Genomic DNA, 56,676 nt, shown 5'->3' with positions numbered 1-56,676 from the left:
GGTTGCAGTAGCCGGTGCCGAAGTCGTCGATCGCCACCCGGACACCGAGGTCGCCCAGCACCCGCAGCGCCCGCACCGGCTCGACCACCGTGCTCATCATGGTGCTCTCGGTGATCTCCAGTTGCAGCCGCTCCGGCGCCAGGCCGGTGCGGCCGAGCACGCCTCGCACCTCCGGCACGAGATCGGCCCGGTGCAGTTGGCGGACGGCCAGGTTGACGCTGACGAACGGGGCGGCGCCGTCCGTCGCCGGCCAGGTGCCCGCCTCGCGGCACGCCTCGGCCAGCACCCAGCTGCCGAGCCGGACGATCAGGCCGGTCTCCTCGGCCAGCGGGATGAAGCTGTCCGGCCGGAGCACACCCAGCTCCGGGTGGCGCCAGCGCACCAGCGCCTCCATGCCGAGCACCCGGCCGTCGCGCAGCGACGTGAGCGGCTGGTAGTCGAGGTAGAACTCGCCCCGGTCCAACGCGGCGGGGATCGCCGCGGAGAGCGCGTACCGGGCCAGCTCGCGGCGGTTGCGGTCGGCGTCGAACAACGACCAGCGCGCCCCGCCGGCGGCCTTGGCCCAGTGCAGCGTGCTGTCCGCCGCGCGCATCAGCTCCATCGGGGAGGTGCCGGCCACGGGCCGTTCCACGATGCCGATGCTGGCCGACACGGTCAGCTCGTGCCCGTCGACCAGCGCCGGCTCCCGCACCGCGGCCAGCGCCGCCTCGGCCACCTTGACCGCGTCGTCGGTGCCGGCGGTGCGTTCCACCAGGACGACGAACTCGTCGCCGCCCAGGCGGGCCACCAGGTGCTCGCCGAGCGCCCGGCGCAGCCGCCGGGCCACCGCGACCAGCAGCGAGTCGCCGACCTGGTGGCCGAGCGAGTCGTTGACCACCTTGAAGCGGTCCAGGTCGAGGAAGCAGACGCCGACCCGGTCGGCGCCCCGGCCCGGGGTGCTGATCGCGGCGGTCAGCCGCTCGGTGAACAGCGTCCGGTTGGGCAGGTCGGTCAGCGGGTCGTGGGTGGCCTGGTGCCGGAACCGGGCCTCGCTGTCCCGCAGCGCCCGTTCGGCGTGGGCCCGGGCCATCATCGCGGCGCGGCGGATCGACTCCTGCTCGTCGAGCGTTCGGTCGCGCAGCGCGCGGGCGTACCCGGTGGCGACGGTGGCGAGCAGCCGGGCCATCCGATCCTCGACGTCGTCGACGACCAGGTCGAGGTCGCGGACCAGGCGCAGCTGGATCACCTCGACGGTGCGGCCCAACCCCTCGGCGGAGGCGATGTGCGACTGCACCAGCTCCGCGCCCACCTGCTGGCCGATCCGCAGGTCGAACGGGTCGGCCCGCAGCGCCTGGGCGAGCCGCTCGGTGAGCCGCTGGAGCACGTCCTCCAGCTGCGCCTGGGTCATCGGCAGGTAGCTGGTGCCGGAGACCGCCTTGGCCCAGGCCCGGGCGAAGACGCTGGGACGGTGGCGGCCGGCGGTGGCGGCCACGTCGTCAGCCACCGAGCCGCCCGACCCCGCCCATGAAGACCGCCCGCTCGGCGTTCTCCGCCTGGTCGGGGGCGTCCGGACGCCACTGCGGCACCCACACCACGCCCGGGTCGACCAGCTCGAAGCCGTCGAAGAGCGCGGTCAGCTCGGCCCGGCCGCGGATGAACAGCTGGCTGTCGGTGCGCCGGTAGACCCGTTCGGCCTCGGCCCGCTCGCCGGTGCCGTCCCGGCCGTCGTCGCTGGCCTGGGAGAGCACCAGGTGGCTGCCGGGGGCCAGCGCCGCGCGCAGCGTCCGCAGGATCTCCTCCGGGCGGTCGGCGTCGGGGACGAAGTGCAGCACCGCCACGATCATCACCGCGACCGGCTGGGAGAAGTCGAGCAGCCGGTTGACGGCCGGGTGGCCCAGGATCGCCTCCGGGTCGCGCAGGTCCTCGCGCACCACCGCGGCTCGCTCGTTGCCGGCCAGGATCTCCTGGCTGTGCGCCACCGCGACCGGGTCCACGTCGACGTAGACCACCCGGGACTCCGGGTCGATCCGCTGGGCGATCTCGTGCACGTTGCCCACGGTCGGGATGCCGGAGCCGATGTCCAGGAACTGGCGTACGCCGGCCTCGGCGAGGTAGTGCACCGCCCGGCGCAGGAACGCCCGGTTGGCCTGGGCCATCAGCGGGGCCTCCGGCACCGCCTCCACCATCGCCCGGGCGGCGGCCCGGTCGGCCGCGAAGTTGTGCGAGCCGCCGAGGTAGTAGTCGTACATGCGGGCCACGCTGGGGCGCTCGATGTCGATGGTCTCGGGTGCCCAGTCCGGCCGCTGCATGTCCCTGCCCCTTGGGTGTCGGCGACGCGCGGCCGTCACCGCCGCGCGGATCACCCGGGTATTCTGCCTGCCCGCCGTCGTACTGCAAAGACCGCCGTCGCTACGCGTCCGGCCCTTCACCGTACGCGGTCACGTGCGCCCGGAATGCCGGAGAGGCCCGCGTCCGGCATGCGGACTCAGGCCTCTCCGGCGACGGCGTCAGAACTTCGGCGCGTCCGGGGCCTCCAGCAGCCCCAGCCGCAGCGCGGTCATCAGCGCCTGGGCGCGGTTGGCCGCGCCCAGCTTCTCGTAGAGCTTGGAGATGTGGGTCTTGGCGGTCGACTCGCTGACGAAGAGCTGCTTGGCGATGCCGGCGACGCTCATGCCGTCGGCGAGCAGCCGCAGCACCTGGCCCTCGCGCGGGGACAGCTGCGGGCCGGACGGGGCGAGCCGGCGCTTCATCGCCTCGGCCAGGTCGGCCGCGGTGAACGCGCTGGGGGAGGAGGCGGCGTGCCGGGCGGCGGCCACCACCTCGTCGGCCGGCGCGGTCTTCGGCACGAACGCGCTGGCACCCGCCTCCAGGGCGCCGAAGAGCTGGTCGTCGCCGGCGTACATGGTGAGCACGACGATGCCCATCGACGCGCTGGACTTGCGCAGCGCGCGGGTCGCCTCCAGACCGCTGCCGTCGGGGAGGCGCAGGTCCATGATCACCACGTCCGGCTGGAGCGCGCCGGCCTGGCGCACGCCCTCCGCGGCCGTGGCGGCCTCGCCCACGACCTCGAACTGCCGGTCCCTCTCGAAGGCGTGCCGCAGACCCTTGCGGATCAGGTCGTGATCGTCGACAAGGAGAACCTTGGTACGGGTGGCCGGTGTCGGGCTAGTGGTCATCCTCGGGTTACTCCCCTTCTGCTGCTGCGGCGCTGCCGCGCACCTTATCGCGCCGGGGCGACGAGCCGAGTACCACCGCCACGGTCGTGCCGCTGGGTTGCCGCGGCCTGATCTCCAACCGGCCTCGGATACGTTCCGCCCTCTCCGCCATGATCGCAAGACCATAGTGCCCCTCGGGGCGCTGGTCACCGATGCCGTGACCGTCATCCGACACTTCGATTCGGGCGTACGGGGGATCCACCTCACACGTGACCCAGAGGTTCGACGCGCCGGCGTGCTTGCGGGCGTTGGTCACCGCCTCCTGCGCGATGCGCAGCAACTCGGCCTCGGTGGCGGCCGGCAGCCGGGCGGTGGACTCGTCCAGCGACAGGTTCACCCGCAGGCCGCCGGCCGCGCCGACGGTGCGCGCGTACTCGGCGATGGCCGCGGCCAGGCCGCCGTGCCGGTCCACCTCGCTGCGCAGCTCGAACAGGCTGAGCCGCAGCTCGGTGATCACCCGGGTGACCTCGTGGCGCAGCGTGCGCAGCGACTCGGCGGTCTCCTCGGCGTCGTCGTGCACGGTGGCCAGGGCGTTGTCGATGCCGTAGCCGACCATGACCAGTTCCTGGGCGACCCCGTCGTGGATCTCCCGGGCCAGTCGCTGCCGCTCCTCGTTGGTGGCCAGCGAGCGCACCTCGTCGAAGAGCAGGGCGGCCTCCAGCCGCAGCGCGGCCGGGCCGGTCAGCGCGGTCACCCGGGACACCACCGGCGGCGGGTACGCGGCGGCGGTGTCCGCCTCGACCACCACCAGGCCGACCGTGCGCACGCCGGCGACCAGCGGCACGATCAGCGCGGAGACCTCGCCGGAGCGCCGGGACCGGGCCTGCGAGCGGGCCGAGACGGTCGGCTGCTGGCTGGCCCAGGCGTCGGCGATGGCCGAGTCGGCGTCGAGCGTCGTCTCCCAGTCGACCCGGTCCGCGCCGATCTGGGCGAGCACGACCAGCCGGCCGCCGCCGCTGGCGGAGAGCACCGCGCCGCGGTCGGTCTTCGCCACCACCCGCAGCTCCTCCAGCAGGTGCTCGGAGATGCCGCCCGGGTCCAGGGTGGCGCCGGGCAGCTGGCGGGCGACCGTCCGCAGCTGGGTGAGCAGGCGGGTGGCCTCGGCGTACGGCTGGGGCTTGCCGGCGTTGCGGACCCGGATCACGCGTTGCAGGGTGCCGGCGGTGTAGAGGCCGAGGCCGGCCAGGATCAGCCACTGGGCGCAGACCGCGAGGTAGCCGAGCTGGCCGAGCTGCGGCTCGCCGCCCACCTCGGTGAACGCGGCGCTGGCCAGCAGCGTGGCCGCCGCCACGGCGAGCAGCGCGGCGCCCTCGGAGAACCGGCGGCGCAGCGCGGTCACGGTGACCGGCACGGCGAGGTAGGGCAGCACGGCCGAGGCGCCCAGCCCACCGGTGACGCCGGTGAGCTGGGTGTCGGCGGCGACCTGGCTGGCGGCCAGGCCGAGCACCACGACCTCGGCGAAGCGGCTGATCGGGGCGAGCAGCCGGTGCTGCGGCGCCAGCACGGCGGGCAGGCCGGCGACGCCGAGCAGGGCGATCCACCAGAGCTGGCTGGCGTCGCGGGTGGCGAACAGGGTCAGGGCGGCGACCAGCGCGAGGAGGACCGCGCGGGCCGCGACCGCGAGGGGCTGCGTCTGCGGCTGGCCGGATGTGGAGGCGGGCACCTGACGGATGGTAGTCAGCGCTGGTAGATCTCCGCGATCTCCGTGGCGTACGTCTTGTGCACGACCTGTCGCTTGACCTTCAGCGAGGGGGTCAGCTCGCCGGTCGTCTCGGTGAAGTCCTGGGGCAGGATCCGGAACACCTTGATCGCCTCGGCCTTGGAGACGGACAGGTTGGCCTGGTCGACCGCGCTCTGCACCTCGGCCCGCAACGCCTCGTCCTCGCGCAGCTCGGCCGCGGTGGTGGTCTCCGGGCGCCCGTGCGCGGCCAGCCACTTCGGCAGCGCCTCCTCGTCGATGGTGACCAGCGCCGAGATGAACGGCTGCCGGTCGCCGACGACCACGCACTGGCTGACGAGCGGATGCGCCCGGACCTGGTCCTCCAGCACCGCGGGGGCGACGTTCTTGCCGCCCGCGGTCACGATGATCTCCTTCTTGCGGCCGGTGATGCTCAGGTAGCCGTCCTCGTCGAGCTGGCCCAGGTCGCCGGTGCGGAACCAGCCGTCGGTGGTCAGCGCCTCGGCGGTGGCCGCCTCGTTGTGCCAGTAGCCCCGGAAGACGATGTCGCCGGAGATCAGGATCTCGCCGTCGTCGTCGATCCGGATGGTCACGCCGGGCAGCGGCCGGCCGACCGTGCCGATCCGGGTGCCGGTGGGCAGGTTGGCGGCGGCGGCCGGCGAGGTCTCGGTGAGGCCGTACCCCTCGCAGATGGTCACCCCGACGCCGCGGAAGAAGTGCCCGAGCCGGGCGCCGAGCGGCGCTCCACCGGAGATGGCGTTGCGGCAGCGGCCGCCCATGGCGGCGCGCAGCTTGCCGTAGACCAGCTTGTCGAACAGGGTGTGCTGGGCCCGCAGCGCCAGGCCCGGGCCGCCCGGGGTCTCCAGCGCCTCGCTCCAGGCGATGGCGACCTTCTCCGCCCGGTCGAAGATCTTGCCCTTGCCGTCGGCCTCGGCCTTCTGCCGCGCGCCGTTGTAGACCTTCTCGAAGACCCGGGGTACGGAGAGCACGAACGTCGGCTTGAACTCCTGCAGCTCGCCGACCAGGTCCTTGGTGTCGGCGCAGTGCGCCATGGTGGCCCGGGCCTGCACCACGCCGACCTGGATCAGCCGGGCGAACGCGTGCGCGAGCGGCAGGAAGAGCAGGGTGGAGGCGCCCTGGCGGAACAGGTTGGGCAGCACCGGCACCGCGTTGGCGATGTCGGCGTAGATGTTGCGGTGGGTCAGCACGCAGCCCTTCGGCCGGCCGGTGGTGCCGCTGGTGTAGATGATCGTGGCGACGTCGTCGGCCTTGAGCATCGACCGGCGGACCTCGATCTCGGCCGGGTCCACCGAGGCGCCGGCCGCGACCAGGTCGTCGACCGCGCCCAGCTCGATCTGCCAGACCTCGCGCAGCTCGGGCAGCCGGTCCCGGACGCCGGCGACCAGGGTGGCGTGCGCGGTGCTCTCCACCACCACGGCCACGGCGCCGGAGTCGCCGAGGATCCAGGCGGCCTGCTCGGCGCTGGAGGTCTCGTAGATCGGCACGGTGACCGCGCCGGCGGCCCAGATGGCGTAGTCGAACAGCGTCCACTCGTAGCGGGTGCGGCTCATCAGGGCGACCCGGTCGCCGGGGGAGACGCCGGCCGCGACCAGGCCCCGCGCCACCGCGACCACCTCGTCGCGGAACTGCCGGCAGGTCACCTCGGACCGGGACGCGGTCCCCGCGTCACCGATCTGGCGGACGAACTGCACGGTGTCCGGGGCGACCTCGGCGTTTTCCCAGACCGGGTCGGTCAGGTTGGCCGCGTCGCCGACGGTGACGATCGGCGGAACGGAGAACTCGCGCACCTGCACTCCCTCGTGCTCGCACCGGCGGGGGCCGGCCTGGTCGGCTAGTCGAAACCTACCCGCCCGCCCCGGTGGGTCGGCCAGGGAGGTTGCCCGCCCGGCTGGTGGGACACCCGGCGGGCGGGTGGAGCGGCGCGGTCGGGCCGGTGGCCGGGTAGCCTCCCCCCATGGCGGACACCTCCACCCAGTCGATCATCATCGGCGCCGCACCGGACCGGGTGGCGGCGGTCATCTGCGACTTCCCCCGCTACCCGGAGTGGGCCGAGGCGGTGCGGCAGGCCGAGGTGGTCGAGGAGTACGAGGACGGCTACGCCAGCCAGGTCCGGTTCACGCTGGACGCGGGCGTGCTGGCCGACGAGTACGTGCTGGCCTACGAGTACGCCGAGGACATCTCCCGGATCGAGTGGCACCTGGTCGCGCCGTCGAAGATGCAGCGGTCCCAGCGCGGCTCGTACGACCTGGTCGGCAATCCGGACGGGACGACCACGGTGACCTACACGCTCGAGGTGGAGCTGTCCGTGGCGATGCTCGGCATGTTCCGCCGCAAGGCCGAGAAAATGATCATGGATGCCGCGTTGAAGCAGCTCAAGCGCCGGGTAGAAGCACCCGGTGCGGCGCACTGACCCGACCGTCGTCCCGGTTGCCACGCTGGAGGAGCCGAACCATGGGCACCACTGATCCGGGTTCGGCCCGGGAAGAGGCCGAGCGCCTCGTCGCCACGCTGCTGGCCTCCGCCGCCCCCGGTTCGGGCCCGTGGGGTCCGCTCGGTGGGATCCTCTCCGGTGTCCTCGGTCACACCCCGGGCGGCGCCGGCCCGGGGCGCGCCTCGTCGCACGCCTCGGCCCCGGCGGCCGGTGGCGCCGGTTTCGCCACCGGTTCCCCGGAATGCTGCGTCTGCCCGGTCTGTCGCGGGATCGCGGCGTTGCGTGACCCGAGTCCCGAATTCGCCGAGCGGCTGGCCACCGGCGCCGGCGACCTGGCCGCCGGGGTGGCCAGCCTGCTGCGGGCGTTCGCCCCGGCCGAACCGGCCGAACCGGCCACCCCGGGCGGTGCCGCTCCCGGCGAACCCGGGGACCACGTGTGGCGCGAGGCGACCCGTACCGGGCATGATTCTCAGCCGGCACCCGAGCAGGACGTCTGGTCCGCCGCCACCCGGGGGGCGGACGCTTCCGACCCGGGTGCCTCGTCGCAACCGCCCGCCGACGCCGCCGGGCCGGACGAGCCGGCGTCGAGCCGGCCGCCGGCCGGCCAACCCGTGGTGCCCGCCTCGCGGGCGTCCGGCGAGGTGGGCGCGGACGCATCAGGCGACGGGGCCTGACCACCGGACATCCCGGGACCGCAACGGCCGGTTCGGCCGGTGCCGGGGCAGCACAGCAGAGGGGAGTGGCAGCGGTGACGCTGACCATCGGAGTCGACGTCGGTGGCACGAAGGTGGCCGGCGGTGTCGTGGACGACACCGGCGCGGTACTCGTGCAGACGCGACGGGACACCCCCGCCGACGACGTGGCCAAGACCCGCGACGTCATCATCGAGGTGGTCACCGAGCTGGCCACCGGCCGCACGGTCGAGGCCGTCGGCATCGGCGCGGCCGGCTGGATCGACGCCTCCCGCTCCACCGTGCTCTTCGCCCCCAACCTGGCCTGGCGGGACGAGCCGCTGCGCGAGTACGTCGGCAACGCCACCGGCCTGCCGGTGATCGTGGAGAACGACGGGAACGTGGCCGCCTGGGCGGAGTTCCGCTACGGCGCCGCCCGCGAGGCCGACGACTCGATGGTCATGTTCACCATCGGCACCGGCGTCGGCGGGGGCATCGTGCTCGGCGGCGAGCTGGTCCGGGGCGCCCACGGCATCGCCGCCGAGCTGGGCCACATGCTCACCGTGCCGGACGGCCACCAGTGCGGCTGCGGCCGGCTGGGCTGCATCGAGCAGTACGCCAGCGGCAGCGCCCTGGTCCGCTTCGCCCGGGCCGCCGCCCGGCAGGAGCCGCACCGGGCCACCGCGCTGCTGGAGCTGGCCGACGGCGAGGCCGAGGCGATCACCGGCCCGATGGTGACCGCCGCGGCCAAGGGCGGCGACCCGGTCTCCACCGAGGCGTTCGCCCAGGTCGGCCGCTGGCTCGGCACCAGCCTCGCCGACATGGCGCAGATCCTCGACCCGCAGGTGCTGGTGGTCGGCGGCGGCGTGATCGACGCCGGCGACCTGCTGCTCGGCCCGACCCGACGGTCGTTCACCGACGCCCTGGCGCAGCGCAGCCGCCTGCCCGTCGCCGAGGTGCGCCCGGCCGAGCTGGGCAACACCGCAGGCGTGATCGGCGCCGCCGACCTGGCCCGGCGGATCTGACGTGGCGGGTCCGGGTGTGCCGCTGCGGGTGCTGTCGTACAACGTCCACAGCCAGCGCGACGACACCGCCGCGCTGGCGGAGGTGGTCCGGGAGGCCGCCCCGGACGTGGTGATCGTCCAGGAGGGACCGCGCCGGTTCCGGTGGCGGCAGAAGTCCGCCACGCTGGCCGAGTCGTTCGGCATGGTGCTGGCGGCCGGCGGCCTGCCGTCGCTGGGCAATCTGTTGCTGACCACCCTGCGGGTGCGGGTCACCGAGACCCGCTGCCAGCGCTACCCGCTGACCCCGGGCCGGCACCTGCGCGGCGCGGCGTACGCGCGGTGCCGGGTGGGCGGGGTCGACTTCCTGCTGGCCGGCTCGCACCTGTCCACCGACCCGGCGGAGCGGCCGGCCCAGGCGGCGGCGTTCAAGCGGGAGCTGGCCGCGTCGCCGCTGCCCGTGGTGGCCGGCGCGGACCTCAACGAGGGGCCGGACGGGCCGGCCTGGCGGACCGTCGCCGAGGGGCTGACCGACACCGCGGTGGCCGCCGACCGCGCCGACCGGCACACGTTCTCCTGCGCCGACCCGCGCCGCCGCATCGACGCGCTCTTCGTCGACCCGCGGATCACCGTGGCCGACTACGACGTGGTCGACACCCCGCGCACCCGCCGGGCCAGCGACCACTTCCCGGTCCTGGTCGACCTGCTGCTGCCCACCGACTGACCGCCCCGGCGCGCGCCGCGGCCGCGCGTCCGGGTGGGCCGTGGCGGACTGGACGGCTGGACAACGGCGGGCATTGTCGGCAGGATTTCGCACCGACCGGCACGCGTGCCGCACAAAAGGAGATGTCCCGGTGTCCTCCTCCACCGACCTCGGTCGCCCCGACCCGGACCCGACCGTCGTCCCGAGCCGGGACGACCGACCGGTCTCCGACCGGGGCGACACGGTCTGCGTCATCGGCGCCGGCGCCAGCGGCCTGACCGCCGTCAAGAACCTCCGCGAGGCCGGCTTCGGCGTGGACTGCTACGAGCGGGAGACCGGCGTCGGCGGCGCGTGGAACTGGCGGCACGACCGCAGCCCGGTGTACGCCAGCACGCACCTCATCTCGTCCCGGCCGTTCACCCAGTTCCCGGACTTCCCGATGCCGGACGACTGGCCGGACTACCCGCACCACAGCCAGCTGCTGTCCTACTTCGAGCGGTACGCCGACCACTTCGACCTGCGCCAGCACGTCTGGTTCGGCACCGAGGTGGTCCGGGTCGAGCCGGTCGAGGGGGACCGGTGGGACGTGACCACCCGCAGCACCGGCGGCTACGGCCCGGAGCGCACCTCCCGTTACGCCGCCGTGGTGCTGGCCAACGGGCACAACTGGTCGCCGAAGCTGCCCCGCTACGAAGGGCTGGAGGAGTTCCGCGGCGAGGTCATGCACGCCTCCTCCTACAAGGACCCGGCGCAGCTGCGCGGCAAGCGGGTGCTGGTGGTCGGCGCCGGCAACACCGGCTGCGACATCGCGGTCGAGGCGGCCCAACAGGCGTCGCACTGCTGGCACTCCACCCGGCGCGGCTACTGGTACGCCCCGAAGTACGTTCTCGGCCGCCCCGCCGACCAGGTGAACGACACGCTGCTGGCGTTGCGGGTGCCGCTGCGGGTGCGGCAGTGGCTCTACCACTGGACGCTGCGGCTGACCGTCGGCGACCTGACCCGGTTCGGCCTGCCGAAGCCCGACCACCGGGTCTACGAGACGCACCCGATCGCCAACAGCCAGCTCGTCTACTACGTCGGCCACGGCGAGATCACCCCGGTGCCGGACGTGGCCCGGTTCCACGACCGCACGGTGGAGCTGACCGACGGGCGGCGGATCGACCCGGAGCTGGTCGTCTTCGCCACCGGCTACCTGCCGCGCTTCGAGTTCCTCAAGGGCCGGGTGCTCGGCGACGAGGACGGCTCCGGCCGCCCCCGGCTCTGGCTGAACGCCTTCACCGCCGGCCATCCCACGCTGGCCGTGGTCGGTCTGGTGCAGCCGGATTCCGGCATCTTCACCATCTCGCACTGGCAGAGCGTGCTCTTCGCCCGGTTGCTCACGCTGCGCGCGACCCGGCCGGAGCGGGCCGAGGCGTTCGACCGCCGGGTCCGCGCCGGGCTCGGCGAGCGGTACTCGGCGAAGGTCAAGGACAGCACTCGGCACTGGTTCGAGGTCGGGCACGCCGACTACCTGCGCGCCCTGCAGCGCGCGCTGCACGAGCTGGAGGGAAGCAAATGACCCGGGTGCGGGTGGTGCGGGGCTGGGAGTGGGCCCGGCCGGAGCGGCCGGTGCGGCGCGAGGTGCTGGCCGCGGTGCCCGAGCGGGAGGAGGCCAAGCCGCCGCTGCTGTTCGTCCCCGGGTTCGGGCACGGCGCCTGGGCGTTCGCCGAGCACTGGCTCGGCCACGCCGCCGAGCGCGGTTTCCCGGCGTACGCGCTGAGCCTGCGCGGGCACGGTGGCAGCGAGCCGGCGCCGGAGGCGACGCTGCGCTCGTACACCCATGACGTGGTCCAGGTGGCGGCGAGCCTGCCGCGGCAGGCGGTGCTGGTGGGGCACGGCGCCGGCGCCCGGGTGGTGGCGCACGCGATGTCCCGATACCCGGCGCGGGCCGCGGTGCTGGTGGCGCCGGTGCTCGGCGGGTGGGCGACGGTCGGCACGGCCCTGCGCCGCAACCCGGCCGGCACGCTGCCGGCGGTCTTCGGCGCGGGGCTGCGGCTCAACCGGCGGCAGCTGTTCAGCCGGGAGCTGCCCGACGCCGACGCCCGCCGGCACGTGGCGCGGCTGGGTCGGGCCGGGCGCCGGGCGCAGTGGCAGCTGCTCACCGGCCGGCAGCCCGAGCCGGCGGTGGGCCGGCCGCCGGTGCTGGTGCTGGGCAGCCCGGACGACCGGGTGCTGCCGCCGGCCGCGCTGACCCGGGCGGCCCGCCGCTACGCCTCCGCGCCGCTGCTGTTCCCCGGCATGGGCCACGACCTGATGCTCGACGCCCGCTGGCGGGAGCCGCTCGACGCGCTCCTGGACTGGCTGGACAAGGACCCGGTGCCCGCACCGCGCGGCTGAGCGCTCAGCGGGGAGCGGACCGCCGGGCGACCAGTGACCCGCTCTCCTCCAGCGCGCTCAGGTAGGACGCCGCCCACGCGTGGATGTCGTTGTGGGCCACGTGCTCCCGCATGGCGCGCATCCGGGCCGCGACGTCCTCCGGGCCGGCCCGCAGCGCGGCGAGCAGCCCCTGCTTCAGGCCGTCCAGGTCGTGCGGGTTGACCAGGTACGCCTGCTCCAGCTCGGCGGCCGCGCCGGCGAACTCGCTGAGCAGCAGCGCGCCGGTGCCGTCGACCCGGGCCGCCACGTATTCCTTGGCGACGAGGTTCATCCCGTCGCGCAGCGGGGTCACCGCCATCACGTCGGCGACCCGGTAGAGCGCGACCAGCTCGGCCCGGTCGAACGGCTGGGTGAGGTAGTGGATCGCCGGCTCGCCGACCCGGCCGAACTCACCGTTGATCCGGCCGACCTGGTGCTCCACCCGGTCGCGCAGGATCTGGTACTGCCCGACCCGGTCCCGGCTGGGCACCGCCACCTGCACCAGCACGGTGTCGCGCACCTTGACGTCGCCGCTGGCCAGCAGCTCGCGGTAGGCCTTCAACCGCTGCTCGATGCCCTTGGTGTAGTCCATCCGGTCGACGCTGAGGATGACCTTCTCCGGCTGGCCCAGGTCCTGCCGCAGCCGGCGGGCCCGGTCGGCGACCTCGGGCCGGGCGGCGAGCGCGGACATCTCGGCGGTGTCGATGGCGACCGGGAACGCGCCGATGCGCACCACCCGGTCGTCGACGGCGATCCGCCGGTCGGTCGCGGACAGGCTGAGCACCTTCGCGGCGAGCTGGGCGAAGTTGTGCGCGGCCTGGGCCCGCTGGAAGCCGATCAGGTCGGCGCCGAGCATGCCGCGCAGCAGCTCGGCCCGGCGGGGCAGCTGCATGAACAGCTCCGGCGGCGGGAACGGCACGTGCAGGAAGAAGCCGATCCGCAGGTCGGGGCGGAGGCCGCGGAGCAGGCCGGGCACCAGTTGGAGGTGGTAGTCCTGCACCCAGACCAGCCCGCCCGGCTCGGCCACCTCGGCGGCGGCCTCGGCGAACCGCTGGTTGACCCGCTGGTACGCCTCCCACCAGCGGCGGTGGTACTCCGGCTGCTCCACCGCGTCGTGGTAGAGCGGCCAGAGGGTGGCGTTGGCGAAGCCCTCGTAGTGGTCGCGGAAGTCCTCACCGGTGAGCGGGACGGTGTGCATCCGGACCCCGTCCACGTCGGGCAGGGCGGGCGCCGGACCGGTGCCGCCGGCCCAGCCCACCCAGGTGGCGGGGGTGTGCCGGAGCAGGGGGTGCAGGGCGCTCACCAGGCCGCCGGGGCTGCGGCGCCACTCGAAGGCGCCGTCGGGCGCCACACTGTCGTCGATGGGGAGGCGGTTGGCCACCACCACGAGGGGGCTCTGTCGCATCTCGGGCAATCCGCTCAGCAGGGGACCGGTGCCCGGAGGGGACGCAAGCCGGACAGCCGGTGCGGGAAGTGACGTTCAGCGGTATTCCTACTGACCGTAAGTTACACCCCTGTTACACGGCGAGCCGGGGCGCGCGGCGTCCCGCGATCCGGGCGGCCGCTGTCCGCGGCCTCAGACCACCGCGCCGTTGTCCGGGTCGTCCTCGTCCCGGTCGCCCGGGCGCAGCCGCCACACGAGCATCACGAAGCCGGCCAGGATGCCGGTGAAGCCGAGCAGGGTCACCACCGACGGGTCGACCAGCGACACCACGGTGGGGGAGAGGAAGAGCAGGAAGCCGAGCACGACACAGAGCACGCCCAGCACCGCGTACTTCGAGAAGCGCGGCAGCGGTGGCGGCGGGGGCGGGGTGTAGTGCTCCTCCTCGGCGTCGCCCGGCAGGTCGGCGCCGAACGTGTCCAGGCCGTCCAGCAGGGAGGGCTCGTCGGACCGGTCACGGCCGAGCGAGACGCCGGAGACGTCCGCCGCGTAGGGCAGCCGTCGCACGTCGGTGGCGGTCGGGCTGGCCGGCTCCTCGGCGCGGCCGGCGGTGGCGCCGGCCGGCGGGACCGGGTCGTCCACGTCCTCGGCGGCCGGCCAGGGGTGGCTGCCCGCGGTCGGCGTGGTGTGGAAACCGGCCACGATCTTGGCCCACTCGGCCTCGATGTCCGGCTCGTCCGGGCGCGGCGGGTCGTCGGACCCCTCGTCGGCGAGCTGGGTGAGGTAGTCCCGCGCGGTGGTCAGGTGGGACCGGTCGACGTAGAGCCGGTCGACCGGTCGGGCCGGCACGGTGGTGGTGCGGGTCACCGGGTTCAGGTCGGCCGAGGGCTGGAGGTATGCGGCGATGCCGCCGGCGGCGAGCACGTCGAGCAGGTGCTCACCCACGCGCGGATCGACGTCGCCCGCGACCGCGTACTCGGCCGCGTCGAGCCCGTTGTCCCGCCGTCCCCGACGGGGCCCGCCCCCTGACACCGGACACCCCCTTCGCCGTCGTGCTCTGAATCCTGACACGCCGGCACCCGGTTCCGGGAGTGCGTTGTGGCGTGCCGCTCGTGCTTCGTACCCTCTTCCCGCACGGTCCCGCGCGTCGCCACCCCACCCGGAAGGACCCCGGTGCTGTACTGGCTGCTGAAGTACATCATCCTCGGCCCAGTGTTGCGGCTGGTCTTCCGCCCGCAGGTCGAGGGTCTGGAGCACGTGCCGGCGACCGGCCCGGTGATCCTGGCCAGCAACCACCTCTCGTTCTCCGACTCAATCTTCACACCGCTGATCGTCAAGCGAAAAGTCACCTTCATCGCAAAAGCGGAATACTTCACCGGCCGGGGCCTCAAGGGCTGGCTGACCAAGATGTTCTTCGTCGGATCCGGCACCATCCCGGTCGACCGCACCGGCGGTCGGGCTGCCCGGGCGGCGCTCGACACCCAGCTCCAGGTGCTGCGCGCCGGGGGCATCGCCGGCATCTACCCCGAGGGCACCCGCTCCCCGGACGGCCGGCTCCACCGGGGCAAGACCGGCGTCGCCCGGCTCGCCCTGGAGAGCGGCGCGCCGGTGGTCCCGATGGCCATGCTCAACTCCGACGCCATCCAGCCCACCGGGCAGATCGTGCCCAACCTCGGTCGGGTCCGGATCCGCTTCGGGCCCCCGCTGGACTTCTCCCGCTACGCCGGCATGGCCGGTGACCGGTTCGTCGAGCGGGCCGTCACCGACGAGATCATGTACGAGCTGATGGAGCTCTCCGGCCGCGAGTACGTCGACACGTACGCCCAGAAGGCGAAGGCCGCGCCCCGGGAGCCGGTGCCGGCCTGAGGCGCCGCGGGCCGGGTCAGCAGGCCATCGCCGGACCGGCGTCCGGCACCGGACGCCGGGCCAGCGCCAACAGCCCGGGAGCCTCGTTGCGCTGGGCGAACGCGTGCACCTCGGCCAGCGGCCCGGCCGCCCCGGGGTCGCCGGCCAGCGTCAGCTCCCCCACGGCCAGCGCCAGGGCCAGCATCCGGTCGGTGACGTCCGGGATGCCGGCGTAGATCTCCGCGCCGGCCAGGTGCAGCTCGGCGGCCCGGCGATGGTCGCCGTCCGCCGCCGCCACGGCGCCGGTGACCGTCCGCAGCGCCGCCTCCGACCAGGGCGTCCGGTGTCCGAGCCGGTCCAGCATCGCGCGGACCCGCACCGCCGCGTCCCGCCCGGACAGGGCCGCCGCGTACGCCGCCGCGGCGATCCACTCGCCGCTGGCCAGGGCCGGCACGCTCGACCAGGAGCCGGCCAGCTCGTCGACCAGCTCCGCCGCCTCCTCGGCCCGGCCCTGCAGCGCCCGGCAGAGCGCCGCCATGCCGAGCATGGTCCAGTGCGGTCGGTGGAAGCCGCTGAGCCGGGCGGTGTCCAGCGCCGCGGACACGTCGTCGCGGTACGCCGACCCGGTCGCCTCGGCCGCGCGGGGCGCGGGCGGCACCGGCTGGCCGCGCAGCACCCGCAGGCAGGACCGCAGGCCGCGCACCTGCATGTCCCACCCGCCGGTGGGAGTGTCCACGAACGCGTCGGCGGCGGTGAGCAGCCGGGCGAAGTCCCCGTCGAAGTAGGCCCGCATCGCCTCGCCGGAATAGCTCGTGGTCAGCGTCTGCCCGCTGGCCGTCCGGGTCGGGCCGGCGGTCAGCAGCGCGTCGGAGCGCAGCCAGTCACCCTCCTCGCGGACCGCGTACGCGAGGTTCTGCACCGCCCGGTGCAGCGCCAGCAACTGCTGCCCCCGGCTGAACTCGACGATGGCGCGCAGGTCGTCCAGCCCGGACCGGTCACCAGCCTGGTAGCGGGCGGTGGCGGCGGTGACCCGGGCGTTGGTGCGCGTCTCGGTCAGGCCCAGCCGCTCGGCGATCTCCGCCGCGGTCTCGGCGGCGGACACCGCCGCGTCCCGCTCGTAGTTGAGCATGTGCAGCCGGCCCAGCTCGGCGTACGCGTCGGCCTTCTGCGAGCTGTCCGGCAGCGGCTCGAACAGCCCCACCGCCCGGTCCAGGCAGGCCACCGCCGCCGTCCGGTCGGCGCGCAGCCAGGCGGCCTGGCCGAGCAGCGTCCACGCCCGGGCCGCGCAGGCGTCGTCGCCGTGCGCGAGCAGCCGGTCGGCCAGCGCCTGCAACTGCTCCGGCCCCCCGCCGGAGAGGAACGCGTTGCCGTCGCGGTAGAACGAGATCTCGGTGGCCAGCAGCTCCAGTTGCAGCCGGCCCACCGGGTCGCTGTCGTCGGCCAGGCCGAGCGCGCGCCCGGCGTGCGCGGCGGCGGCGTCCAGCCCGTGCAGGGCGTACGCCCGCCGGGCCGCCCGGTGCAGCGCGGCGCGGGCCGGGCCGGCGTAGCGGTGCGTCGGCAGGCCGAGCGTGCGGGCGATCTCGTGGGCCGCCCAGCGGTGGTGGGCGAGGACCTCGGCCAGGTCGGTGTCCCGGGTCTGCGACAGCGCGTCCAGCCAGTCCGCGGTCCGCTCGTGCCGGGCCACCCGCTCGGTGCGGGGCAGCCGCTGGTAGCAGACGTCGCGGACCAGCACGTGCCGGAACCGGAACTCGGCCTGCCCGGCCATCGTGGACGCCGACTGCTCGTGCACGAAGTCGCGCTGCTCCAGCCGGCGCAGCGCGCGTTCCACCGACTCCACCGGCTGCCCCAGCGCGGCGGCGACCGCGCCGGGCCAGAACTGCACGCCGACCACCGAGGCGGCCAGCAGCACCGCCCGGTCCTTGGCGTCGAGCAGGTCGACCCGGTTGGCGATGACCGAGTGCACGCTCTCCGGCATCGGCAGGTCGAGGTGCTTCTCCAGCGACCAGCCGCGCCCGGACTGGCGCAGCGCGCCCTGCTCGATCAGCATCCGGACGTACTCGTGGGCGTAGAGCGGGTTGCCGCCGGCCACCTCGACCAGCGGGGTGAGCATCTCGGCCGGGAACGCGGCCTGGCCGAACATGTGCGCGTAGAGCGACGCGATGCCGGTGTCCCGCAGCGGCGGCAGCGTGACGGTGACCGAGCCGGTGATCGTCCCGGCCCAGCTCGGATCCCGGTCGACCAGCTCCGGGCGGGCGGTGCAGAGCAGCAGCAGGGGAACCTCCCGGGCGGCGGCGCCGAGCAGCTCGACGAAGCGCAGCATGGCGTCGTCGGCCCAGTGCAGGTCCTCGAAGACCAGCACGGTCGGGCGGCGGGCCGCGAGCGCCAGCAGGAACCGGCGCCACGCCGACTCCGCCTCCTCGGCGGGCAGCGTCGTGCCGGTCAGCCCGACCAGTGGGCGCAGCGCGTCCACCAGGCGGTTCCGCTCGCCGGGGCCGACCAGCTCGGCGACCGCGGCGGCGAGGCGCTGGGCCGCGGTGGAGGCGGGGTCGGTGTCGAGGATGCCGGCCTCGGTCTTGACGATGTCGGCCAGCGCGGCGAACGTGACGTTCTCGCCGAACGGCGGGCACCGCCCGGTGCGCCAGGTCAGCGGCTCGTCGACCAGCCGGCCGGCGTGCCGGTGCAGCTCCCGGACCAGCCGGCTCTTGCCCAGCCCGGCCCGGCCGAACACGGTCACCACCTGCGGCAGCCGGTCGCGCAGCGAACGGTGCAGCGCGTTGACCAGCAGGCCCAGCTCGTGCTCGCGGTCGATCAGCGGGGTGGTGTCCGGCTCCCGGTCGGTGGGTTGCCGGCGGACCGGGGCGAGCGCCAGCCAGACCTCGGTGGGGGAGGAGCGGCCCCGCAGCGTGACCGGCGGCTGCTCGTCGTAGCGGATGGCGTCCTTGGTGAGCGCGTGGGTCACGCCGCAGACCAGCACCCCGCCGGGCGGGGAGACCGACTGCATCCGGGAGGCCGTGTTCACCACGTCGCCGGCGACGATCGCCTGCCCGCCGTCGCGGGCCGCGGCCACGTCCACCAGCGCCTCCCCGGTGGCCACCCCGACCCGGAAGCGCAGCTCGTCGTGGCCGGTGGGGGTGAAGCGGGTCAGCACCCGTTGCAGCTCCAGCCCGGCCCGGACGCACCGCAGCGCGTCGGTCTCGGTGGCCACCGGCGCGCCGAAGAGCGCCATGACCGCGTCGCCGATGTACTTCTCCACCACGCCGCCGTACTGCCCGACCACCCGGCGGGCGGCGGAGAAGAAGCCGGTCTGCATGCCGCGCACCTGTTCCGGGTCGGCGCGCTCGACGTACGGCGTGAAGTCGATGAGGTCGACGAAGAGCACGCTGACCCGGCGCCGGTCCTCCTGCGGCGTGGGCACCGACTGCCGGGCGCCCGGGCGCGGCGAGCCGCAGGTGGTGCAGAAGGCCACGTCGGTCGCGAGCGGGCGCAGGCAGTGCGGGCAGACCGCGCCCAGCTCGGCGCCGCAGCCACCGCAGAACCGGTCGCCGTCGGCCGCGGTACGTCCACAACGGTCACACTGCGCGGAGATGACAGGCCTCCACTGGGTCGGTCGGCCGGTGTCGGCCGGGCGCCGCCCCCCGCGGCGTCACCGTGAGTATCCCGGGCGCCGCCAATGTCAGGTACCGGGCTGTTGGTTTGTGGACACTCGTCCGGGCGGTCGAGGGCGCGTGCGGCGACTACATTCATCCCCGCCGGACGAGGACGACGTGACCAAGGGGGATCTCATGGTGTTCGTGAAGCTGGAGAGCGACTGGACCGACGGCGACGGCGTCGCCCACTCGGCGGGCGAGTCCGTCGACGTGGACGCGGCCACCCTGGCCAGCCTGCAGGCCGAGGGCATCGTCAGCGAGGGCTCCGCCGGGGGCAAGGACAAGAACGAGTGGGCCGGCCCGGGCAGCACCACCGCCTGGGCGGGACCGGGCAGCGCCGGCGTCTGACCGACGCGTACGACGAGGGCCGGGGCGTGTCGCCCCGGCCCTCGTCGCGTATCCGTCAGCGGTCGTTCATGCCGGCGCGGCGGCGCAGCGCGGCCACGTCGGTGACCACGATCCGGCGCCCCTCGGTGCGCAGCCAGCCGCGGCTGGCGAATGAGCCGATGGCCTGGTTGACGCTCTGCCGCGAGCCGCCGGCCATCTCGGCGAGCTGGCTCTGGTTCAGCTCGATCGTGATCATCGGGGCCTGGCTCTCGCCGGCCAGCCGGACCAGCGTCTTGGCCACCCGGCCGGGCAGGTCGAGGAAGACGTGGTCGGCGTTCTGCTCGGTGAGCCGACGGATCAGCTGGCCGAGCGAGCGCATCACCGCGTCGAGGATGCGCGGGTTGGAGTGGACCAGCTCCATGAAGGCGGGCCGGGACAGCGCCAGCGCGGCGCAGTCCTCGATGGCCTCGGCCGAGGCGGACCGGGTCGAGGCGTCCAGCAGGGAGACCTCGCCCAGCACGTCCGGGGGTCGGATCACCGACAGCACGGCCCGCTCGCCGGTGGGCGCGGTGCGGAACACCGCCACGGCGCCGCGGCGCAGCACGATCAGCGACTCGCCGGGGTCGTTCTCGACGAAGAGAAGTTGCCCCTTGCGGTAGGTGCGCGGGACGGCCGCGGCGATGACCCGCTGGCGCACCTCCGGCTCCAGCCCGGCGAACATCTCCACACCCGTGAGCGCGTCACCCGGCTCCGGCAGGCGAGACTCCACGGCCCAACCCCTCCCCGGTCAGAAGTCACCACTCGCACACCGGGTGAAGCTGTCAGTCCCGGTACGAGGCAGCTCAACCGGTTCGGCGCCCGACGGCGGTACACATCAGATCATGACGCCCCCGTCGCGTGCTGTACACCCCTGGAAACACTTCCGTGACCATGCCCGGTCTGCCGGCGGCACCGCGCCGACCTCGGCGGACGCCCCGGCGACGACCCCGCGACGGTGATGGGCGAGGATGGGGGCGATGGTCTACCGCTATTTCTACGACTGCGAATTCATCGAGGACGGCCGCACCGTCGACCTGGTGTCGATCGGCGTCGTCGACGAGTACGGCCGCGAGTTCTACGCGGTCTCCACGGAGTTCGACGACTCCCGGGCGGTGCCCTGGGTGCGGCGCAACGTGCTGGACAAGCTGCCGTCGCCGGCCGACCGGGCCTGGCGCTCGCGCGAGCGGATCCGGGACGACCTGCACGAGTTCCTGCTGGCGCCGGTGCGGGACCGCCCGGGCGAGCAGCTGGAGCTGTGGGCCTGGTACGCGGCGTACGACCACGTGGTGCTGGCCCAGCTCTGGGGCGCCATGCCGGCGCTGCCCCGGGAGATCCCCCGGTTCACCAAGGAACTGCGCCAGCTCTGGGACGACCGGGGACGGCCCCGGCTGCCCGGCGCCGAGGCGGACCGGCACGACGCGCTCGTCGACGCCCGGCACAATCTGGCCCGCTGGCGGGCGATGACGGCTCGGGAGGTTTGACCCGTTCCGCCCGGGGCACGGGAGCGGCATCACGCCGATCCGAGACAGGAGTGCCCATGAGCAACGAGCCGACCAGCGCCGCCGAGGCCCGCGGCCGGGTCACCGAACTGATCCGGGACGCCCGGATCTGCCTGCTCACGACCAGTGCGGTGGACGGGCGCCTGGTCAGCCGCCCGATGGGGCTGCAGGAGGCGGAGTTCGACGGGGACCTCTGGTTCTTCGCCTACGCCGACTCGGCCAAGGTCCGCCAGATCCGGGTGAACCCGCAGGTCAACGTCGGCTTCTCGGACCAGCGGCACAACGCCTGGGTGTCGGTGGCCGGCACCGCCACCGAGGAGTGGGACCGGGCGCGCGCCGAGAAGCTGTGGAACCCGCTGCTCAAGGCGTGGTTCCCGGACGGCCTGGACACGCCCGGCATCACGCTGATCAAGGTGCACGCCGGTTCGGCGGAATACTGGGACTCGCCGGGCAGCACGGTGGTCAACCTGCTCGGCTTCGCCAAGGCGGCGGTCACCGGGAAGCCGCCGAAGGCGGGGGAGAACCACGAGGTCAGCTACTGACCGGTAGCCGGTCCGGGGGTCGGGACGGTCCGGGGCGCGGTATCGGCGCGCACCAGCGACGACTACAGTTCGCACTGACGGCCCGCCCCGGGCCGGCAACGGCGCCGATGGTCTGATCTGACACATATCCTGGGGCTTATCCGGGCTTCACCTGATGCTCCAGGAGGATGAGCAGATCATGCGTATCGGCGTGCTCACCGGCGGCGGCGACTGCCCAGGTCTCAACGCGGTCATTCGGGCGGTGGTCCGCAAGGGCGTCGCCACCTACGGTCACGAGTTCGTGGGCTTCCGGGACGGCTGGAAGGGCCCGCTGGAGGGCCTGACCAAGCCGCTGGGCATCGCGGAGGTGCGCGGCATCCTGCCGCGCGGCGGCACCATCCTCGGCTCCTCCCGGACCAACCCGTTCAAGATCGAGAACGGCGTGGAGCGGATCAAGGAGAACCTTGCCGCGCAGGGCGTGGACGCCCTGATCGCGATCGGCGGCGAGGACACCCTCGGCGTCGCCACCAAGCTGCACGAGCTGGGCGTCAACGTGGTCGGCGTGCCGAAGACGATCGACAACGACCTCGGCGCCACCGACTACACGTTCGGCTTCGACACCGCGGTCAACATCGCGATGGAGGCGATCGACCGCCTGCACACCACCGCGGAGAGCCACCACCGCACCCTGGTCGTCGAGGTGATGGGCCGGCACGCCGGCTGGATCGCCCTGCACGCCGGCCTCGCCGGCGGCGCCAACGTGATCCTGCTGCCGGAGCGGCAGTTCGACGTCGAGCAGGTCGCCGGCTACGTCGAGAAGCGCTTCCAGCACCAGTACGCCCCGATCGTCGTGGTCGCCGAGGGCGCCCAGCCGCTGGACGGCCAGATGGTGCTGCACAACCAGGAGCTCGACTCCTTCGGCCACGTCCGTCTCGGCGGCATCGGCCAGTGGCTGGCCGAGCAGCTGGAGGCCAAGACCGGCAAGGAGGCCCGCACCGTGGTGCTCGGGCACATCCAGCGCGGCGGCACCCCGACCGCGTTCGACCGGGTGCTCGCCACCCGGCTCGGCCTGCAGGCCATCGACGCCGTGCACGAGGGCGACTGGGGCAAGATGGTCGCGATGCAGAGCACGGACATCGTCCGGGTCCCGCTGGCCGAGGCCACCCGGGAGCTGAAGACCGTGCCGCTGGAGCGGTACGCCGAGGCCGAGGTCTTCTTCGGCAGCTGAGGTGTAAGGAGGGGCCCCCTGTTAACGCCTCGTGCATAGCAGGGGCCCCCTCTTAACAGTTGTCGGAGCGGGACGAGGAGGCACGGTGGGCGGGCACACGGTCGCGGTGATCGGCGCGGGCAAGATCGGCGAGCTGATGCTCTCCGGGCTGCTCCGCTCCGGCTGGCCGGTCGAGCGGCTGCTCGCCACCGCCCGGCGCCCCGCCCGCGCGCAGGAGCTGACCGACCGCTACGGCGTGCGGGTGGTGGACAACCCGACCGCGGTCGAGGAGGCCGACGTGCTGGCCGTCTCGGTCAAGCCGCAGGACGCCGCCGCGCTGCTCGACGAGATCGGCCCGAAGGTCCCCGCCGGCAAGCTGGTGATCTCGCTCTGCGCCGGCCTGCCGACCGCGTTCTTCAACCGGCGGCTGCCCGAGGGCACTCCGGTGGTCCGGGTGATGACCAACACCCCGGCGCTGGTCGACGAGGCGATGAGCGCCATCTCGGCCGGCGCGCACGCCACCGGGGAGCACCTGGCGCTGGCCGAGGAGATGTTCTCCCCGCTCGGCGCCACCGTCCGGGTGCCCGAGTCCCAGCAGGACGCGGTGACCGCGCTCTCCGGCTCCGGCCCGGCCTACTTCTACCTGCTGGTCGAGGCGATGATCGACGCCGGCATCCTGCTCGGCCTGCCCCGCCAGGTGGCGCACGAGCTGATCGTGCAGACCGCCATCGGCTCGGCGGTGATGCTGCGCGACTCCGGCGAGCACCCGGTCAAGCTGCGCGAGGCGGTCACCTCACCGGCCGGCACCACCATCTCCGCGATCCGCGAGCTGGAGAACCACGGCGTACGCGCGGCCATGCTGGCGGCGCTGGAGGCGGCCCGCGACCGCGCCCGCGAACTGGCCGCCCAGGCCGACTGAGGGGCAAGGCGGGAGCAACGCTCGAAACCTGTGGATGAGCGCCGTGGAGGGCAGAGCCCGCAGGCCCGCACGAGCCGCACAGTTCGGTCTGTGCCGAACCATCCCGGCCCTAGGGTCGAGGACTCGGACAGCTGAGAGGGGAACAGACGGAATGAGCGACGACACTCCCGTCACCGATGACCGCGACCCGGCCCGAGTCATCGAGGACGCCGTCGCACATGCCCTACGGCTGGCGGAGACCTGGCCGGCGTGGGACGGGCAGCCCCGCACCGCCGGGGACCGGGTCTACACCCCGCACAAGGCGATTCGTCGTCTCGCCGACCACCTTCTGGACCACCTCGCCGAACTCGAGGCGCGCCTGGCAGGGCAACCGCCCCTGCCCGACCACTGGCACGCCTCCGCCATCACCACCCCGGCCGACCTCGCCCCCTTCACCCTCGAGGATCTGGACGAAGCCCGCAGCCGACTGACCAGGTTGGCGCAGATCTGGTCACTGCGTCTCCGCGCGCTCGACGACGAGCGCCTCGACCGGGTCGAAGGAGACGCCTGGACGCTGCGCCAGGTCGCCTTCCACCTCGACAACACCTTCTACGCCGACGCCGTCGGCGACCTCACCACACAACGCGAAGGGTGAACGACACCCATCGCGGCAGCGACTCAATCAGGATCTTTCATCGACCACTCCCGACAACTGCTCGAAGGCGGTCCGCCGTTCGACCTCTTCGGTAGAGGTCGGGCCTCGCCGTAGGCGTCCCGGCCACGCGGGTCCACCCGCGTGACGACGTGGCCGCGTGATGGCGGTCTACCGCAGCCGCAACGTGTTGGCCGGCCCGCTCACCGCGGATCGGCTCAGCGCCGTCGAGCTGCCTCGCACGCCACGGGGCCGGCGCGGCTGCCGGCCAGACGACGTCGACCTGTTGCCGCACCGGCTCGTCCCCGAGTTGCCGGAGCGGGCCCGCCTGTCGGACGACGCCCCGGACAAGAACGACCGGATCGAGCCGCCTGGCAGGCTGACGTGTGGGCGGCCGGGCGCGACACCACCGCGCGGGGCGCGGATGACGGGCCGCCTTCGGGTCATGTCGTGCCCCATACTGGCCCGGTGTTCACTCTCGCCCAGGCGCGACATCTGGTCGCCACGCTGCGGCCGCGCGTCGACGAGCTGATCCGGCACCGGGCCGACCTCGCCGAGCTGCGGGTCGACCTGGCCGACCACGGCGCCAGCGCGCTCGGCGGGCTCGCGGAGGTGAAGGCGCTGGAGGCCCGGCTGCACACCGTCGTGGAGGAGTTCCACCAGCACGGCATCGAGGTCAAGGGGATCGCCCCGGTGCTGCTCGACTTCCCCGGCGAGCGGGACGGGCGGGCGGTGCTCTGGTGCTGGCTGGAGGGAGACACCGACGTCCGCTGGTACCACCGGGTCGAGTGCGGCTTCGCCGGCCGCCGCCCGGTCTGAGCCGGCGTGGCGACGGGTGACGTGCGTCGGGCGGTGCCGGCGGACGCCGACGAGCTGGTCCGGCTGCGCGGGCTCATGCTCGCCGCGATGAGTGGCAGCCCGACCGCGCCGGGCCGGTGGCAGGAGGTGGCGCGGGACAACCTGCGCGCCTGGCTGGCGGAGCCCGATCCGTGGGTGGCCGCCTTCGTGGTCGACGCGCCGGAGGGCACCTCGTTGGCCGCGTGCGCGGTGGGCACGGTCGAGCGGCGGCTGGGTGGCCCGGACGATCCGAGTGGCCTGGTCGGGTCCGTCTTCAACGTCAGTACCGACCCGGCACACCGCCGGCGGGGCCACAGTCGCGCCTGCGTCGCCGCGCTGCTGGCCTGGTTCCGTGGTCGGGGCGTACGCCGGATCGATCTGCGGGCGACGGCCGCCGGCCGGCCGCTCTACCGCGCGCTGGGCTTCCGGGAGACCGCTGACCCGGGGATGCGGTTGACCCTTCCCGCCGAGGTGGACTGAGCGCCGGGCCGGCGGGCTGTCCCGCCGGCCCGGCCTCCGTCCGTCAGCTGTCCGCGTAGCGGCGGGCGGCGGCGAGGGCGGCGCGCAGCCGCTGCGCGTCGACCGGTCCCGGCCGCTCCCAGTCGCCGTCCGTGGCGTAGATGCTCGCGTACGCGCTGGTGTCGCGCTGGAACCGCCAGCCCTCGGCGAGCGGCCCGACGTCGACCGCGTCGTAGCCCAGTGAGTCGAGGAACGCCGTGACGGTGGCCTTGGCCCCGTCGTCGTCACCGGCGATCGGCAGGGCGGTCCGCTCCGCCGCGCCGGCCGGGCGGCCCAGCACCCGCAGGTGTGCGAAGTAGATGTTGTTGAAGGCCTTGACCACACGCGATCGCGGCAGGTGCCGCTGGAGCAGTTCGCTGGTGGTGGTCGACTCGTCGTCCAGCTCCGGGAAGCTCCCGTCGCGCTCCGGGTAGTAGTTGTTCGTGTCGATCACGATCTTTCCGGCGAGCGGTGCCGTCGGCACCTCGCGGTAGGCCCGCAGCGGGATCGTGACGACCACCAGGTCGCCGGCGGTCGCCGTCTCGTCCGGGGTGGCCGCACGGGCCCGGGGGCCCAGCTCGGCCACCAGGTCCCGCAGCGTCTCCGGGCCCCGCGAGTTGCTGAGCACCACGTCGTGGCCGGCGTCCACCGCGAGCCGGGCCACCGTGCCGCCGATGTTGCCGCTGCCGATCAGTCCCACAGTCGTCATGTCCGATGCCAACCCCGGCGGGACGCGGCCGCATTCCCTGGCGGAATCCTTCAACTGCCCACGCGTGGCCGGCAACGATTTGTATGGACAAGTCTCTATCTACTGAGACTGCAAATCGGTGATCTTCCATGCATGGTGATCTCATTGATATCTATCTCTCACCACCACTTCCCACCCCCAGGAGTGCGACGTGCGGAGATCCCGTCTTGCCACCCTCGCCCTGTCCCTCGCCACGTCGATCGGGGTCGCGCTGACCCTGACCGCCGCGCCCGCCCAGGCCGCCCCGTCCGACCGGTACGTCGCGCTCGGCGACTCGTACGCCTCCGGCGTCGGCGCCGACAGCTACACCTCCGAGAGTGGCAACTGCCTGCGCAGCACGAACGCCTACCCGGCGCTCTACAACGCCAACATCCGGCCCGCCTCGTACCGCTCGGTCGCCTGCTCCGGCGCGACCACCGCGGACGTCATCAACGGCCAGCTCTCCGCGCTCTCCTCCACCACCACGCTGGTCAGCGTCACGATCGGCGGCAACGACGTCGGCTTCGCCTCGATCATGAGCACCTGTGTGCTCCAGGGTGAGACCCAGTGCGTGGCGGCCGTGGAGTCGGCCATGAACATCGCCCGCACGCAGATGCCCGGGCGACTCGCCAACGTCTACAACGGCATCCGGAACCGGGCGCCCTCGGCCCGGGTGGTGGTGGTCGGCTACCCGGTCTTCTACCAGCTCGGCGCGGCCTGCGTCGGGCTCAGCGCCACCTCCCGCGCGAAGATCAACGAGGGCATCAACCTGCTGGACGACATCACCCGGACGGCCGCCACCTCGGCCGGCTTCACGTTCGCCGACGTCCGGTCCATCTTCGTCGGGCACCAGCTGTGCAGCTACGGCACGAAGTGGCTGCACGCGTTGAACGTGCTGAACCTGACCGTCTCGTACCACCCGACGGCCGCGGGCCAGTCGGGCGGCTACTACCCGGTGTTCCGGTCCGCCGCCGGCTGACCGGCGCGTCGAACCGCGAGCGGCATGCCTCCGCTGGGAGGCATGCCGCTCCGCCGTTCTCCTCAGGCCGGCAGGACCTTCTCGATCGCCGCGCGCAGCTCGGGGTCCTCGGGCGTGGCCTGCGGGCCGAACCGGGCGGCCACCGAGCCGTCCGGCGCGACGAGGAACTTCTCGAAGTTCCAGCGCACGTCGCCGCTGTGCCCCTCGGCGTCCGGGGTGGACACCAGCGCGGCGTAGAGCGGGTGCCGCTCCGGCCCGTTGACGTCGACCTTCTCCGTCAGCGGGAACGTCACGCCGTAGTTCACCTGGCAGAACTCCTCGATCTCCGCGGCGCTGCCCGGCTCCTGGCCGGCGAACTGGTTGCAGGGCACCCCGAGCACGGTCAACCCCCGGTCGGCGTACCCGTCGGCGAGCGCCTGGAGGCCCGCGTACTGCGGGGTGAGGCCGCAGCGGGAGGCCACGTTGACCACCAGCAGGGCGCGGCCGCGGTAGCGGTCGAGGTCGGCCGGGCCGCCGCTGAGGGCGTCGATCTGCACGTCGAAAACGGTCATGCGACGAGGCTACGGGCCGGCGCGCCGATCGTCCCGCGCCACCCGTGAAATAGACGCATCTACATCTTGACGAAGTGATGACGGCGTGAGTAGCGTCTCAGCAATCAATTTGGAAAGTTTCCTAACTATTGGGGAGACGCCGTATGAAGAGATCGCTCCGCCGGGCCCTGTGGGCCGGCGCCGTGGTCGCGCTCGCGGTCGCCGCGGTGCCCATGACCACCGCGTCGGCCGCCGGCAGCGTCACCGCAACGTTCACCAAGGTGCAGGACTGGGGGACCGGTCACGAGACGCGGGTGACCGTCACCAACGGCACCGGCGCCAGCGTGAACGGCTGGCGCATCGAGTTCGACCTGCCCTCCGGGACCGCGATCAGCAGCTCCTGGGACGCCGACGTGACCCGCAGCGGCAACCACTACGTCGCGGTCAACAAGAGCTGGGCCGGGACGCTGGCCCCGGGCGCCAGCTTCAGCTGGGGCTACAACGGCAGCGGCGCCTACCAGGGACCGCTGAACTGCACCGTCAACGGTGGATCCTGCGCCGGTGGCGGCACCCCGCCGACCACGACCCCGCCGACGACGACGCCGCCCACCACCACGCCGCCGACGACCACCCCGCCGACGACGACGCCGCCGACCACCACGCCGCCCACCACCACGCCGCCCACCGGCGGCAAGAAGGTGGTCGGCTACTTCGCCGAGTGGGGCGTCTACGGCCGCAACTACCACGTCAAGAACATCCACACCAGCGGCTCGGCCGCGAAGCTGACCCACATCCTGTACGCCTTCGGCAACACCACCGGCGGGCGGTGCAGCATCGGTGACAGCTACGCCGACTACGACAAGGCGTACACCGCGGCGGACAGCGTCGACGGCGTCGCCGACACCTGGGACCAGCCGCTGCGCGGCAGCTTCAACCAGCTGCGCAAGCTGAAGAAGATGTACCCGCACCTCAAGGTCATCTACTCGATCGGCGGCTGGACCTGGTCGGGCGGCTTCACCCAGGCCGCGCAGAACCCGGCCGCGTTCGCCGAGAGCTGCTACAACATGGTCGAGGACCCGCGCTGGGCGGACGTCTTCGACGGCATCGACATCGACTGGGAGTACCCGAACGCCTGCGGTCTCAGCTGTGACAGCAGCGGCCCGAACGCGTTCAAGAACGTGATCGCCGCACTGCGGAGCAAGTTCGGCTCCTCGGCCCTGGTCACCGCGGCGATCACCGCCGACGGCAGCAACGGGGGCAAGATCGACGCCACCGACTACGCCGGCGCCGCGGCGAACCTCAACTGGCTGATGCCGATGACGTACGACTACTTCGGCGCGTTCAACGCCCAGGGGCCGACCGCCCCGCACTCCCCGCTCTACTCGTACAGCGGGATCCCGCAGCAGGGCTTCTGGTCGGACGCGGCGATCCAGAAGCTCAAGTCCAAGGGCGTGCCGGCCAACAAGCTGCTGCTCGGCGTCGGCTTCTACGGCCGGGGCTGGACCGGCGTGACCCAGACCGCACCCGGCGGCAGCGCCACCGGCGCGGCGCCCGGCACCTACGAGGCCGGTATCGAGGACTACAAGGTCCTCAAGAACACCTGCCCGGCCACGGCCACGGTCGGTGGCACGGCGTACGCCAAGTGCGGCAGCAACTGGTGGAGCTACGACACCCCGGCGACCATCGGCGGGAAGATGAGCTACGCCAACACCCAGGGCCTCGGTGGCGCGTTCTTCTGGGAACTCTCCGGAGACACGAGCAACGGTGAGTTGATCAGCGCCATCAAGGGCGGTCTCGGCTGAGCCGAGGCCGACGCACCAACCCTCGGCTGAGTCGAGGGCCGACGCACCACCCACCCGGCGGGGAGGGGCCGCACCGGCCCCTCCCCGCCCGCGTGGTCAGCCCCGCACGGCCCGTTCCCGGTGCTCCCGGGGCGACGACCCGTAGGCGGCCCGGAACGCGCGGCTGAAGTGCGCCGGGTGCGCGAACCCGCACCGGGCGCCGATCTGCGCGACGCTCAGCCCCCGCAGCCTCGGGTCGGCCAGGTCCCGCGCCGCCCGCTCCAGCCGGCCGGTCCGGATCAGCTCGCCGACCGTCGTACCGGTGCCCTCGAAGAGCCGGTGCAGCGACCGCACCGACAGGTGGTGCGCCGCCGCGACGGCGGCCGGGGAGAGGTCCGGGTCGGTCAGGTGCCGCCGGACGAACGCCGTCACCCGGGCCCGGAGCCCGGTGACCCGGACGTCGACCGGCAGTTCCCGCTCGACGTCCAGCAGCCCCGCCAGGGTGCCGGCGATCAGGTCCAGGGCGACCCGGTCGAGGTGCGGGGCGTCGGCCGGCGCGTACTGCTCCGGGTGCGCCGCGATCCGCCGCAGGAACGCGGCGAGCAGCGCGCCCATCCCGGTGCGGGCCGGGATGCCGGCGGCGAACAGCGCCGCCAGTCGGTGCGGGGCCAACGGCAACGCCCGGTGCGGCACCAGGGCCGTCAACGTCTCCACCACTCCCGGCGTCGCGCCGTCCGGTCGTAGCCGGGAGCCGTGCGGCCGGACGGTGTCGACCAGGGCGAACGCGGACGGGTCCAGCGGCGTCTCATGGCGCTGCTGGGTCATCACCCCACGCCCGGACAACGGCAGGGCGAGCTGGTACAGCTCCGGGTCGCCGCTGTCGATCAGGTGGGCCGGGCGGGTGAACTCCAACGACGGGTAACGCCAGACGCCGAGGCGGATCGTGCCGAGATCGACCACCCGGGCCGAGGCGGTGAAGTCGTCCGCGTGCGCGCTGCGGATGGTGGCCGTCGACGACTGCCGGGCGACGAGATCCTGCCAGAAGTCGAAGCGCTCGGCCGGGGGCAGCCGCGCGGTGTCGACGGATGTCACGGCGAGGATGGTCCGTCACCTCCGGGGGATGGCGCGGTCCGGTACCGTCCCGCGACCCGAGACTATCGACCCCCGGCGGCTGCCGCGGATCGAGGTGTGTGCCGGGCCGGGCGATCGGACGAAGGCGCGGGACGGCGTCGGCCGGGGCGCCGGTCGGTGTGTCAGACTCGGTGGCCGGGCAGCCACGATGCCCCGATGGGAGGAACCGATGGGTCAGCAGCACCGGAGGGCGGCGACCGCCACCGTCCTGCTCGCGCTCCTGCCGGTCGCCCTGACCGCCTGCGGCGACGACGGGGCCCCCGGGGGAGCCACGCCCGCGGCGCAGCAGGCGCCGGCGCAGGAGGCGGCCGCCAAGAGCCGGGAGCGGGTGCAGGCATACCTGGACGCGCTGGCCGCCCGCGACGCCGCCGCCGGCCGCAGCCAGCTCTGCGCGCCGATGCAGGCCGCGTTCGACGCCGGGGCCACCGGCCCGAACGGCGACTTCGCCGACCACTTCACGGTGCCGCAGGCGACCATCACCGACGTCCGGTCCGGGCCGCACGGCCAGGAGGTCAGCGCCACGGTCACGGTGGCCGCCGGGTCCCGCACCGCGACCCGCGCGCTGCTGTTCACGGTCACCCGCACCGGCGCCGACTGGTGCATCTCCGGCGAGACGCCGGGCGGCCGGACCGCCCAGCCGACCGTCTCGCCCTGACCCGGGCGCCGGTGTGGCGCTGATCTCCCAACCACCGGAACCGTCCCCCTCGGCGGTGGGCGGCCTCGACGGTCGCCGTACGCTTTCCTTCATGCGCCATGAGTGGCATCAGCTGAGTCACCCCGCCGTGGGCAGCCCCGGTCTGCAGACCAGCCGCCCGACCGCCGACTCCGCCGAGGACGCTGCCCTCGGCCTGGACCGATGGCGGGAGCTGCCACGCGCGCAGACCCCGCCCTGGGCCGACCAGGACCAGGTCGCCGAGGTCTGCACGGTGCTGGACACGGTGCCGTCGGTGGTCGCGCCCTACGAGGTCGACCAGCTGCGGCAGCGGCTGGCCCTGGTCTGCGAGGGCAAGGCGTTCCTGCTCCAGGGCGGCGACTGCGCGGAGACCTTCGCCGACAACACCGAGAGCCACCTGCTGGCCAACGCCCGCACCCTGCTGCAGATGGCGATCGTGCTCACCTACGGCGCGTCGCTGCCGGTGGTCAAGGTGGCCCGGGTCGCCGGGCAGTACACCAAGCCCCGGTCGCTGCCCACCGACGCGCGCGGGCTGCCGGCCTACCGCGGCGACATGATCAACTCGCTGGAGGCCACGCCGGAGGCGCGGGTCGCCGACCCGCAGCGCATGATCCGGGCGTACGCGAACTCGGCCGCCGCGATGAACATGCTCCGGGCGTACCTGGCCGGCGGGCTCGCCGACCTGCACGCGGTGCACGACTGGAACAAGGACTTCGTGCGGCAGTCGCCGGCCGGGGAGCGCTACGAGGCCATCGCCCGGGAGATCGACCGGGCGCTCGCCTTCATCCGCGCCTGCGGGATGACCGACGACGAGGCGCTGCGCACGGTCACGCTCTACTGTTCGCACGAGGCCCTGGCCCTGGAGTACGACCGGGCGCTGACCCGGATCTCCAACCGCAAGGCGTACGGCCTGTCCGGGCACTTCCTCTGGATCGGCGAGCGGACCCGCCAGATCGACGGCGCGCACATCGACTTCATCTCCCGGATCGCCAACCCGATCGGGGTCAAGCTCGGCCCGACCACGACGCCGGACGAGGCGATCGAGCTCTGCGAGAAGCTCAACCCGGACAACATCCCCGGCCGGCTCACGCTGATCAGCCGGATGGGCAACCACCGGGTGCGCGACGCGCTGCCCCCGATCGTCGCCAAGGTGACCGCCGCCGGGGCCAAGGTCGTCTGGCAGTGCGACCCGATGCACGGCAACACCCACGAGTCCTCCAACGGCTACAAGACTCGGCACTTCGACCGGATCGTCGACGAGGTGCTCGGCTACTTCGAGGTGCACCGCGGCCTGGACACCCACCCGGGCGGCCTGCACGTCGAGCTGACCGGCGAGGACGTCACCGAGTGCCTCGGCGGCGCCCAGGGCATCGAGGACCTCGACCTGCCCGACCGGTACGAGACCGCCTGCGACCCGCGACTGAACACCCAGCAGTCGCTGGAGCTGGCCTTCCTGGTTGCGGAGATGCTCCGTGGCTGACGCGAGGAGTGAGCTTGCGAGCCCCGCAGTCGGCAGCCGAAAGGAGGCACCGTGGATAGTGTGATCGATCTTCGGTCGGACACCGTGACCCGGCCGACGCCGGGGATGCGGGAGGCGATGGCCACCGCCGAGGTGGGTGACGACGTCTACGGGGAGGACCCCACCGTCGCCGCCCTCGAGGCCGAGGTGGCCGCCCGGTTCGGGCACGAGGCCGCGCTGTTCGCCCCGTCCGGCTCGATGGCCAACCAGATCGCCCTCCAGCTCCACGTCCCGCCCGGCGACGAGCTGCTCTGCGACGCCGACGCGCACGTGGTCACGTACGAGATCGGGGCCGCGGCCGCGTACGCCGGAATCTCGTCGCGGACCTGGCCGGCGGTCGGCGCGGAGATCGACCCGGACGTGGTCGCCGGGATGGTCCGGCCGGACGGCTACTTCGCGGTGCCCACCCGGGCGATCGCGGTGGAGCAGACGCACAACCGGGGTGGCGGCGGGGTGATCCCGCTGTCGACGCTGCGCCGGCTGCGGGAGGTCGCCGACGGGCACGGGCTCGCCCTGCACTGCGACGGCGCCCGGATCTGGCACGCGCACGTCGCCGACGGGGTGCCGCTGGCGGAGTACGGCGCGCTGTTCGACACCCTCTCGGTCTGCCTGTCCAAGGGCCTCGGCGCGCCGGTCGGCTCGCTGGTCGTGGGCAGCGCGGAGAAGATCACCCGGGCCCGGTTCCTGCGCAAGCGGATGGGCGGCGGCATGCGGCAGGTCGGCATCCTCGCCGCCGCGGGCCGCTACGCGTTGGCGCACCACGTCGAGCGGCTCGCCGACGACCACGCCAAGGCCGCCCGGCTGGCCGAGGCGGTCGCGCCGCACGGCGTGCTCGCGACCGCGGTGCGCACCAACATCGTGCCGCTCGACCTGACCAAGCATCCGCTCGACGCGCCCGCCCTGGCGGCGGCCGCGCGGGCGGAGGGCCTGCTGATCTCGGTGCTCGGCCCGCGTACGGCCCGGCTGGTCACCCACCTGGACGTCACCGACGCGCAGGTGGACCGCGCCGCCGAGACCCTCGCCACCATCCTCCGCGCCTGACCCCGGCGCGGCCTTCCTGATCACGAAGCTGGTCGGCCCCGCCCGGCCGGTCAGGGGTGGAGGCGCTTGAGGGCGGCGATGTCGGCGGCGTGGCCGACGTGCTTCTCCGTCGGCGTCTCCACCAGCACCGGTACGCCCGCGGTCGCCGGGTGGCGCATCAGCTCGGCGAACGCCGGCTCGCCGATGCTGCCCTTGCCGATGTTCTCGTGCCGGTCCCGGGTGGAGCCGCACAGGTCCTTCGAGTCGTTGGCGTGCACCAGCCGCAGCCGGTCCGCGCCGACGGTGGCGACCAGCGTGTCCAGCGTGGCGGTCATGCCGCCCTCGGCGGCCAGGTCGTGCCCGGCCGCCCACGCGTGACAGGTGTCGAAGCAGACGCCCAGCATGGGGTGCCGGTCCACCGCGTCGAGGTAGGGGCCCAGGTGCTCGACCCGCGAGGCCAGGGACCGGCCGCCCCCGGCGCTCGGCTCGACCAGCAGCATCGGCCCGCCGACCGCCGCCGTCTCGTCCAGCAGCGGGAGCAGCGACTCCCGGACCTGCCGCAGGGCCGCCTCCGCGTGCCCGGCGTCGACCGCGCTGCCGGCGTGGAACACCACCCCCTCGGCGCCGATCGCGCGACCCCGCCGCAGCGCGTGGGCCAGCGTCTCCGCCGACCGGGTGACCGTGGCCGGGGTGGGGGAGCCGAGGTTGACCAGCAGCGAGGCGTGGATGAACACGGGCAGCCCGCGTTCGCCGCAGCCGTCCCGGAACAGCGCGTCCTGCGCCGGGTCGCCCGCCGGCAGCGCCCAGCCGCGCGAGTTGGAGACGTAGACCTGCACCACCTCCGAGGCGGCCGCCTCGGCGTACGGCAGCGCCGCCCGGGCCAGGCCGCCGGAGGTGGGCGTGTGCGACCCCACCCGCCGGCGTCCGCCCGTCGCGTTCACCGGGCGCTCACTCCTCGCGCTCACAGGGCCGGTCTTCGTTCGCGACTGCGGGGCTCGCAGGACCGGCTCGCTCCTCGCGCTCACAGGGCCGGTCTTCGTTCGCGACTGCGGGGCTCGCAGGACCGGCTCGCTCCTCGCGCTCACAGGGCCGGTCTTCGTTCGCGACTGCGGGGCTCGCAGGACCGGCTCGCTCCTCGCGCTCACAGGCAGGTCACCGTGACCGTCGTGCCCGGCGGCACCGGCGTGTTCTCGGCCGGGTTCTGCAACCGGGCCACGCCGTTCGGGTTGAGCTGGATGTTGACCGGGAAGCCCTGGCTCTCCAGCGTCTGCTTGGCCTGCTGGCAGGGCATGTCGATCACCCGCGGGACGGCGACCTGCGCCGGGCCCTTGCTGATCTCCAGCTTGACCTTGGCGCCCTTCTCCACGCCGGTGCCGTCGGCCGGGCTCTGACCGAGGATCTCGTCCTTCGGCTTGTCGGAGTCCTTGTAGTTCTCCTCCGGGGTCAGCCCGAGCTGCCCGAGGATCGTCCGCGCCTCGTTGACGTTCTTGCCGACCAGGTTCGGCACGCTCACCGGGGCGCGGCCCTTGCTGAGGATCAGCGTCACCTTCGACCCGGGCTTGACCACCGTGCCGACCTTCGGGTCGGTGGCCAGCACCACGCCGGCCGGCAGCACGTCGTCGTAGCGGGAGGAGCCCTTGGCCGGCACCAGCTTGAGGCCGGTCAGCTCGGCCTGGGCCAGCTCGAAGTCCTTGCCCACCACGTCCGGCACCGGCAGCCGCTCCGGGCCGAGCGACAGGGTCAGCGTGATCGTGCCGCCCTTGACGATCCGGGTGGCCGACGCCGGCGCCTGCCCGAGCACGGTGTCCTTCGGCACCTTCTCGTCGTGGCGGGGGTCGGCGTAGCGCAGCGTGAAACCACCGCGCTGGGCCTGCGCCTCCGCCTCGGCCTTGGTCAGGCTCACCATCTGCGGCGCGACCGTGTAACGGCCGACCCCGAACCACCAGCCGCCGATCGCCGCCACCAGGCCGAGCACCACGACCGCCGCGGCGACGGCGAGGCGGCCGCGCGGCGAGCCCATGACCCGGGTACGCAGGGCGGACAGCCGTGCGCCCAGCCCCTCCGGCTCGTCGGCCCGACGCCGGTGCGGGCGCTGCCCGCCGCTCTCGGGCAGCCGGGCCCACGGGGGACGCTCGGCGGGCCGGACCGCGGCCACCACCTGGGTCGGCTGGCTCAGCACCGCCGTGTCGTCGCTCACCCGGCGCAGCACCGCGGTGTGCGCGTGCGGGTTGCCCAGTTCGTCGCGAGCCGCCTGCACCTCGGTCAGCAGCGCGCCGGCGTCGGCCGGGCGGGCGGCCGGGTCGCGGCGGGTGGCCCGGGCGACCAGCGCGTCCAGGACCGGCGGCAGCGCCGGGACCAGGGTCGACGGGGCCGGCACGTCGCGGTCGACGTGCTGCCAGGCGACCTCGACCGGCCGGTCGCCGTCGTAGGGAACCCGGCCGGTGAGCATCTCGAACAGCACGATGCCGGCGGAGTAGACGTCGGTGCGCGGGTCCGCGTGCCCCTGGGTGACCAGCTCCGGCGCCACGTAGGCGACGGTCGCCATGAGCTGGTTGCCGTTCTCCTCCTCGGCGCTCGCCTCGACAGCCCGGGCCAGCCCGAAGTCGGCCACCTTGACCACGCCGTCGACCAGGTTGCCGCTGCCGCCGGTGGGCGCCTCGGCGACCAGCACGTTCTCCGGCTTGACGTCGCGGTGCACGAGGCCGGCGCGGTGCGCGGCGGCGATCGCGGCGAGCATCTGCTCGGCGATCGCGAGCGCCTCGTCGGGGGCGAGCCGGCGCCGCTCGGCGAGCACGTCGCGCAGGGTCCGGCCGCGGACGTACTCCATCACCAGGTAGGGCAGGCCGGCGTGGATCCCCTGGTCGTAGACCGCGACGACGTTGGGGTGGGTGAGCCGGGCGATGGTCTTGGCCTCGTCGGTGAAGCGCTCGACGAAGCCGGCCATCCGGGCCCGCGCCTGCGGCGCCTGGGTCGGGTGAATGATCTTGACCGCCACGGTGCGCTCCAGGCGCTCGTCGGTGGCGGTGTACACGGTCGCCATGCCGCCACGAGCCACGCGACCGCGAATGCGGTAGCGCCCGTCGATCAGCGAGCCCAGCAACGTGTCGGCGACCTGTGTGTCCATCGGCAGGCAGTCTATGTGTCGGGACGGTGAAGGTTGAACAGGATGCTACCGCCGGGTTCGGACGAGGGGGGACCGCCGCGCTGCCGCCCCCCGGGTCCGGGGTGCCGTGCAGCCGGTGGGGCGGGCACGTGGCAGGGTGGTCGGGTGACCGATTCCGTACCCACCGAGACGGGCGCCGACCTGCCCGGACCCACCGACCCCGCCGGCTGGCTGACGCTGCCGGACGTGGCCGAGCGCCTCGACCTGTCGATCAGCAAGGTGCACCAGATGATCCGGGACCGCGAGCTGCTCGCGATCCGCCGTGACGGTGTCCGCCGGATCCCCGCCGACCTGGTGGCCAACCGCACCGTGCTCAAGCACCTGCCCGGCGTGCTCAACCTGCTCGCCGACGCCGGCTACGACGACGAGGAGGCGTTGCGCTGGCTCTACCGGGAGGACCCGTCCCTGCCCGGCACGCCGGCCGTCGCGCTCGGCGGCGACCTGGCCCGCGAGGTCAAGCGCCGCGCCCAGGCCGTCGCCTTCTGAACCGCCCCCCGGTTCCCGCCCGTCGATCATGAGGTTGGCGGCACGATCGGAGATCAACTCCGCCGTCAACTTCATGATCGACGGGGCGGGGGTGGGGTCAGTCGGTGCGGCGGGTGGCGGCCATGGCCAGGTCGACCAGGGCCTGGCGGGCCTCGGTGTCGAGGTCGACGGTGGTGAGCGCGGCCAGGGCGCCCTCGGTCAGGCCGGCGATCCGGCGCTCGGCGCGCGCCAGCGCGCCGCTCGACGTGATCAGCTCGCGCAGCCGGGCCACCCCGGCGGCGTCCAGATCCGGCGCGCCCAGACCGCTCAGGAGCAGCTCCCGGCCGGTCGGGTCGAGCGTCTCCAGCGCCGCCGCCACCAGATAGGTGCGCTTGCCCTCACGCAGGTCGTCGCCGGCCGGCTTGCCGGTGCGCTCCGGGTCGCCGAAGACACCCAGCACGTCGTCGCGGAGCTGGAACGCCTCGCCCAGCGGCAGCCCGTACGCCGAGTAGGCAGCGTGCACCTCGGCCGGCGCGCCGGCCAGCGCGGCGCCCAGCAGCAACGGGCGCTCGACCGTGTACTTCGCCGACTTGTACCGGGCCACCTTGCCGGCCCGTTCCAGCGACGTGTCGCCGGTGGCCTGGGTCAGCACGTCCAGGTACTGCCCGACGGTCACCTCGGTGCGCATCTCGTCGAAGACCGGCCGGGCCCGCGCCACCGTCGTCGGCGCCAGGCCGGCCGAGTGCAGCAGCTCGTCGGACCAGACCAGGCAGAGGTCGCCCAGCAGGATCGCCGCGGCGTCGCCGAACGAGTCGGCGTCGCCGCCCCAGCCGGCCGCCCGGTGGCGCGCGGCGAACCGCCGGTGCACCGCCGGCTCACCCCGGCGGGTGTCGGAACGGTCCATCAGATCATCGTGGATCAGGGCGCTGGCCTGCACGAACTCCAGCGCGGCCAGGGCGGCCACGATCTGGTCGGAGTCGACCCCGCCGGCGCCCCGATAGCCCCAGTAGCCGAAGGCCGGGCGCAGTCGCTTCCCGCCGCCCAGCACGAACGCCTCGATCGCCTCGGCGACCGGCAGCAGGCCGTCGTCGACGGCGGTCAGCCAGCCACGCTGGCCGGAGAGGAACTCGGTGAGCGCCTTGTCGATCCGCTGGCGCAGGCCGGCACGGTCGACCGGGGAGACGGGAGCAGCGTGGGTCACGCCCCGACGCTAGTCGCTCCCGACCCGTCGTGGCGCGCCCCCACCCCGGCGTGCCGCGCGACGCGTCGGGTGCGCCCGTCGCGCCCGCGCCTCCCCGGACCAGCCGGGGGCCGGCCCGGGGAGGTAGGGACGGGCGGACGCGGTCAGCCCCGCGTAGCGCCGGGCGGCCGGTTCGGACGGGCGGGCGGCCAGGGCGCGGCGGAACTCGGTGAGCTGGCCGACGGCCCGGTGCGAGCCGGAGCGGACGGCGTCGAGCAGAGCCGCCGAGGCCACCTCGCACGCCTCGGGCACCTCACCGAGTCGCAGGTGCGCCCGGGCCAGCCAGCTGCCGTAGACGGCGGCCCGGCGCGGTCGGCCCGGGACCGTCGCCGCCCGGGCCAGCAACGGGACGGCGCGCGCCGGACGGCCCGCCGCGACCAGGGTCCGCCCGGTCATCGCCGCCAACTCGGCCTCGTCGAGCCAGTAGAGCCAGGGCGGTTCCCGCCCCGGCTCCGGCGTACCGGCCCCGGCCGCGCCGGCGAGCGCCCGGTCGGCGGCGCGGTGCCGGCCGGCGAGCGCCGCCGCGAGCGCGACCCGGTGCAGCAGCAGTGCCCGCAGGCCCGCTGAGGCGGTGGCGCGGCCGGCGGCGTACCCGATCCGGGCCAACGTGAGCGCGCCGGCCGGATCGCCGGCGTCGGCCAGCAGGTGGCTGGCGGACCCGAGCACGTACGCGGCGAGCGGCCGGTCCCCGGCGGCCAGGGCGGCGCGCAGCGCCAGCCGGTAGGCCACCAGACCCGCGGCCGGGTCACCGGCGTCGGCGGCCAGCCATCCGGCCAGCTGGGCCGACTCGGCCAGGACCGGCAGCAGCCGGCGCCGGCCGGCGGGCCCGGCGAGCCGGTAGCCACGTGCGGCGCGGCGCAGCCGGCGGGCGCCGAGCACGGCGAGGTCACCCCCGCCGAGCAGGTCGTCCCAGCGCCGCAGCGCGGCCAGCCCGACCCCGTCCGGTGGGGCGTCCGGCGCGGCGCGGGGACGGGCGCCGCCCGGCGGCGCGTCCGGACCCTCGGGCGCGGTCGGGGAGACGCCGACCACCGGGTCGGCGCGGAGCAGCGCGTCGCCGAGCGACCCGGCAGACGTGCCGCCGGTCGGGTCGGCGGCCCAGCGGTGCGCCAGGGTGAGCAACGCGAACCGGGCACGCGACCCGGCCGGGTCGACCGCCGCCGACGCCACGCCGAGGCGGCGGCTGCGCGCGGCGGCCTCGGCGATCAGCTCGCCGGGCACCCCGAGGACGGTGGCCAGCCACGCGGACCAGAAGTCACCGGGAAGGCGGACCTGGCGTTCCCACCGGGACACCTCGTGGCGGGTCAGGGTGGGCACGCCGGAGGCGGCGCAGAGCTCGGCGGCGACCCGCTGCTGACTCCAGCCGCGGGCGGAGCGCAGCTCGACCAGGAGCGGCCCGAGCAGGCGGGGGCCGGACGGCGAAGACGGGATCATCGGGTCCTCCGGGGCGACGGCGCGGGACGGCGACACCGACACCGGTCGTGCCGGACCGGCGCGTCACCGTCGTGGCGACCCCCGACGCGGGCCCCCGGGCCGGCCACCGGCCGCCCCACCGCGCTGCCGTCGTTTCTACCCCCGGGGTACGACGCTCCGGCGGTGCCTGCTCGCGGGCTGGGAACATCCTCGGCGCGCCCGCCCGGTCCGGCTAGAGTCGGTCCGTGGCGCTCGGTCTTCCCTCGGTCCTCCCCAACTCCCAGCCGGCGATCGGGGAGCTGATCCGTGACGGCCGGCCGACCTTCTCCTTCGAGTTCTTCCCGCCGAAGACGCCGGCCGGCGAGAAGCTGCTCTGGCAGGCCATCCGCGAGCTGGAGTCGTTGCGCCCGTCGTTCGTCTCGATCACCTACGGCGCGGGCGGCTCGACCCGGGACACCACGGTCGCGGTGACCGAGCGGATCGCCACCGAGACCACGCTGCTGCCGATGGCGCACCTCACCGCGGTCAACCACTCGGTCGCCGAGCTGCGACACGTCATCGGGCGGCTGGCCTCGGTCGGGGTGCGCAACGTGCTGGCCGTCCGGGGCGACCCGCCCGGCGACCCGGGTGGCGAGTGGGTCCCGCACCCCGAGGGCGTCCACTACGCCGAGGACCTGGTCCGGCTGGTCCGCGACAGCGGCGACTTCAGCGTCGGGGTGGCCGCCTTCCCGTACAAGCACCCGCGCTCGCCGGACGTGGCCAGCGACACCGCGCACTTCGTCCGCAAGTGCCGGGCCGGCGCCGAGTTCGCCGTCACCCAGATGTTCTTCGACGCCGACGACTACCTGCGGCTGCGCGACCGGGTCGCCGCCGCCGGCTGCGACACCCCGATCCTCGCCGGCGTGATGCCGGTGACCCAGATCGGCACCATCGAGCGGTCGGTGCAGCTCTCCGGGGCGCCGTTCCCCCGGGCGCTGGCCGAACGGTTCGAGCGGGTGGCCGACGACCCCGCGGCGGTCCACCGGCTCGGCGTCGAGCAGGCCGGCGAGATGTGCGCCCGGCTGCTGGACGAGGGCGTGCCGGGGATCCACTTCATCACCCTCAACCGGTCGACCGCCACCCGCGAGGTCTGGCAGCGGCTGCGTGCCGACGCCCGGGTGTGACCACCCGCCGGACGACACCCGAGCCGCCCTTCTACGGTTGATCCGTGGTGGGCACACAGCTGAACTGGGACCAGTACGCGACCGCGTGGGCGCGGCTGCACGGCGGGTTCGATCCCCGGACCGCGGCGCCGGTGGTGCGCGCCTGGCTGCGCTTCGCCTACCACGTGGGCTACGTGCTGGGCCGGCTGCGGGTCGGCCCGACCGCGGTGACCGTGTTCGGCGTGCTGCTCTGCTTCTGCGTACCCCTGCTGGTGGGCCGGGTCGGCGACGGACCGTTCCTGGGTTCGCTGTTCGTGCTGCTCGCCGCGGTGGCGGACAGCGTCGACGGCGCGGTGGCGGTGGCCACCAACCGGACCACCCGGCTGGGCTACGTCTACGACTCGGTCGCCGACCGCCTCGGCGAGGTGGCCTGGCTGATCGCGTTCTGGCTGCTCGGCGCGCCCGGCGCGCTGGTCGCGGCGGCCGGCGGACTGTCCTGGCTGCACGAGTACGTGCGGGCCCGGGCCGTGTCCGCCGGGATGCGGGAGATCGGCGCGGTGACCGTGGGGGAGCGGCCCACGCGGGTGTGTGTGGCCCTGGTCGGCCTGCTGGTCGCCGGGCTCACCGGGCTGATCGACGCCGACCTGACCGCCGGCACCATCACCATGGCGACCACGGTGTGGGTGCTGCTCGCCGGGTTCGGCCTCGGCCAGTTGCTCGCCGCCGTGCGTCGCGCCCTGGTCGACGCCGGCTGACCGCCCGCGCGGGCCCAGTGGGCGCGTCGCCTGGGGTGGGTGTTAACAGGGGGCCCCTCCTCTACCCGAGGCGTTAAGAAGGGGCCCTTCCTTACACCCTCACCAGGCCGGCCCGACCGCGTCGGCGACGATCTCCGCGGACAACGTCACCATGGGCAGCCCGCCCCCCGGGTGGCTGGAGCCGCCGACCAGCCACAGCCCGGCCGCCGGACCCCGGTTGGCCGGGCGCAGCAGGCCGCCCGCGGTGCCGTAGATCGCCCCGCCCGGCGCGCCGGTGGCCGCGTCCAGGTCGGCCGGGGTGCGGATCTCCCGGAACACCAGCCGGTCCCGCACGTCCACGCCGCGTTCGGCGAGCACGTCGAGGATCCGGTCCGCGTACGCCTCGGCCAGCCCGGGCCGCCGCCAGTCCACCGCCCCGGCGGCGGTGCCGTGCCGGGGCGCGTTGACCAGCACGAACCACGCCTCGTGGCCGTCCGGCCGGACCGTCGGGTCGTCGGCGGCGGTGACGAAGACGGTCGGGTCGGGCGCCGGGCGGGCCCGCACCCCGCGACCGGGGTCGCCGAAGACGGCGTCGAACTCGGCGTCGTAGTCGCCGGGGAAGAAGACGGTGTGGTGGGCCAGCCCGGAGTCGCCGCGGACGCCGAGCAGCAGCACGAAGCCGGCCAGGCTGCGGTCGGTGAGTGCGGCCAGCCGGCGCGGGTCGGGCAGCAGGTCCCGGTAGACGGTGAGCGCGTCCACGTTGGCCACCACCACGTCGGCCGGAACGGGGGCGGCCGACCCGGCGACGCGTACCCCGTGCACCCGGCCGCCGGCGGCGTCGATCCGGGTGACCGCGGCGTCGGTGCGCACCACCACGCCCAGGTCCAGGCAACGCGACAGCAGCGCGTCGGCGAGCGTGCCCAGCCCGCCGCGCAGGTACCAGCCGCCGTACGCCAGCTCCGCGTAGGGGACGGCGACCAGCGCGGCGGGCGCGCGGCGCGGGTCGGCGCCGGTGTAGGTGGCGTAGCGGTCGAGCAGCATCCGCAGTCGCGGGTCGGACAGGTACCGGCGGCCCAGGCCGCGCAGCGTGCGGCCGGGGCCGATGGCGGCAAGGTCGCCCAGCCGCCAGGCCAGCGCGGCCAGGTCGCGCGGGGAGTCGACGGTGCGGCGCAGGATGTCCCGGTGCGAGGCCGCCCACACCCGGTCGGCCCGGCGCCACAGCCGCTGCCAGTCGGCGGCGGACCGGTCGCCGAACGCGGCGCCGACGCGGGCGGCGAACTCGTCCGGGTCGGCGCAGGAGTCCAGCGTGGGACCGCCGCCCGGGAAGACGTGCCGCACGATCGGGTCCAGCGGGACCAGATCGAGGTATTCGTCGAGCTTCGCGCCGGTCGCCTCGAACAGGTCGGAGAAGACCTGCGGCAGGGTGACCAGGCTCGGCCCGGTGTCGAAGCGCCACGCCCCCTCCGGGGTGCGGTGGGTGTAGCGGCCGAGTTTGCCGCCGACCGTGCCGGCCCGTTCGAGGACGGTGACCTCGTGCCCGGTGACCGCGAGCCGGGCGGCGGCGGCGAGGCCGCCCACGCCGGCGCCGATGACCACGATGCGCGCCATGACGTGCCCCTCCTAGGTGACCGGGCGACCCCGCCAGGTGAGCCGGCGTCGCTTCCGCAGATGGTACGACCGGACGGTCAGCCAACCGAGGACCACGACCGACACGGGGTGCGCCAGCGCGTCGGGCCAGGCCCGGCCGCCGGTGGCGCGGGCGCTGACCACGCGCCCCGCGACGCCGCCCAGGTAGGCCAGGAACGCCACCGCGGCCACCGCCGGCGCGCCGGCCACCAGCGCCGACACGGCCAGCAGCGGCGGCGCCGTGTAGAGCAGGAGCAGCAGGATCAGCACGGCGGCCGCGCCGGCCGGGTGGCCGAACGACGCCCAGAGCGACTTGGTGTAGCCGTCGCGCAGCTGCGGCCAGTCGTCGTACATCCGGCAGGAGGCCAGCCGGGAGCCGTCGGCCAGCGCGATCCGGCCGCCGGCCCGCTTCACCGCCCGGGCCAGCTCGATGTCCTCCAACACCTTGTCGGCCACCGCCGCGTGCCCGCCGGCCCGCAGGTAGCCGGCCCGGTCCACGACCAGGAACTGCCCGCCCGCGGCGGCCAGCGAGGGCCGCCGCGAGCGTTCCATCGCGCGCAGCGGCAGGAACGTCAGCCACAACCACTGCAACAGCGGCTGCACCAGCCGGTCGGCCGCGGTCCGCACCACGATCCGGGGGTACGGCGACAGCAGCGTCGCGCCCGCCGCGCGCAGCTCGGCCACCGCCGCCGCGACCGCGTACGGGGTGAGCACCACGTCGGCGTCGACGAACGCCAGCACCGTCGGTTCCGGGTCGGCCCGGGTGGCGAGCTGCCAGCAGGCATGCGGCTTGCCCAGCCAGCCGGGCGGTGGGGCGACGCCGCTGAGCAGCGTCACTCGGGGATCGGCGCCGGCCACCGCGCGGACCACGTCGGCGGTGCCGTCGGTCGAGCCGTCGTCGAGCACCACGATCCGCAGCCCCGGCACCCCGCGCTGGGCGAGCAGCGCGTGCAGGCACGGGGTGACCCGGTCGGCCTCGTCGCGCAGCGGCAGCAGCACCGCCACCGCCTCGGCGACCTCCACCGGGGCGGCGCCCGGGCGACGCAGCCAGGCGAGCGCGTTGACGAGCGTGTGCCCGGTGAGCGCGGCGACCGCCACCACCAACGCGAGGGCGGCGGTCATGCCGGCGCGTCGACGCGCGGCGTGGGATCCGGCGCGGCGACCCGGTCCCGGCGGCCCCGCCACAGCGCCACCGCCAGCGGCACCGCGGCCACCGCCATGCCGGCCGCGCCCCAGAGCGCGGACGCGGGCAGCCGGAGGAAGACCGCGTGCGCCAGCACGCTGGAGGCGTACGTCCAGAGGTAGAGCGCGAACATCGGGGCGTCCCGGCCGTCGACCCGGTCGACGGACGGCCCGGCGAGCGGGCGCAGCGCGGCGGCCAACAGGACCGCGAAGCCCAGCCAGCCGAGGTAGTTGCTGACCGGGATGCCGGGCAGCCCGGGCAGCGCCGGGGTGGCGTCGAGCCAGGTCCAGTAGCCCTCGGCCACCATCTGCGGGTCGAGGAACAGATCCCACGCGGCCAGCCCCACCGCCGCGAGCGCGACCCGTGCAAGGAAGGGCCCCTTCTTAACGCCTCCGGTAGAGGAAGGGCCCCCTTTTAACGCCTGGGTGAGCCGGACCGCGGTGAGCCACGCCGGCCAGGCCATCCAGGTCCAGGCCAGCGGGATGATCAGCGGCACGCCGGCCAGCTTCGGGCCCAGCTCGCCGGAGTAGTCGTAGCTGCCGAACGGGAACCCGGTGGCCACGCCGAGCGCCTCGACGGCGAACCCGCCGCCGGTGGCGACGGCGACCAGCGCGGCCGCGGCCCGGACGCCCCGGGTGAGCAGCGCGTGGCCGACGGAGAGCAGCCAGCCGAGCACCACGGTGGCCACGGTCAGCCCGGCCCGGGTCGCGCCGCCGGTGAGCGGGTAGCAGATCTGGGCGAGGACCAGGACGGCCAGCAGCGCCCAGGGCAGCCGCACGCCTCTCACCGTGCCGCCTTTCGTTCGCGACTGCGGGGCTCGCAGGCCCGGCTCACTCCTCGCGCTCACCGTGCCGCCTTCGTTCGCGATTGCGGGGCTCGCAGGCCCGGCTCACTCCTCGCGCTCACCGTGCCGCCTTCGTTCGCGATTGCGGGGCTCGCAGGCCCGGCTCACTCCTCGCGCTCATGGCCGGTCCGGCGGGGGGAGTGGCAGGTCCCGGCCGAGCACGCCGAACGGCCGCTCGTCACCGGGGAAGTGAAAGTGCCGCAGGACGTCGGTGAAGCCGAACCGGCGGTAGAGCCGCCAGGCCCGGGACGTCTGCTCGTCGGCCTCGGGGGTGGAGAGGAGCGTGGTGTCGCCCTCGGCCATGGCGAGCAGCGCGCGCAGCTGGCGGGCGCCCAAGCCGTGCCCCTGCGCGGGTGGACGGACGTGCAGCTCGACCACCTCGAACGGATGGGTCAGCCAGCGCTGCCGGGCCGGCGGGGTCAACGCCCGCAGCACCTGGTCGTGCCACCACTGGCCGCTGGCGCCGAGGTAGCCGTACCCGAAGCCGGCCAGGTGTCCCTCGGTGGTCAGGCTGGCGACGGCGCGGAAGCCGGGCCGGCGGACGTGGGTGGCGATGTAGCCGCGCCGGGCCTCCAGCAGGTCGGGACGGTAGCCCATCGCCTCGCCGTAGACGGCCACCACGTCGTCCAGACGCCGGACCAGGTCGTCCGGCGTCCACCGCACCAGCCTCATGCGTTCCCTCTCGCCGAGTCGGGGTCGCCCTCGGCAGCGACCCAGCCGAGCACCCCACGGTCGCCGACCACGTCGCCCACCGCGAACCGCGCGAACAGTTCCTCCGCGTACCAGCCCTCGGTGGGGGTGCGGGTGATCGCGGCGCGGTGCTCGGGGGAACGGTACGCGAACGCGACCAGGTCCGCCGGGTCGCGCCACACGCTCACCGTGCCCTGCCAGCCCAGCGGCGCCTCGCCCACGCCGAACCGGGCGAGCAGCCCCGGCGCGGCGTGCAGCGCGCCGGCGACCGGCGGGATCGCCCGCCAGAACGTGGCCGCCCGCCGGGCCCGCAGCCGGGCCCGGGTCAGCGCCAGCACCGGCCCGGTGACCCGGCCGCCGGCCGGCGCGCCGAACGGCTCCCGGCCGGACCACTGGCCCCGGCTGGTCAGCGGGCGCAGCTCCACCCGCACCGCGGCGCCCGCGATCCGGGCCCAGGACCGGGCGACCGGGGAGGAGTCGAAGCCTGCCGCGTCGGCGGGGGAGTCCCACACCACCAGCGCGGCCCAGCGGGTCAGGTCGGCGTCGCCCGGCCCGAAGCCGGTGCCGGTCCCGGTGCCGAGCAGCTTGGCGAAGCGGACGCCGGGCAGCCGGCGCAACCGGGCCGGGTGGGTGGCCATCCGGGCCAGCGCCCCGGGCACGGACCGGCGGGGGACGCGCCACACGTGCAGCGTGACGAGGTCGGGGTTCACGCCACCTCGGCCGGGGTGCCGGCGGTGATCCGCAGCAGTTCCGCGTACGTGGTGGGGAACACCGCCTGGGGCACGCCGCCGGCCGCCCACACCTCGTCGTATCCGGCCAGGGCCGTGTCGACCAGGGTGCGCAACGGTCCGGGGTGGCCGACCGGGGCGACCCCGCCGATCACCTGGCCGGTGTGCCGCCGGACGAAGTCGGGGCTGGCCCGGCGCAGGTGGGTCACGCCCAGCGTGGCGGCCAGCCCGGCGGTGTCGACCCGGTGCGCGCCGGAGGTGAGCACCAGCAGCGGCGCGTCGTCCGCGTCGAAGATCAGCGAGTTGGCGATGGCGCCGACGGCGACGCCGAGCGCGTCGGCCGCCGCGGCGGCGGTGTGCACCGCCTCCGGCAGCAGGCGGATGCGGCTCGGGCCGCCGGAGCCGTCCCGCGCCCCCGCGTCGTCGAGCGCCCGCTGCACCGCCTGCACGTTCGGGTGTGGCTGCATGCCGCCATTCTCCCCGCCGCGCCCGCCCGGCGCGCAGCCACCCACGCCGCGTCCCGCCGGCCCGGCTACCGGAACCGGTCGGCGAGCCCGGTCAGCTTGGCGACGTACGCGGGCCAGTCGTGGTCCCGGGGGAGGCTGGTGTTCCCCTGCTGCCAACCGATCGCCCCGTCGTGCTGTTCGCGCAGGATGTCGGCCTGCCCCGCGTGGCGGGCGAGGTCGTAGACCACGCGCACGACGATCTCGTGCAGGGTCACGTCCGGGGCGTCCGGCCCCCACCACGGCACCCGTCCCGGGGCGTCGAGCGGCAGCTCGGCGATCGTCTCGTCGGCGAAGGCCCCGACGCGCCGGTAGAGGTCGATCAGCCCGTCCTTCGTCTCGTCCTCCCGGGCGTACCAGTCCGCCTGGGGGTCCTCCTCCTGCGCGGCCAGGGAGACCAGTTCCTCGGGCGTCGGGAACTCGCGACCGAAGGTGGGCCCGAAGTAGCCGGCCTCGACGTTGAGGCAGTGCTTGATGATGCCCAGCAGGCTGGTGCCGGTCGGGGTACGGGGCAGCCGGGCGTCGCGTTCGCCCAACCCGTCGAGCTTCCAGATCAGGTCGTCGCGGCACGCCTGGAGGTAGTGGCGCAGCGCCGTCTTCGGGTCGTCCTTGTCAGCCATGCGCGTCAGTCTGCCGCCCCCGGACGAGCCGGTGGGGTCACGGCGGGTCGCCGCCGGTGGCGCGGGCGGCGATGAACGCGGCGATGCCGTCGAGGATGCGGGCCAGGCCGAAGTCGAGGGTGTCGTGGTCGGCCGGGCCGTGCGGGCCGGGGCGCAGTGCGGCGTCCAGCGCCGGGTAGCGATCCTCGCGGCCCCGCACCAGCGCGCCGAACGCCGCCTCCCGGCCGGACCCGGGCGGCAGGCCGGCCAGGTTGCGGGCGTGCCCGACCAGCAGCGTCGCCACGTCCAGCCGCTCGGTCGCGGTGAGCCCCGTCCCGGCGAGCGCGGCGACGACCCGTTCCACCCAGGACAGTTCGTGCGGTCCGGGCAGCCGGGCGCCCACGGCCGCCGCCTGCGCCCACGGGTGCCGGCGGAACCGCTCGACCAGCCGCCGGGTCCAGTCGTCGAGCTGACCGCGCCAGTCGGCCCCGGCCGGCGCCGGCGGGGGTTCGCCCAGCGCCGCGTCCAGCATCAGCGCGACCAGCTCGGCCCGTCCGGGCACGTAGCGGTAGAGCGCCATCTTGGTGACGTCGAGCGACTCGGCGATCCGCTGCATGGTGAGCCCGTCCAGCCCGTCCACGTCGGCGACGGCGATGCCGGCGCGGGCCACGGCGGCCGGTGAGAGGGTGGGGCGGGGGCCTCGCCGAGGGCCGGCAGGCGCGCCCCAGAGCAGCTCGAACAGCTGTTTCTTGTCGACCTCGCCGGCCCGCACGGATGGCCCTCCCACCTCGCCGGGCGGCGCCGGTCCGCCCGCTACGCCGACGATACGGCCACCTGCGCTCCGGACCCGGCCCGGCCCGCGCCGGACCGGGCCGGGAAACGGGAACCGGGCCAGCCCGGCGTGGTCCGGACCCGCCCGGCGGCGTCCACCACCAGCGCGGCGTACCCGTCCAGGGTGGCCAGCCAGTCCGGGGCGTCCGGGCCGCGGGCGACCGCCGCGGTCGCGTACACGTCGGCCCAGAGCAGGTCGGGGCCGACCACGGTGACCGACCGGACGGCCCCGGCCGGTCGCCCGGCGCGGGGGTCGGTGATGTGCGTGCCGCGCCGGGCGGTGCCCGAGGTGGCCACCGCGCCGTCGGCCCGCTCGACCACGTCGAGCATCCGGTCCGGCCGGTCGGGGTCCTCGACGCCGACCCGCCAGGGCGGCCGGCCCGGCGTGGCCCGCAGCAGCACGTCACCGCCCGCGTTGAGGCACAGGTCGTGCCCCGCCAGGTCGGTCAGGTGCCGCGCGGCGCGCGCCACCGCCCAGCCCTTGACCAGCCCGGACGGGTCGAAGCCCACGCCGCCGAGGGGCAGCGGCAGGCGACGGGCGTCGAACCACCCGCCGGTACGCGCGCGGGCGGTCTCGCAGAGCGCGGCCACCTCGCGCAGCAGCGGGTGCGTGGTGGTGGCCGGGTCGGGCGGCGCGCCGCCGAGGCGACCCAGCTCGCTGTCCGGCCGGTACGTGCTGAACACCGCGTCGGCCCGGCGCAGCTCGGCGAAGACCCGGGCCACCCGCTCCGCCACCGCCTCGGTGCGCACCGCCGGACCGCGCAGGTGGACGCTGACCGGCAGCCCCATCACCTGCTCCACCCAGGCGCGCCGGTCCGACCCGGCCGGCGTGGTCACCGCAGGTGCGCCGCGTCGATGGCGGACTGGAGCGACTCCCGGTAGCCGTCGCTGGTGACGGTGGCCCCGGAGACGGTGTCGATCCGCGCGCTCTGCGCCGCCAGGGCCTCCTGCCGCAGGATCGGCACCGCGTAGTCGTTGATCTCCTGGTCCCGGTGGTTGCCGTCGGGCACCTGGACGGCGGCCACGTCGGTGATCTTCCCGCCGGAGACGGTGATCCGCACCTGCACCGGCCCCCACCGGGTCTGCGCCACCGACCCGGTGGCCGTGCCGCTGCCGTCGCCGCCGCTGTCGGTCGTGGCGCCGCCGGTGGCGACCGCGCCGGTCTCCCCACCCGCGCCCATGGTGCTGGTCCGGTAGCTGAACAGCAGCACCAGCGCGGCCACGGTGGACAGCAGCCAGACGGTGATCCGTCGCACGGATCCTCCCTTCGCGCCCGTCACCAGGCGAAGCGTTCGTGATGGACGTGCGCGTCGGGCACCCCGGCCGCGCGGGTCGCGACCCGGACGGCGTCGACCCAGCCGTCCGGCCCGCAGAGGAAGACGTCGTGTCCGGCCACGTCGGGGGAGAGCCGTCGCAGCGCCTCGGCGTCGGAGAGCCCCTCGGCGTACCTCGGCAGCCAGGACGGCCGCGCCGCCCGGGGCCCGACCAGGTGGTGCACCACCAGCCCGCGTTCGGTGACGAGGCGGTCCAGCTCGGCGGAGAAGACCAGGTCCTCCGGGGTACGCGCGCGGTGGACGAGCACCGCCTCGCCGGGCGTGTACGGCAGCTCCCAGAGCAGCGCCAGCAGCGGGGTGAGCCCGACACCGCAGGCCAGCAGCGTGATCCCGCCGCCCCGCCAGTGCTGTCCGGTGAGCCGCCCGTACGGCCCCTCGACCAGCACCCGGGTGCCGGGGCGCAGGGCGGCCACCCGGGCGCTGCCGTCGCCCAGGTCCTTGACCGTGATCCGGAGCAGGTCCCCCCGCGGCGGCGCGGACAGCGAGTACGGGTGGGCGCGGGACCAGCCGGGACCGTCCAGGAACCGCCAGAGCAGGAACTGGCCGGCCCGTACCGGCAGCCGGTGCAGGTCCCGCCCGCGCAGCCAGACCGAGGTGACCCCGGGTGCCTCGGCGACCACCGCGGCCACCTCGATCCGGTGGCGCAGCGAGCGCCATGCGGGCAGGCCGAGCCGCCAGATCAGCACGCTGGCCAGCGCCAGCAGGTAGACCGTCCACCAGTAGGCGCGGGCGAGCGGCGAGGCGAGGAAGTCGGCGCCGGTCCAGAGCTGGTGCGGCAGCGCCAGCGCGACGCCCAGGTAGGCGTAGAGGTGCAGCAGGTGCCAGGACTCGTAACGCAGCCGCCGCCGGGCCGCGCGGACCGAGGTCACCACCACCAGCGCCAGCAGCGCCAGCGCCGCGGTGGCCAGCAGCATCCCGGGGTACGTGACGACGAGGTCCCAGGTCTCGGCGAGCACCCCCCGGCGGGCGGTGCCGGCGTATCCGAGCACGGTCAGCAGCACGTGCGTCAGCAGCAGGTGGAACGAGGCGAATCCGGCGAGCCGGTGCCAGCGGGCGATCCGGTCCTGGCCGAAGCGGCGTTCCAGCAGCGGCACCCGGGCCATCAGCACCACCTGGACCAGCATCAGGTCGGCGCTGACCAGGCCGGCGAGCCGGCCGAGCGAGGTGAGCCCGGTGGCGGCGCCGGCCAGCAGCTCCTGCACGCCACGGTCGGCGGTCCAGAGGGCGGTGACGACGAGCAGGCTGAGCGCCGCGAGGGCGCCGGCGACGTCGGCCCACCAGGCGGGGGCGGTCGGCGGCGGGCGGCGCGGGGCCCGCCGGCCGGCCACGGCGGCGGTCACCGGAGGGTCTTCTCGGTACGGCTGACGCTCATGGGGTAAACCCTGGGCCGGCGAGTTCCGGTTCTCCTTTGCCGCTGCTGTGCCCCGGCTGGGAATCCGACGGGGTGCCGGCGTGTCCCCGGCGCGTCACACGTTGCGTTTTCGTCGGTGGGGAGGTGTACTGTCAGGGTAGTTAGAACGAGTGTTCGATTCCGACCCCCGGGTCGGACACCTCGTTCCACGGCTCCGGAGACGGTGTTTCGCGGCACCGGCCTCCGGAAGGTGCGGCTCCGCGGGCCGCACCGGGCCTCGGACAGTCGCGAGTCCGGGCCCGACAGGCAGGTCGTCGCCCGCCGCCCACGACCCCCGGGCGGCGGGCGACGGACCCGCCGGTACGCCGGCCGGGTGTGGGTGTGGGGAAGCGTCCACACCCGGCCGGCCGCCACCTGAGGTGCGTCTTCCTCCGCACCGACCGCTCCGGGCGACCGGGCGACGGCTCCTCGTCGCGCGACCGCCCGCCCCGGCCACACGCGGAGGAGAGACCCATGCCGACCAGTCCGGCCCAGGCGCCCACGGTGCCCGCGCACGTGTTGCCGCACCGCACCCCCGCCCAGTTGCTCGTGGTGGCGCGCGAAGGGCTGGCCGAGGCCGCCCGCACCCGCCCCGACGGCCTCCGCTACGCCGCCGCCCACCTCGCGGCGCTGCGCGCCGCCGCCGCCGTGCTCGCCGCCCGGGCCCGCCCCGCGCCCACCCGGCGCAACCGGATCACCAGCGTCTGGGTGCTGCTCGCCACCGTCGCCCCCGAGCTGGACGAGTGGGCCGCCTACTTCGCCGCCGGCGCGAGCAAGCGGGCCGCCGCCGAGGCGGGCATCCCCCGCGTGGTCACCGGCCGGGAGGCCGACGACCTGCTCCGTTCCGCCGAGCAGTTCGTCACCGTGGTGGAGACCGCACTCGGGCTGGCCCACCAACCGACGCTCGACGGCCTGCACCGGCCCCTGCGGCTCGGCGGTTCCGACGCCCCGGCGCGATCCGGGGCGGCCGCCGCCTGACGTGGCGCCCGGCCGCCATCGGCGGGACCCCGGGCGGCCGGGCGCCGCTCCCACGGCACACGCGTGCCGCGCAGCACACGATCCACAGCACCATCCGCGGGCGGAGCCCGTGGCGAAACACGACGGGGGGTTGGTCCGATGGCGGGCCGCATGGTGGTCGGTTCCGCCGCCCTGGCCGAGCTGGTCCGGCCGGCGAGCGCGCCCGACCCGGCCGGCGGCCACCGGGTGCTCCCCGTCCGGGCCGAGTTGACCGGGCTGCTGCCCAACCGGGGCCTGCGTCGTGGCAGCACCGTCGCGATCGGCGCCGGCCAGCCCCGGCACAGCGGCGCCACCTCGCTGATCCTCGCCCTGCTCGCCGAGGCGTCCCGGGCCGGCTCGTGGTGCGCCGTGGTCGGCGTACCCACCTTCGGGGCCGGTGCGGCGGCCGAGGCCGGGATCGCCCTGGACCGGCTCGCGCTGGTGCCGCACCCCGGCCCGGAGTGGCCCACCGTCGTCGCCGCGCTCATCGACGGGGTCGACGTGGTGGTCACCGCCGTGCCGACCACGGTCGCCGCCTCGGTCGCCACCCGGTTGGCCGCCCGGGCCCGGCAGCGCGGCAGCGTCCTGGTGCCGTACGGGCGGTGGGACGGCGCGGACGTGACGCTCCAGGTGGTCCGTGGGGTCTGGCAGGGGCTCGGGCCCGGCCGGGGGCGGCTGCGCCGCCGCGAGGTGACCGTCTCGGCCCGCGGCCGGGGAGCGGCCGCCCGGCCCAAGGAGATCAAGGTGTGGCTGCCCGGCGACGAGCTGACCCGGGTGATCCCCCGCGCGTCCGGGGCCGGCGTCCCGTCCGTCACCGCCCCGGCCCGTCGGCTGCGCGTGGTGGCCCCCGCGGTGGGCCGGTGAGCACCGCCCCGCCGCGGGCCCTGCTGCTCTGGTGCCCGGATTGGCCCGTCCTCGCCGCCGAGATCGTCGACGGCGTGCCGGCCACCGACCCGGTCGTGGTGCTGCACGCCAACCGGGTGGTCGCCTGCTCCGAGCGGGCCCGGGCCGAGGGGATCCGGCGCGGGCTGCGCCGGCGGGAGGCCCAGGGGCGCTGCCCGCAGCTCACCGTGGTCGACCACGACCCCGGCCGGGACGCGCGGGCGTTCGAACCGGTGGTGGCCGCCGTCGAGGAGGTGGTCGCCGGGGTCGAGGTGATCCGCCCCGGCGCGTGTGTCACGGCCGCCCGAGGGCCGAGCCGCTACCTCGGCGGCGAGGAGGCGGCGGCCGAGCGGATCGTCGAGCACGTCGCCCAGAGCTGTGCGGTGGAGAGCCAGGTCGGCATCGCCGACGGGGTCTTCGCGGCCGGGCTGGCCGCCCGGGAGGGGCGCATCCTGCCCCCCGGCGGCACCCCGGAGTTCCTGGCCGGCCGGCCGGTCGAGGCGCTGGGTCGGCCCGCCCTGGCCGACCTGCTGCGCCGGCTCGGCGTCCGTACCCTCGGCGACTTCGCGGCGCTGCCCGCGGGGGACGTGCTGGCCCGGTTCGGCTTCGACGGGGCGCTGGCGCACCGGCTCGCCGCCGGCCGGGACGACCGGCCGCTCGTGGTCCGGCAGCCGCCCGTCGACCTGACCGTCACCGCCGACCACGACGAGCCGATCGAGCGGGTCGACGCCGCCGCGTTCGCCGCCCGCACGCTGGCCGAGCGGCTGCACGAGCGGCTCGCCGCTTACGGCCTGGCCTGCACCCGGCTCGGCATCGAGGCGGTCACCGCGCACGGCCAGGAACTGCACCGGGTCTGGCGACACGACGGCCTGCTGACCGCCGCGGCCATCGCCGACCGGGTCCGGTGGCAGCTCGACGGCTGGCTCTCCGGCAGCAACGGCCGGGGCGGGGCCCGGCCGGCCCGCCCGACCGCCGGCATCATCCGGTTGCGGCTGGTGCCGGACGGCGTGCTCGCCCAGGCCGGCCTGCAACCCGGGCTGTGGGGGGAGACCGGCGCGGAGCGGGAGCGGGCGCACCGCGCACTGAGCCGGGTGCAGGGCATCCTCGGCCCCGAGGCGGTGGTCACCGCCGTCCTCGGTGGCGGGCGCTCCCCGGCCGAGCAGGTGCGTCTGGTGCCGTGGGGCGACGAACGGGCGCCCGCCCGCCCGGCCCCCGCCCCTGCCGACCCTTCCGTCGTCGGGCGTCGCGTCGTCGGCTCTTCCGTCGTCGGGCGTCGCGTCGTCGGCTCTTCCGTCGTCGGGCGTCGCGTCGTCGGGGGACGGTGCGCTGGACCGGCCGGCCGAGGGGAGGCCGAGCTGACCGTCGACGAGTACGCCGGCACCCCGAATCCACGACCACGTCCACCCCCGCCGCGCTGGCCGACGGCGATGTCGCCGGATCCGCCGGCTCCGCCGCGCCGGGCGCCCCGGTCGTCGCCGCATCCGACGCCGTCTTGCCGACCGACGCGCGGACGAACCCGCACCGACGCAGGAGTTAGAGGGATGAGCGACGAGGAACGCCACGACTCGCTGGCCGATCAGGCTGCTGCCTGGATCCCTCCCTGGCAGCGGCCGTCCGCGCCCCAGGCCGCGCCCGAGCCGGACGACTCCAGTTCGGCCGCCGAGCAGGCGGAACCCGAGATCTCGGACACTTCTGACTCGCCACGAACCGGGACCGCCCACGATCTCGACTCCGCCGCAGGGCCGCCCAGAGATCTTGGAAGCGAACGGCCCTCAGAGGGGCCGATTCCTTCCAAGATCGCCGCAACCGGGTCGGATCTTGGTACGGGGGCGCCCCCGGAGGGGCGGGACCGTACCAAGATCTCTGGCGGAAGCGGGGCGGACGTCGGCACGTCCGAGCGGGACGCGGCGGACCAGGGGAGCGGGGAAGCGGGAACGAACGGCGTACCCCCGAAGCGGGGCGGCGGCGGCGGCGCCCGAGCCGGCGCCCGCGCCGGTGCTCGACGACGCGGAGCTGCGCGGCGCCCTGGAGGCCATCCTGCTGGTGGTCGACCAGCCGGTCAGCGAGCTGACCCTGGCCGAGGTCCTCGAACAGGCCCCGGAGCGCGTCGGCGCGATGCTCGACGAGATCGCCGCCGGCTACACCGCCGCCGGGCACGGGTTCGAGCTGCGCCGGGCCGCGGGTGGCTGGCGTCTCTACACCCGCCGGAATACGCCACCTACGTGGAACGGTTCGTACTGGACGGGCAGTCGGTCCGGCTGACCCAGGCCGCGCTGGAAACTCTCGCCGTGGTCGCCTACCGGCAGCCGGTGACCCGTTCCCGCATCTCCGCCATCCGGGGTGTGAACTGCGACGGGGTGCTCCGTACCCTGGTGGGTCGCGGCCTGGTCGAGGAGTGCGGCACCGAAGCGGACAGCGGTGCGTTCCTCTACCGGACCACCACCATGTTCCTGGAGAAGCTGGGGCTCAACTCGGTGGACGACCTGCCGCCCCTGGCCCCGTTCCTTCCCGACGACGTAGAAGAGCTTGCCGATGCGACGCGATGACCGTGCCCCGAAGCCCGACGCCCCCGTCTACGAGAGCGCCGAGCGCCTGCAGAAGGTGCTCGCCGCCGCGGGGGTGGGTTCCCGGCGCGCCTGCGAGGACCTGATCTTCCGGCGGCGGGTGACCGTGAACGGGCGGGTGGCGCAGCTCGGCGACAAGGCCGACCCGACCCGCGACGTGATCGTCGTCGACGGGGAGCGGCTCCAGGCCGACGTCCGGCTGGTCTACGTGGCGATGAACAAGCCGCGCGGAGTGGTCACCACCATGGCCGACGAGAAGGGCCGCACCGAGCTCGCCGACTTCATCGGCGCGCGGCTGGAGCAGCGGGTCTACCACGTCGGCCGACTGGACGCCGACAGCGAGGGCCTGCTCCTGCTCACCAACGACGGCACCCTCGCCCACAAGCTCATGCACCCGTCGTACGAGGTGCTCAAGACCTACCTCGCCGAGGTGGCCGGGCCGATCCCGCGCAACCTGGGCAAGCGGCTGACCGCCGGCATCGAGCTGGAGGACGGGCCGGTGAAGGTCCACGGGTTCAGGGTGGTCGACACGCTGGGCAAAACCGCCC

Annotated in this window: 53 protein-coding genes and 2 pseudogenes (1 of these 55 only partly in view); 28 read left to right on the top strand and 27 right to left on the bottom strand. The window is 74.8% G+C overall.

Annotation, left to right across the window (positions count from 1 at the left end):
• From COO58_RS19885 to COO58_RS19865, 5 genes are all read right to left on the bottom strand, one after another.
• Positions 1-1,387, bottom strand: the 5' portion of a protein-coding gene (locus COO58_RS19885) for a bifunctional diguanylate cyclase/phosphodiesterase (RefSeq protein WP_255292755.1). Its footprint begins 287 nt before the window's first position; 1,387 of the gene's 1,674 nt are visible here — the first part of the coding sequence; it begins with the start codon at positions 1,385-1,387; its stop codon lies beyond the left edge, outside the window.
• A gap of 88 nt (positions 1,388-1,475) precedes the next feature.
• The gene (locus COO58_RS19880; protein ID WP_098746707.1) at positions 1,476-2,288 is read right to left on the bottom strand and encodes an SAM-dependent methyltransferase; all 813 of its coding nucleotides are present in this window, start codon (positions 2,286-2,288) and stop codon (positions 1,476-1,478) included.
• Between the two features lie 198 nt (positions 2,289-2,486).
• Positions 2,487-3,155, bottom strand: coding sequence for a response regulator transcription factor (locus COO58_RS19875; protein WP_007072219.1), 669 nt, complete (start codon positions 3,153-3,155; stop codon positions 2,487-2,489).
• Between the two features lie 7 nt (positions 3,156-3,162).
• Positions 3,163-4,857 carry a GAF domain-containing sensor histidine kinase gene (locus COO58_RS19870; RefSeq protein WP_098746705.1) on the bottom strand — a complete coding sequence of 565 codons (1,695 nt, stop codon included), beginning with the start codon at positions 4,855-4,857 and terminating at the stop codon, positions 3,163-3,165.
• Positions 4,858-4,871: 14 nt separating this feature from the next.
• Positions 4,872-6,680: a long-chain fatty acid--CoA ligase gene (locus tag COO58_RS19865; RefSeq protein WP_098747309.1), complete on the bottom strand. Its 1,809-nt coding sequence runs from the start codon at positions 6,678-6,680 to the stop codon at positions 4,872-4,874.
• A 167-nt stretch (positions 6,681-6,847) separates the two neighbouring features.
• Here COO58_RS19865 and COO58_RS19860 point away from each other — a divergent pair, with 167 nt between their 5' ends.
• From COO58_RS19860 to COO58_RS19835, 6 genes are all read left to right on the top strand, one after another.
• Positions 6,848-7,303, top strand: coding sequence for an SRPBCC family protein (locus COO58_RS19860; protein ID WP_091573222.1), 456 nt, complete (start codon positions 6,848-6,850; stop codon positions 7,301-7,303).
• A 41-nt stretch (positions 7,304-7,344) separates the two neighbouring features.
• A complete protein-coding gene (locus COO58_RS19855) occupies positions 7,345-7,998 on the top strand; it encodes a hypothetical protein (protein WP_098746703.1) in 654 nt (217 codons plus the stop codon).
• Positions 7,999-8,072: 74 nt separating this feature from the next.
• Entirely contained in the window at positions 8,073-9,020 is a 948-nt protein-coding gene (locus COO58_RS19850) for an ROK family glucokinase (protein ID WP_091573224.1), read from the top strand.
• A gap of 1 nt (position 9,021) precedes the next feature.
• A complete protein-coding gene (locus tag COO58_RS19845; protein ID WP_098746701.1) occupies positions 9,022-9,720 on the top strand; it encodes an endonuclease/exonuclease/phosphatase family protein in 699 nt (232 codons plus the stop codon).
• Between the two features lie 130 nt (positions 9,721-9,850).
• Positions 9,851-11,257 carry an NAD(P)/FAD-dependent oxidoreductase gene (locus COO58_RS19840; RefSeq protein ID WP_091573226.1) on the top strand — a complete coding sequence of 469 codons (1,407 nt, stop codon included), beginning with the start codon at positions 9,851-9,853 and terminating at the stop codon, positions 11,255-11,257.
• Complete coding sequence (locus tag COO58_RS19835) at positions 11,254-12,075, top strand: alpha/beta hydrolase (protein ID WP_091573227.1); 822 nt, start codon at positions 11,254-11,256, stop codon at positions 12,073-12,075. Before COO58_RS19840 ends, COO58_RS19835 begins: the two co-directional genes overlap by 4 nt.
• A 4-nt stretch (positions 12,076-12,079) precedes the next feature.
• Here the strand turns inward: COO58_RS19835 and COO58_RS19830 are convergent, their stop codons facing one another.
• Positions 12,080-13,498, bottom strand: a complete 1,419-nt coding sequence (locus COO58_RS19830) for a trehalose-6-phosphate synthase (RefSeq protein ID WP_091573228.1) — start codon at positions 13,496-13,498, stop codon at positions 12,080-12,082.
• 171 nt (positions 13,499-13,669) lie between these two features.
• The gene (locus tag COO58_RS19825) at positions 13,670-14,506 is read right to left on the bottom strand and encodes a DUF308 domain-containing protein (RefSeq protein ID WP_098746699.1); all 837 of its coding nucleotides are present in this window, start codon (positions 14,504-14,506) and stop codon (positions 13,670-13,672) included.
• 141 nt (positions 14,507-14,647) lie between these two features.
• On the opposite strand from COO58_RS19825, the gene COO58_RS19820 reads away from it, so the two are divergent.
• Positions 14,648-15,340, top strand: a complete 693-nt coding sequence (locus COO58_RS19820; protein WP_098746697.1) for a 1-acyl-sn-glycerol-3-phosphate acyltransferase — start codon at positions 14,648-14,650, stop codon at positions 15,338-15,340.
• 16 nt (positions 15,341-15,356) lie between these two features.
• Here the strand turns inward: COO58_RS19820 and COO58_RS19815 are convergent, their stop codons facing one another.
• Positions 15,357-18,905, bottom strand: coding sequence for an adenylate/guanylate cyclase domain-containing protein (locus COO58_RS19815; RefSeq protein ID WP_141561935.1), 3,549 nt, complete (start codon positions 18,903-18,905; stop codon positions 15,357-15,359).
• Between the two features lie 178 nt (positions 18,906-19,083).
• Between COO58_RS19815 and COO58_RS19810 the strand changes: the two genes are divergently transcribed.
• Positions 19,084-19,314 carry a hypothetical protein gene (locus tag COO58_RS19810; RefSeq protein WP_245666182.1) on the top strand — a complete coding sequence of 77 codons (231 nt, stop codon included), beginning with the start codon at positions 19,084-19,086 and terminating at the stop codon, positions 19,312-19,314.
• A 55-nt stretch (positions 19,315-19,369) separates the two neighbouring features.
• Here the strand turns inward: COO58_RS19810 and COO58_RS19805 are convergent, their stop codons facing one another.
• On the bottom strand, positions 19,370-20,062 hold the full coding sequence (locus tag COO58_RS19805; RefSeq protein WP_013287664.1) for a Crp/Fnr family transcriptional regulator: 693 nt from the start codon (positions 20,060-20,062) through the stop codon (positions 19,370-19,372).
• 247 nt (positions 20,063-20,309) lie between these two features.
• On the opposite strand from COO58_RS19805, the gene COO58_RS19800 reads away from it, so the two are divergent.
• From COO58_RS19800 to COO58_RS19770, 7 genes are all read left to right on the top strand, one after another.
• Positions 20,310-20,813 carry a polyadenylate-specific 3'-exoribonuclease AS gene (locus COO58_RS19800; RefSeq protein WP_091573232.1) on the top strand — a complete coding sequence of 168 codons (504 nt, stop codon included), beginning with the start codon at positions 20,310-20,312 and terminating at the stop codon, positions 20,811-20,813.
• 56 nt (positions 20,814-20,869) lie between these two features.
• Positions 20,870-21,373, top strand: a complete 504-nt coding sequence (locus tag COO58_RS19795) for a pyridoxamine 5'-phosphate oxidase family protein (protein ID WP_091573233.1) — start codon at positions 20,870-20,872, stop codon at positions 21,371-21,373.
• 178 nt (positions 21,374-21,551) lie between these two features.
• Positions 21,552-22,580: a 6-phosphofructokinase gene (locus COO58_RS19790; protein WP_091577173.1), complete on the top strand. Its 1,029-nt coding sequence runs from the start codon at positions 21,552-21,554 to the stop codon at positions 22,578-22,580.
• An 85-nt stretch (positions 22,581-22,665) separates the two neighbouring features.
• A complete protein-coding gene (gene proC, locus COO58_RS19785; RefSeq protein WP_091573234.1) occupies positions 22,666-23,478 on the top strand; it encodes a pyrroline-5-carboxylate reductase in 813 nt (270 codons plus the stop codon).
• Between the two features lie 151 nt (positions 23,479-23,629).
• On the top strand, positions 23,630-24,112 hold the full coding sequence (locus COO58_RS19780; RefSeq protein WP_091573235.1) for a hypothetical protein: 483 nt from the start codon (positions 23,630-23,632) through the stop codon (positions 24,110-24,112).
• A 465-nt stretch (positions 24,113-24,577) separates the two neighbouring features.
• Positions 24,578-24,928 carry a DUF2203 domain-containing protein gene (locus COO58_RS19775; protein ID WP_091573236.1) on the top strand — a complete coding sequence of 117 codons (351 nt, stop codon included), beginning with the start codon at positions 24,578-24,580 and terminating at the stop codon, positions 24,926-24,928.
• A gap of 6 nt (positions 24,929-24,934) precedes the next feature.
• The gene (locus COO58_RS19770) at positions 24,935-25,426 is read left to right on the top strand and encodes a GNAT family N-acetyltransferase (protein WP_255292722.1); all 492 of its coding nucleotides are present in this window, start codon (positions 24,935-24,937) and stop codon (positions 25,424-25,426) included.
• A 43-nt stretch (positions 25,427-25,469) separates the two neighbouring features.
• On the opposite strand, the gene COO58_RS19765 is transcribed toward COO58_RS19770, so the two are convergent.
• Positions 25,470-26,153, bottom strand: coding sequence for an NADPH-dependent F420 reductase (locus COO58_RS19765; RefSeq protein ID WP_098746695.1), 684 nt, complete (start codon positions 26,151-26,153; stop codon positions 25,470-25,472).
• A gap of 190 nt (positions 26,154-26,343) precedes the next feature.
• Here COO58_RS19765 and COO58_RS19760 point away from each other — a divergent pair, with 190 nt between their 5' ends.
• A complete protein-coding gene (locus COO58_RS19760) occupies positions 26,344-27,150 on the top strand; it encodes an SGNH/GDSL hydrolase family protein (RefSeq protein ID WP_098746693.1) in 807 nt (268 codons plus the stop codon).
• 62 nt (positions 27,151-27,212) lie between these two features.
• Here COO58_RS19760 and COO58_RS19755 read toward each other — a convergent pair whose 3' ends face one another.
• Positions 27,213-27,701 carry a glutathione peroxidase gene (locus COO58_RS19755; RefSeq protein WP_098746691.1) on the bottom strand — a complete coding sequence of 163 codons (489 nt, stop codon included), beginning with the start codon at positions 27,699-27,701 and terminating at the stop codon, positions 27,213-27,215.
• Positions 27,702-27,844: 143 nt separating this feature from the next.
• Between COO58_RS19755 and COO58_RS19750 the strand changes: the two genes are divergently transcribed.
• A complete protein-coding gene (locus tag COO58_RS19750) occupies positions 27,845-29,482 on the top strand; it encodes a glycosyl hydrolase family 18 protein (protein WP_098746689.1) in 1,638 nt (545 codons plus the stop codon).
• Positions 29,483-29,578: 96 nt separating this feature from the next.
• Here the strand turns inward: COO58_RS19750 and COO58_RS19745 are convergent, their stop codons facing one another.
• Positions 29,579-30,553 (bottom strand): AraC family transcriptional regulator, encoded by a 975-nt coding sequence (locus COO58_RS19745; protein WP_098746687.1) that lies wholly within the window; start codon positions 30,551-30,553, stop codon positions 29,579-29,581.
• Positions 30,554-30,761: 208 nt separating this feature from the next.
• Here COO58_RS19745 and COO58_RS19740 point away from each other — a divergent pair, with 208 nt between their 5' ends.
• The 3 genes from COO58_RS19740 (at position 30,762) to COO58_RS19730 (ending at position 33,825) form a co-directional block, all read left to right on the top strand.
• Positions 30,762-31,247 carry a hypothetical protein gene (locus COO58_RS19740; RefSeq protein WP_091573242.1) on the top strand — a complete coding sequence of 162 codons (486 nt, stop codon included), beginning with the start codon at positions 30,762-30,764 and terminating at the stop codon, positions 31,245-31,247.
• A gap of 91 nt (positions 31,248-31,338) precedes the next feature.
• On the top strand, positions 31,339-32,745 hold the full coding sequence (locus tag COO58_RS19735) for a class II 3-deoxy-7-phosphoheptulonate synthase (RefSeq protein ID WP_091573243.1): 1,407 nt from the start codon (positions 31,339-31,341) through the stop codon (positions 32,743-32,745).
• 60 nt (positions 32,746-32,805) lie between these two features.
• Entirely contained in the window at positions 32,806-33,825 is a 1,020-nt protein-coding gene (locus COO58_RS19730; protein WP_098746685.1) for a low specificity L-threonine aldolase, read from the top strand.
• A 50-nt stretch (positions 33,826-33,875) separates the two neighbouring features.
• Here the strand turns inward: COO58_RS19730 and COO58_RS19725 are convergent, their stop codons facing one another.
• Positions 33,876-34,745, bottom strand: a complete 870-nt coding sequence (locus tag COO58_RS19725; protein WP_176558915.1) for a deoxyribonuclease IV — start codon at positions 34,743-34,745, stop codon at positions 33,876-33,878.
• 200 nt (positions 34,746-34,945) lie between these two features.
• Positions 34,946-36,928: a Stk1 family PASTA domain-containing Ser/Thr kinase gene (gene pknB / locus COO58_RS19720; protein ID WP_091573245.1), complete on the bottom strand. Its 1,983-nt coding sequence runs from the start codon at positions 36,926-36,928 to the stop codon at positions 34,946-34,948.
• Between the two features lie 144 nt (positions 36,929-37,072).
• Between pknB and COO58_RS19715 the strand changes: the two genes are divergently transcribed.
• Positions 37,073-37,453: an Rv2175c family DNA-binding protein gene (locus COO58_RS19715; RefSeq protein ID WP_091573246.1), complete on the top strand. Its 381-nt coding sequence runs from the start codon at positions 37,073-37,075 to the stop codon at positions 37,451-37,453.
• 97 nt (positions 37,454-37,550) lie between these two features.
• On the opposite strand, the gene COO58_RS19710 is transcribed toward COO58_RS19715, so the two are convergent.
• A complete protein-coding gene (locus COO58_RS19710; protein ID WP_098746683.1) occupies positions 37,551-38,633 on the bottom strand; it encodes a polyprenyl synthetase family protein in 1,083 nt (360 codons plus the stop codon).
• 9 nt (positions 38,634-38,642) lie between these two features.
• Entirely contained in the window at positions 38,643-40,103 is a 1,461-nt protein-coding gene (locus COO58_RS19705) for a transcriptional regulator (protein WP_255292721.1), read from the bottom strand.
• Positions 40,104-40,327: 224 nt separating this feature from the next.
• Between COO58_RS19705 and metF the strand changes: the two genes are divergently transcribed.
• Positions 40,328-41,245: a methylenetetrahydrofolate reductase [NAD(P)H] gene (metF, locus tag COO58_RS19700; protein WP_091573248.1), complete on the top strand. Its 918-nt coding sequence runs from the start codon at positions 40,328-40,330 to the stop codon at positions 41,243-41,245.
• 44 nt (positions 41,246-41,289) lie between these two features.
• Positions 41,290-41,979, top strand: a complete 690-nt coding sequence (locus tag COO58_RS19695) for a CDP-alcohol phosphatidyltransferase family protein (RefSeq protein WP_098746681.1) — start codon at positions 41,290-41,292, stop codon at positions 41,977-41,979.
• A 99-nt stretch (positions 41,980-42,078) separates the two neighbouring features.
• On the opposite strand, the gene COO58_RS19690 is transcribed toward COO58_RS19695, so the two are convergent.
• From COO58_RS19690 to COO58_RS19640, 11 genes are all read right to left on the bottom strand, one after another.
• Entirely contained in the window at positions 42,079-43,566 is a 1,488-nt protein-coding gene (locus tag COO58_RS19690; RefSeq protein ID WP_098746678.1) for an NAD(P)/FAD-dependent oxidoreductase, read from the bottom strand.
• A 12-nt stretch (positions 43,567-43,578) separates the two neighbouring features.
• Positions 43,579-44,706: a glycosyltransferase family 2 protein gene (locus tag COO58_RS19685; RefSeq protein WP_098746676.1), complete on the bottom strand. Its 1,128-nt coding sequence runs from the start codon at positions 44,704-44,706 to the stop codon at positions 43,579-43,581.
• Positions 44,703-45,554 (bottom strand): carotenoid biosynthesis protein, encoded by an 852-nt coding sequence (locus COO58_RS19680; protein ID WP_098746674.1) that lies wholly within the window; start codon positions 45,552-45,554, stop codon positions 44,703-44,705. The genes COO58_RS19685 and COO58_RS19680 overlap by 4 nt, the downstream gene beginning before the upstream one ends.
• Before the next feature lie 174 nt (positions 45,555-45,728).
• A complete protein-coding gene (locus tag COO58_RS19675; protein ID WP_091573252.1) occupies positions 45,729-46,283 on the bottom strand; it encodes a GNAT family N-acetyltransferase in 555 nt (184 codons plus the stop codon).
• Positions 46,280-47,011, bottom strand: coding sequence for a monooxygenase (locus COO58_RS19670; RefSeq protein ID WP_091573253.1), 732 nt, complete (start codon positions 47,009-47,011; stop codon positions 46,280-46,282). Before COO58_RS19670 ends, COO58_RS19675 begins: the two co-directional genes overlap by 4 nt.
• Positions 47,008-47,496, bottom strand: a complete 489-nt coding sequence (locus COO58_RS19665) for a YbaK/EbsC family protein (RefSeq protein WP_098747304.1) — start codon at positions 47,494-47,496, stop codon at positions 47,008-47,010. The genes COO58_RS19670 and COO58_RS19665 overlap by 4 nt, the downstream gene beginning before the upstream one ends.
• 65 nt (positions 47,497-47,561) lie before the next feature.
• Positions 47,562-48,152 (bottom strand): DinB family protein, encoded by a 591-nt coding sequence (locus COO58_RS19660; RefSeq protein WP_098746671.1) that lies wholly within the window; start codon positions 48,150-48,152, stop codon positions 47,562-47,564.
• 37 nt (positions 48,153-48,189) lie between these two features.
• Positions 48,190-48,903: a TetR/AcrR family transcriptional regulator gene (locus tag COO58_RS19655; protein ID WP_176558914.1), complete on the bottom strand. Its 714-nt coding sequence runs from the start codon at positions 48,901-48,903 to the stop codon at positions 48,190-48,192.
• Between the two features lie 41 nt (positions 48,904-48,944).
• Positions 48,945-49,799, bottom strand: a complete 855-nt coding sequence (locus COO58_RS19650) for an FAD:protein FMN transferase (protein WP_098746669.1) — start codon at positions 49,797-49,799, stop codon at positions 48,945-48,947.
• Positions 49,796-50,218 carry an FMN-binding protein gene (locus COO58_RS19645; RefSeq protein ID WP_218012406.1) on the bottom strand — a complete coding sequence of 141 codons (423 nt, stop codon included), beginning with the start codon at positions 50,216-50,218 and terminating at the stop codon, positions 49,796-49,798. The genes COO58_RS19650 and COO58_RS19645 overlap by 4 nt, the downstream gene beginning before the upstream one ends.
• Before the next feature lie 20 nt (positions 50,219-50,238).
• Positions 50,239-51,636 carry a ferric reductase-like transmembrane domain-containing protein gene (locus COO58_RS19640; RefSeq protein WP_255292720.1) on the bottom strand — a complete coding sequence of 466 codons (1,398 nt, stop codon included), beginning with the start codon at positions 51,634-51,636 and terminating at the stop codon, positions 50,239-50,241.
• A gap of 524 nt (positions 51,637-52,160) precedes the next feature.
• Here COO58_RS19640 and COO58_RS19635 point away from each other — a divergent pair.
• From COO58_RS19635 to COO58_RS19615, 5 genes and pseudogenes are all read left to right on the top strand, one after another.
• Positions 52,161-52,664, top strand: coding sequence for an SAV_6107 family HEPN domain-containing protein (locus tag COO58_RS19635; RefSeq protein ID WP_098746667.1), 504 nt, complete (start codon positions 52,161-52,163; stop codon positions 52,662-52,664).
• A 138-nt stretch (positions 52,665-52,802) separates the two neighbouring features.
• Positions 52,803-53,546: a hypothetical protein gene (locus tag COO58_RS19630; RefSeq protein ID WP_098746664.1), complete on the top strand. Its 744-nt coding sequence runs from the start codon at positions 52,803-52,805 to the stop codon at positions 53,544-53,546.
• Positions 53,543-54,790 (top strand): annotated as a pseudogene (locus COO58_RS19625) (DNA polymerase Y family protein); the annotation flags it as partial. The gene COO58_RS19630 and the pseudogene COO58_RS19625, both read left to right, overlap by 4 nt.
• A 315-nt stretch (positions 54,791-55,105) precedes the next feature.
• Positions 55,106-56,110 (top strand): annotated as a pseudogene (gene scpB, locus COO58_RS31255) (SMC-Scp complex subunit ScpB).
• Positions 56,097-56,676 (top strand): pseudouridine synthase (locus COO58_RS19615; RefSeq protein ID WP_098746661.1); only part of this gene is annotated, 580 nt, incomplete at its 3' end. The pseudogene scpB and the gene COO58_RS19615, both read left to right, overlap by 14 nt.

This window comes from Micromonospora sp. WMMA1996, from assembly GCF_002573675.1.
GTDB lineage: Bacteria > Actinomycetota > Actinomycetes > Mycobacteriales > Micromonosporaceae > Micromonospora > Micromonospora sediminicola.
This window is presented reverse-complemented; position numbering and strand designations above follow the sequence as displayed.

What these genes read in the sequence shown, in the direction of transcription:
- COO58_RS19880 (WP_098746707.1), bottom strand. Translation starts at nt 2,288, where the DNA reads ATGCAGCGGCCGGACTGGGCACCCGAGACCATCGACATCGAGCGCCCC.
- COO58_RS19875 (WP_007072219.1), bottom strand. Translation starts at nt 3,155, where the DNA reads ATGACCACTAGCCCGACACCGGCCACCCGTACCAAGGTTCTCCTTGTC.
- COO58_RS19860 (WP_091573222.1), top strand. Translation starts at nt 6,848, where the DNA reads ATGGCGGACACCTCCACCCAGTCGATCATCATCGGCGCCGCACCGGAC.
- COO58_RS19855 (WP_098746703.1), top strand. Translation starts at nt 7,345, where the DNA reads ATGGGCACCACTGATCCGGGTTCGGCCCGGGAAGAGGCCGAGCGCCTC.
- COO58_RS19835 (WP_091573227.1), top strand. Translation starts at nt 11,254, where the DNA reads ATGACCCGGGTGCGGGTGGTGCGGGGCTGGGAGTGGGCCCGGCCGGAG.
- COO58_RS19830 (WP_091573228.1), bottom strand. Translation starts at nt 13,498, where the DNA reads ATGCGACAGAGCCCCCTCGTGGTGGTGGCCAACCGCCTCCCCATCGAC.
- COO58_RS19800 (WP_091573232.1), top strand. Translation starts at nt 20,310, where the DNA reads ATGGTCTACCGCTATTTCTACGACTGCGAATTCATCGAGGACGGCCGC.
- COO58_RS19795 (WP_091573233.1), top strand. Translation starts at nt 20,870, where the DNA reads ATGAGCAACGAGCCGACCAGCGCCGCCGAGGCCCGCGGCCGGGTCACC.
- COO58_RS19790 (WP_091577173.1), top strand. Translation starts at nt 21,552, where the DNA reads ATGCGTATCGGCGTGCTCACCGGCGGCGGCGACTGCCCAGGTCTCAAC.
- COO58_RS19780 (WP_091573235.1), top strand. Translation starts at nt 23,630, where the DNA reads ATGAGCGACGACACTCCCGTCACCGATGACCGCGACCCGGCCCGAGTC.
- COO58_RS19765 (WP_098746695.1), bottom strand. Translation starts at nt 26,153, where the DNA reads ATGACGACTGTGGGACTGATCGGCAGCGGCAACATCGGCGGCACGGTG.
- COO58_RS19755 (WP_098746691.1), bottom strand. Translation starts at nt 27,701, where the DNA reads ATGACCGTTTTCGACGTGCAGATCGACGCCCTCAGCGGCGGCCCGGCC.
- COO58_RS19750 (WP_098746689.1), top strand. Translation starts at nt 27,845, where the DNA reads ATGAAGAGATCGCTCCGCCGGGCCCTGTGGGCCGGCGCCGTGGTCGCG.
- COO58_RS19740 (WP_091573242.1), top strand. Translation starts at nt 30,762, where the DNA reads ATGGGTCAGCAGCACCGGAGGGCGGCGACCGCCACCGTCCTGCTCGCG.
- COO58_RS19735 (WP_091573243.1), top strand. Translation starts at nt 31,339, where the DNA reads ATGCGCCATGAGTGGCATCAGCTGAGTCACCCCGCCGTGGGCAGCCCC.
- pknB (WP_091573245.1), bottom strand. Translation starts at nt 36,928, where the DNA reads ATGGACACACAGGTCGCCGACACGTTGCTGGGCTCGCTGATCGACGGG.
- COO58_RS19705 (WP_255292721.1), bottom strand. Translation starts at nt 40,103, where the DNA reads ATGATCCCGTCTTCGCCGTCCGGCCCCCGCCTGCTCGGGCCGCTCCTG.
- COO58_RS19690 (WP_098746678.1), bottom strand. Translation starts at nt 43,566, where the DNA reads ATGGCGCGCATCGTGGTCATCGGCGCCGGCGTGGGCGGCCTCGCCGCC.
- COO58_RS19685 (WP_098746676.1), bottom strand. Translation starts at nt 44,706, where the DNA reads ATGACCGCCGCCCTCGCGTTGGTGGTGGCGGTCGCCGCGCTCACCGGG.
- COO58_RS19675 (WP_091573252.1), bottom strand. Translation starts at nt 46,283, where the DNA reads ATGAGGCTGGTGCGGTGGACGCCGGACGACCTGGTCCGGCGTCTGGAC.
- COO58_RS19665 (WP_098747304.1), bottom strand. Translation starts at nt 47,496, where the DNA reads ATGCAGCCACACCCGAACGTGCAGGCGGTGCAGCGGGCGCTCGACGAC.
- COO58_RS19660 (WP_098746671.1), bottom strand. Translation starts at nt 48,152, where the DNA reads ATGGCTGACAAGGACGACCCGAAGACGGCGCTGCGCCACTACCTCCAG.
- COO58_RS19635 (WP_098746667.1), top strand. Translation starts at nt 52,161, where the DNA reads ATGCCGACCAGTCCGGCCCAGGCGCCCACGGTGCCCGCGCACGTGTTG.
- COO58_RS19630 (WP_098746664.1), top strand. Translation starts at nt 52,803, where the DNA reads ATGGCGGGCCGCATGGTGGTCGGTTCCGCCGCCCTGGCCGAGCTGGTC.